This window comes from Neorhizobium sp. R1-B (assembly GCF_004368875.1).
GTDB lineage: Bacteria > Pseudomonadota > Alphaproteobacteria > Rhizobiales > Rhizobiaceae > Neorhizobium > Neorhizobium huautlense.
On the sequence record NZ_SOEM01000008.1, the window covers coordinates 1 to 55,827 of the forward strand.

The following is a 55,827-nucleotide window of genomic DNA, read 5'->3' on the forward strand; positions in this document are numbered from 1 at the left end:
CGCCCTTCCGCAGTTGCGCTTCACTTCGCTCGCCATGACCAGCTTACGGTGGGACTTCCACCCACAAGAATGCGCCCATGCTGGGCGCACAACGACAAAAAAGCCCGCCGTGGCTGAAACGGCGGGCTTTCTTGGTCAGGCTTGATGATCTCTGTCAGGCCTGGATGACGACAACCTTGGCGCCGACCTTGACGCGTTCATAGAGGTCGATGACGTCGTGATTCATCATGCGGATGCAACCGCTCGACATGGCGAGACCGATCGATTCCGGCTGATTGGTGCCGTGGATGCGGAAATGCGTGTCGTTGCCGCCGCGGTAGAGGTACATCGCGCGGGCACCCAGCGGATTGTTCGGGCCGCCGGGCATGCCACCCGCGAGCTTCCGGTAGCGCGCCTCCCGGCGCTGCATGTTGGCCGTCGGCGTCCAGGTCGGCCACTCGGCCTTGCGCCCGACATAGGCATTGCCGGCAAGCGCAAGGCCCGCCCGGCCGACGCCGACGCCGTAACGGATCGCCCGGCCGTTACCGAGAACATAATAAGCGCGGCGAGCGGGCGTATCGACGATCACCGTGCCTGCCGGATGCGTCGTTTCATAGGCGACTTCCTGACGGCGCAGTTCGGGCTTGATCTTCTCGGCCGGTACCGCCTTCAGCGGAAACTGCTCGTTCGGCAGGGCTGCGTAGTTCGTATACTGCGGAACGGTGGAGGCGCAGCCCGCCAGCATCAGCGGCAGACCGACCAGGAAACCGCGACGGGAGATCGACATGAATGTGTCCTTGGTGCGTCAAGATGGTGACGCAACTTAAGGAGATTATGGTTAATGAAGTGATAAGGCGGATCGCTCCGAACACGTGACTGACGCAAAACGTAAAGCTACCGGTACCCCGGAGAGCTTGTCGCGGCATCTAGGGAACAGCGGTCGAGAATCAATCTCCACCGCCTTGCTCACATATTCGGATAAACCGGCCCTTCGCCGCCCTGGGGCGGGACCCAGTTGATGTTCTGGTTGGGGTCCTTGATGTCGCAGGTCTTGCAGTGGACGCAGTTCTGCGCGTTGATGACGTAGACCTGCTCGCCGTCCTTCTCCACCCATTCGTAAACGCCGGCCGGACAGTAACGCGTCGAAGGGCCCGCGAAGACCTCGAGTTCAGAACGCTTCTGCAGGTCCATGTCCTTGACCTGCAGATGCACCGGCTGGTCTTCCTCGTGGTTGGTATTCGACAGGAAGACCGAGGAAAGCCGGTCGAAGGTCAGCACGCCATCGGGCTTCGGATAATCAATCTTGCTGTGCTTTGCCGCCGGCTCCAGGCTCTCGGCATCGGTCTTGCCGTGCTTCATGGTGCCGAAGAGGGACAGGCCGAAAAGCTGGTTGGTCCACATGTCGAGGCCGCCAAGCGCGATACCAAGCCCCGTTCCGAGCTTCGACCAGAGCGGCTTGACGTTTCTGACCCGCTTCAGATCCGTGCCGATCGCGGTCTGGCGCCATTCGGTCTCGATCTCGATCGGCTCGTCGTTTGCCCGGCCGGCGGCAATCGCCGCGGCAATCTTGTCGGCGGCGAGCATGCCCGACAGAACCGCATTGTGGCTGCCCTTGATGCGGGGAACGTTGACGAGACCGGCCGAACAGCCGATCAGGGCGCCGCCTGGGAAGGATAGTTTCGGCACCGACTGGTAACCGCCCTCGGTGATGGCGCGGGCGCCGTAGGAGAGACGCTTGCCGCCTTCGAAAGTGGCGCGTATCGCCGGATGCGTCTTGAAGCGCTGGAACTCCTCGAACGGATAAAGATAGGGGTTCTTGTAGTTCAAATGCACCACGAACCCGACGGCGACGAGGTTGTCTTCCAGGTGGTAGAGGAAGGAACCGCCGCCCGTCTTCATGCCGAGCGGCCAGCCGAACGAATGCTGCACCAGGCCTGGCCTGTGGTTCTCCGGCTTCACCTGCCAGAGCTCCTTGAGCCCGATCCCGTATTTCTGCGGCTCCCGATCGTCCTGCAGAGCGAACCGCAGGATCAGTTGCTTGGCGAGCGAACCGCGCACACCTTCGCCGATCAGCACATATTTGCCGTGCAATTCCATGCCGCGGGTGAAGGCCGGGCCAGGTTCGCCGCTCTTCTCGATGCCCATGTCGCCGGTGGCGACGCCGATCACGGCACCCTGGTCATTGTAGAGCACTTCTGTCGCGGCAAAACCCGGATAGATTTCGACGCCCAGCGCCTCCGCCTTTTCAGCGAGCCAGCGACAGACGTTTCCGAGCGAGACGATGTAATTGCCATGGTTGTTCATCAAAGGCGGCATGGCGAAGTTCGGCAGGCGGACGGAACCGGCCGGCCCTAAGAACAGGAACTGGTCGTCGGTGACCGGCGTCTTGAAAGGATGCCCCTCATCCTGCCGCCAGTCCGGCAAAAGCTTGTCGATGCCGACAGGATCCACCACCGCGCCCGAGAGAATATGCGCGCCGACTTCCGAGCCTTTTTCCAAGACAACGACGGTCAGTTCCGGATTGATCTGCTTCAGGCGGATCGCCGCCGAAAGACCCGCCGGCCCGGCGCCGACGATCACCACGTCAAATTCCATCGATTCGCGTTCGGGAAGTTCCTGCTCGCTCATTTCCAACTCCGCTCGCCGGCCCCTCCCGGCTCATATTTAGGCACCTGTCTTGACAAAAGCGACCCCGTTTGTCGAGGCAGGAAAGCGTCTTCAGCCTTGCCATTCGCGCAAACTGCGTTTCGCTTTACTGATATTACTTTTACGTGCACGTCAATTATAGCGACGAGACCCACGAAAGCAAGATCGGCCTTTCACGACTCCGCGGCGCTGTTATAAAGGCCGATATCGATGACAGAATTGGCGAAGGAAACACATCATGGATCTCGGAATTTCGGGCAAACGCGCCCTTGTGCTTGCCTCGTCCCGCGGGCTCGGCCTCGGCATCGCCAGGGCACTTGCCGCCGAAGGTGCGAATGTGCTGCTGGTCGGCCGTTCCGGAGACATGCTTGCTGAAAACTGCAAGGCGATCAATGCCGAGGGCAAGGGAAAGGCCGACTGGGTCTGGGGCGACCTTTCCGAACTGAATTTCGTCGAGACGATGACCACGGCTGTGAAGGAAAAGCTCGGCGGCATCGACATCCTCGTCAACAATACCGGCGGCCCGACGCCCGGTACCTCGGAGGAAATGACGGCGGACAAGCTCGATACTTTCTTCCAGTCCATGGTGCTGCGCGTCATCACGCTGACCAATGCCCTCCTGCCGCAGATGAAGGAACAAGGATGGGGACGTATCCTGACGGTCGCCTCCTCCGGCGTTTTTGAACCCATCCCGAATCTGGCGCTATCCAATACGCTGCGGTCGGCCCTGGTCGGCTGGAACAAGACGCTCGCGGTGGAAGTAGCGGGCCACGGGATCACCGCCAATATGCTGCTTCCCGGCCGCATCCATACCGACCGCATCGACGAACTGGACGGGGCGAATGCCAAGCGTACCGGAAAGTCGCTGGAGGAAATCCGCGCGGCATCGGTCAAATCGATCCCCGCCGGTCGTCTCGGCAAGGTGGAGGAATTTGCGGCAGCCGGCGCGTTCCTGTGCTCGGTACCGGCAAGCTATGTTACGGGTACGATGCTTCGGGTCGACGGCGGCGCTTCCCGTTCGATCTGACGGGCTGCGGCGAGCCGCGCCGAACCCAAAAGCTAAACATTGAATCGAATTGCGGTCCCGGCATTTCCGGGATCGCAATATGGCGGCGATAGGAATTGGGCAGGCCCCAACTCACAGGATCGCCGGCATGATCGAAAGCATTTCCGGGGCCGCCGAAGCTCCCTCCCCGAGTAGTCCCGCAACGGCCGCGCGGACGCCGACCTCCACGGCTGCGGCAATCGCCCAGACGCTTGCGGTTGAGCAAGTGGAGACAGCATTTCTCGGAACCCGGCAAGCGGCCACGCGGTACGCGTCCGAGACCGCGGCGCTTGCGAGCAAGTCCACCATGCTTCATGCGCGCAGCCTGGAAGCGGTGGACGATGTGGTTGTCCGTAATCTCCTGGACAGCCTCTCGCCGGCGAGCCGCATCATCGGTAGCTTCTTCCTGACCGATGGCGAAGACCCGGCGCCGAAATCGTTGATTGCCACCTATTACGAAGACGTCTGACCTCCCCCCGCCGCGCAATCGCATTTGCCGGTGCCGATACGAAAGCCTATGATCCCCAAAATCCCCGGCTCGGAGGTCGTCACATGAAATTCGCCAGACCGGCACTCGTCATCCTGGGCATTCTCCTGACCCTCATTGGCATCCTGTGGATCAGCCAGGGCAGCGGGATATTTCCCTATCCGGCGGCAAGTTTCATGATCAACCAGACGCCCTGGATCGCCAACGGCGCGATCGCGGTGATCGTCGGGCTCGGGATCATCTGGCTTGCGCGGCGTGTTCTCCGCTAACGGTGCGGCAGGTAACCTTAACGAATAACCTGAACACCAGACTCCGTTTGCCTTAGCCCCCTCCAATGTCGTTTATAGAAGGCGCAATGCATTGCCAAAGTCGGCGCTCAGCGCTGCGGGCGGCCGGGTCAGGGGGTGACCCGGCCGTTTCGGTATCAGGGGTACGCGGCCTGGGGAAAGCGAGGAGCGTTATGCCCGGAGTTCAGAACTTTTCCGCCAGTTTCGGAAAGTCCTGAATCAGCGAATCCCGCACAACAAAGCTGATCGGCTTGTCACTATGCCGTTTTGTATCGACCAGCAGCCTTGCGAAGACGACGCGGCGCCCATCCTTCATCGCCCAGCCAACGAACCAGCCGAGCGGGCGCGCATAATCCGCCTTGCCGGCCTTGTCACGCAGCCAGCCTGAACCGGTCTTGCCCTGGATATCCCAACCTTCGCCCGCCTCGAAATGCGGGACGATGGCGAGGGTCATATCGACGGCATGTTCGGAGATCGGCAGGCCTCCATTGAGGAAGCGGCGCAGGAATTGCACCTGCTCGTTCGGCGAGATCTTCAAGGACGACATCAGCCAGGATTCGGTCAGGCCGTCGGTCTTGCCGGGGCCGCCGGAGACATCGCGATTGCCGTAGCCGAAGCGCTGGATGTAATCTGCAAACTTTCCTTTTCCGAGCTTGCGGGCGATCTCCTGCGAATACCAGACGACCGATTCCTTTTCCCAGATCAGCGGATCGACATCCTTCTTGACCCGCTCCGGTCCGCCGAACTTCGCCTGGTATTTCCAGCGGGGGTTCTGGCGGTCGGTCAGGATGCCGGCGTCATAGCCCATCATGGCCAAAGGCAGTTTGAAGGTCGATTGCGGATAAAAATCCTGGTCGCAGGTGCCCTGACGATAAAGCGTATCACCGCTGCCCTCGTCGATAATGACGGTGCAGCGGATCGGATCGGCGGCGCGAGCCATAGTGCAATCCAGCAAAGCAGCGGTAATTCCGAGGGAAAATGCAAGAAGAAAGGAATTTCTAAAAGCCATCGAGGTGCTCCAAGTGTGTTGACCGGGCCTTTTTAGGTCGGCTTGCGAGCCCCAATCAAACGATGATATCTGCGGGCAGACATGAATCAAACTAGGGCATTGCCATGGTCCGGCCGTATTTGCCGCTGAACGCGCTGCGCGCCTTCGAGGCGGCCGCGCGTCACCTCTCCTTCACCCGGGCGGCGATCGAGCTCAACGTCACGCAGGCGGCCGTCAGCCATCAGGTGAAGCTTCTGGAACAGCGGCTCGGCGTGACGCTGTTCCGCCGCCTGCCGCGCGGGCTGATGATTACCGAGGAAGGACTGGCGCTCCTGCCGGCGCTGCAGGATTCGTTCGACCGGATGGCGGCAATGCTGGAGCGCTTTGAAGACGGGCATGTGCGCGAGGTGCTGAAGCTTGGCGCAGTCGGCACCCTCGCGGTCGGCTGGCTGCTGCCCCGGCTTGCCGATTTCCGGGAGAAGTATCCGTTCATCGACTTGAGGCTCTCCACCAACAACAACCGCGTCGACATCGCCGCGGAAGGGCTCGACTACACCATCAAATTCGGCAACGGTGCCTGGCACGATATCGAGGCGGAAGCGCTCTTCGAAGCACCGCTTTCGGTGCTCTCCATTCCGTCGATCGCAAGGCAGCTGAAAGCTCCGGAGGACGTGGCGCACCAGACGCTGCTGCGCTCCTACCGCGCCGACGAATGGCCGAGCTGGTTCGAGGCGGCAGGCGTCTCCCCGCCGCCGATCCGCGGCATGGTGTTCGACAGTTCCGTGCTGATGGTCGAGGCGGCCTTGCAGGGCGCCGGCGTGGCGCTCGCTCCGCCGCTGATGTTTTCCCGACAGTTCGCCGCAGGTATGATCGAACAACCCTTCAATATCACCATATCCAAGGGCAGCTATTGGCTGACGCGGCTCAAATCCCGCTCTGTCACGCCGGCCATGGAAATGTTCCGCAACTGGCTCGCCGGAATGGCTGCCGAGACGCGAGGTCAGTTGAAAATCTAGGGCCGCCAGGGTTGCCATCCGCCTTCCCTTGTGCGATCACGCGCCCTCTCAAAATTTTCTGGGCGCGAGCAGCGCCCTTTTTGCGTTCGGAGCCTTGTGGGTTTCGGTTCAACGATCTTCGATGGATAAAAGGAGCACGGCCATGGCACGGGCGCTCGGGCTTGATTTCGGCACGACCAATACGGTTCTGGCGCTTGCCGACGGCGGCAGCGCCACGCATTCCATGCACTTTACCAGCAGCGCGGGCGAGAGCGATTCGATGCGCACCGCGCTTTCCTTCATGAAGGACCCGGTGATGGGGGCGCAGGCGCTGAAGGTCGAGGCCGGACAGGCGGCGATCCGCCAGTTCATCGACAATCCCGGCGACTGCCGTTTCCTGCAGTCGATCAAGACCTTTGCGGCAAGTGCGCTCTTCCAGGGCACTCTGATCTTCGCGCGCCGGCATGTCTTCGAAGACCTGATGGAGATCTTCCTCAAGCGTCTCAAGACCTATGCAGACGACAATTGGCCCTCGGAGATTTCCCGCGTCATCGCCGGCCGGCCGGTGCATTTTGCCGGAGCCAACCCGGACCCGAAGCTCGCCACCGAACGCTACAACGAGGCTTTGACGCGGCTCGGCTTTCCGGAAATCCACTATGTCTACGAGCCCGTGGCGGCGGCCTATTATTTCGCCCAGACGCTGAAAAGCGATGCCAACGTGCTGGTTGCCGATTTCGGCGGCGGCACGACCGACTATTCGCTGATCCGTTTCGAGCGCAAGGCAGGCAAGCTGACGGCGACGCCCATCGGCCATTCCGGTGTCGGCATTGCCGGCGATCATTTCGACTACCGGATGATCGACAATCTGGTGGCGCCCGAAATCGGCAAGGGCACGTTCTTCAAGAGCTTCGACAAGGTGCTGGAGGTTCCGGCCGGCTACTATGCGAGTTTCGGCCGCTGGAACCAGCTGTCGATCTTCAAGACCACGCGCGAATTCACCGATTTGAAATCGCTGGTGCGTTCGGCGCTCGATCCGGACAAACTGGAACTGTTCATCGATCTCGTCGAACATGATGAGGGCTACCCGCTCTATCAGGCGATCTCTGCGACCAAGATGGCGCTGTCCGGCGCTGAAGAAGCCGAATTCAACTTCGCGCCGCTCGGCAAGGCCGGCCGCAAGCTGGTGAAACGGGCCGATTTCGAGACGTGGATCGCCGACGATCTTGCCCGCATCGAGGGCGCGCTTGACGAGGTGCTGGAAAAGACGAATACGCGGCCTGCAGAAATCGACAAGGTGTTCCTGACCGGCGGAACGTCCTTCGTGCCGGCCGTGCGCGGCATCTTCACCCGGCGCTTCGAGGCTTCGAGGATCGAAAGCGGCGGCGAACTGCTATCGATTGCGCATGGCTTGGCCTTGATCGGAGAGAGCGACAACGTCCAGCAATGGGCGGCGTGACTTCCCTCGGAGCCCGCGGTTCGCTAGGGTGAGATCGATGAACGCCGCCAAGGATCTCGATACGCCGGAGCTTCGTGCCCTTCTGCATTTCTATGCGGATTCGGGGGTAGAATGGCTTGTCGAGGACGAACCGGTCGACCGGTTTGGGCAATTCGCTGCGCAGAAGGCGGCGCAGGCCGAGGCAAAAATGCCGGCGACGGCGCGCCAGCAGCCGGTGCAGGGCGAAACCGGTCCCTTGTCCCGAGCCGCGAGCGCTCCAGCACCCGCACAGGGTCGCACCGCTCCGACCGCGCGGCCCGCCGCCGGATCGGCGCTGCCCTCGGTCGCCGTGCCGGACGGCGAGGCCGTTGCCTCGGCCCGCTTTGCGGCGGAAAGCGCCCGGTCGCTGCCGGAACTCAAGACGGCGCTCGAAGCCTTCAACGGCTGCAACCTCAAGAACGGCGCACGCTCAACGGTTTTTGCGAGCGGCGATCCCGGCTCGGGCATCATGGTGATCGGCCCGATGCCGAATGCCGACGACGACCGCGACGGCATTCCCTTTTCAGGGCGGCAGGGCCAGCTCCTGGATAGAATGCTCGGCGCAATCGGTCTTTCGCGCCAGGCGGTCATGCTCACCAACGTGATTCCCTGGCGGCCGCCCGGCAGCCGCATGCCCTCAGACGCCGAACTCGACATCTGCCGACCCTTCCTCGAGCGACAGGTGGCGCTTTCGGAACCTAAACTGCTCCTGCTGCTCGGCAATTTTCCTGCCCGCTTTTTCTTCGGCGGCAATGGGACGATCCACTCGCTGCGTGGAGAATGGCGCGATATTTCGTTCGGCGGCATTAATCTTCCGGCGATCGCAACCCTGCATCCGCAGGAGCTTCTGGCTGCCCCCGCCAACAAGGCGCTCGCCTGGCAGGATCTGCTGACGTTCAAAATGCGCCTTTCTGATCGCTGACTGCCTGAATTTTAGCCAAGCCTACTCCAAATTGGAACAAAGTTACCAAATTATGAAAAGCGTCATGCATTTAGCGCATGGCAGCGCAGCGTTTTGTTGCATTGCAGAATCGATGCTGCATTGCAATATATGGATTGTGTCTTGGGAGGAATTCTAGGTTTAAGGAACCAAGGCCATGACTACCCGCTTCCGTCCGATCCATTCGGGCTTCGAAACCCTTCGCATCGCCGGCATGCCGCCGCGCTCGACGCAGGGTTACCATCATTTCGGTTCAGCCACCAACGAGCAGATGACATCGCGCGCCATGGCGCGTCCGATCGGCGTTGCCCGTCCTGCTGCCGTCTTCGCGGATTTCCGCGAGCGCTGATCAAACCGACAAGGAAGCCGTCATGACAACTGCCCTCCTCCATCCGATCCGGACGCTGCGCGAAAACCTGTCTCAGATCGGCGCTGCCGTAAATGCCTCGCGCGAATACAGCCGCGCCGGCGCCATTCGTGCCAGCGCCGAAAAGGTCAATCCCCTCACGGCGGCAATCCCGCTCTGATCTGAAGGGTTCTTCAGGTCCCGGCACCCGGCGGTGATGCCTTGCGCGCCGCCTTTCGCTCGAGCCCGAGCTGGTGCTCTCGGTAAATGATGAATATCCCCGCCGAGACCGTGATTGCCGTTCCGACGAGCATGCTGACGGTCGGCACATCTCCGAACAGAACATAGGCGATGCCAATCCCCAGCAGGATCGACGTATATTCGAAGGGCGCGACGGTCGAAACGTCGGCGTTGCGATAGCTTTCGGTCAAAAGGAGCTGTCCGATGCCGCCGCAGAATCCGGCTCCAACGAGATAGAGCTTTTGCTCCACCGTCAGGGGAGCCCAGCCGAACGGCAGGCTGACCAGGGAGAAGACCGCCGCCGTCAGCGAGAAATAGAGAACGATGGTCGAGGTCTTCTCGGTGCGGACGAGCTGGCGTGTCTGGACCAGCGCAAAACCTGCCAGGACTGCCGACAAAATCACGGCGGCGGCTCCGACCGCCTGCTCCGATCCCATGCCGCCCTCGTTGAACATGGTCAGTTTCGGCCACGAGACGATCACCACTCCGACCATGCCGATCGCCACCGCGGTCCATCGGTAGATGCGCACCGTTTCCTTCAGGACGATGGCCGCAAAGACCACCGCCAGCAGCGGCGTCGAATAACCGAGCGCAATGGCATCCGGCATCGGAAGGTGCACCAGGCCGTAAAACCCGCAGGCCATGGAGAGGATGCCGAAGAAACCGCGCTTCAGGTGGCCCGGAAGACTTTCGGTGTGGAAACCGCGCTGGAGTTCACGCTGAGCGGCGAGATAAACCAGGATCGGCACAAGCGCGAAGGCAGACCGGTAGAATGTAATCTGGCCGGCAGGAACACCTGCGCCCGCCGACTTGATGCAGGTTTGCATCATCACGAAAACGACGACGGAGGAAACTTTGAACATGATTCCCCGAAGGGGATTCAGGGCGTCGGCAGCCATAAAAAGAACTCTTGGAAGATTTTGGGCCGCGTCAATACGGAGCCTGGCAGGAGGTTCGGAGATTCACTTTGCCGTCAAAGTAACTCAAAAGTGCGGCGCACGCGATCAAAACCGGTGATAGGTCTATGAATATCCGTGACCGGATAAATACGTGCGGGAATATACGGAGCCGTATGAGTTTATAATTTAGCGAAAATTTCAACAATCGTTTAGCATTGCGTGCAACTATGCCGGCGGCAATGGGACGCCGATCAATTCAAGGGATTACCGAAAGGCTCCCGACGCCACATTGAAGAGCCGGTTCAGGAAGAAACATGCGAACAGATACGGGCCAGATCGTTCATCTGGCAGATTACCGCCCCACCGATTTCATCCTGGAACGCGTCGATCTGACGTTCGAGCTCGATCCGACCAATACCAAGGTCGAGGCCAGGCTGATCTTCCACCGCCGCGAGGGTGTCGATCCGTCCATCCCTCTGGTGCTCGATGGCGACGAGCTGTCGCTTTCCGGCCTCCTGCTCGACCAGAACGAAGTACCGGCCGGCCAGTACGACGTGACGCCGGAAAGCCTGACCATCCGCGATCTGCCCGCGGAGGCTCCCTTCGAGATCACCGTTACGACGTTCATCAATCCCGAAGCCAACACGCAGCTGATGGGCCTCTACCGCACCAACGGCATCTACTGCACCCAGTGCGAGGCGGAAGGTTTCCGGCGCATCACCTATTTCCCCGACCGGCCGGATGTGCTGGCGCCCTATACGATCACCATCATCGGCGACAAGGCCGCCAACCCGGTCATGCTGTCGAACGGTAATTTCCTCGGCGGCGCGGGATATGACGAGGGCCGGGCGTTTGCCGCGTGGTTCGACCCGCATCCGAAACCAAGCTACCTCTTCGCACTGGTCGCCGGCGATCTCGGCGTCGTCGAAGACACGTTCGTCACCATGTCCGAACGTGAAGTGGCGCTGAAGATCTATGTTGAGCACGGCAAGGAAGCTCGCGCGGCCTACGCCATGGACGCGCTGAAGCGCTCGATGAAATGGGACGAGGAGCGGTTCGGCCGCGAATACGATCTCGACATCTTCATGATCGTCGCCGTTTCGGACTTCAACATGGGGGCCATGGAAAACAAGGGCCTCAACGTCTTCAACGACAAATACGTGCTGGCCGACCCTGAAACCGCGACCGACCAGGATTATGCGAATATCGAGGCGATCATCGCGCACGAATATTTCCACAACTGGACCGGCAATCGCATCACCTGCCGCGACTGGTTCCAGCTCTGCCTCAAGGAAGGCCTGACGGTCTATCGCGACCACGAGTTTTCAGCGGACCAGCGTTCGCGTCCGGTGAAGCGCATTGCCGAAGTGCGGCACCTGAAGTCGGAGCAGTTTCCGGAGGATGCCGGGCCGCTGGCCCATCCCGTCCGCCCGACGAAATATCGCGAGATCAACAATTTCTACACGACGACCGTCTACGAAAAAGGTTCGGAAGTCACCCGGATGATCGCCACGCTTCTCGGGCGCGACGATTTCAAGGCCGGCATGGACCTTTATTTCGAGCGCCATGACGGGCAGGCCGCAACCGTCGAGGATTTCGTCAAATGCTTCGAGGATGCCAGCGGCCGCGACCTGACGCAGTTCTCGCTCTGGTACCATCAGGCAGGCACCCCGCTCGTGACTTCGTCCGGCGGTTACGACCAGTCGAACGGCACCTTCACGCTGTCTCTGGAGCAGATGATCCCTGCGACGCCCGGCCAGGCGGCCAAGGAGCCGATGCATATCCCGCTGTCTTTCGCGCTGATCCTCGACAACGGCTCTCTCGCAACGCCCACCGCGGTCAAGGGCGGTGAGGTCACCGGCGACGTGCTGCACCTGACGGACCGCAAGCAGACTTTCACCTTTTCGGGTATCTCCTCACGTCCCGTCCTTTCGCTCAACCGATCCTTCTCGGCGCCGATCAACCTGCATTTCGATCAGGCACCGGGCGATCTCGCCCATATTGCCCGCCATGACACCGACCTCTTCGCCCGTTGGCAGGCACTCACCGACCTTGCCATGCCGAACCTGATGAAGGCGGCACGCGACGCCCGCGACGGCAAGGAGATCACCTGCGATCAGGCCCTGATCTCGGCCCTTCTCGAGGCCGCGGCAGACGACAAGCTCGAGCCGGCCTTCCGTGCCCAGGCGCTGACGCTTCCAAGCGAGTCCGACATCGCTCGCGAACTCGGCACCAATAACGATCCCGATGCGATCCATCGCGGCCGCCACGCCGTGCTTGATGCGATAGCGAAGGCTGGAGAAAAGATCTTTCTGCGGCTTTTCGAAGAGATGGCGATTCCCGGCCCCTATACGCCGGATGCGGCGAGCGCCGGCAAGCGTTCGCTCAGGAACAGCGCGCTTTCCTATCTCACCTACGCGGAGGGAACGCCTGCCCGCGCGGCGGAGGCTTTCGGTTCGGCCGACAACATGACCGACCTGGCGCAGGCGCTCACGCTGCTTGCCAATCGCTTCCCCGATTCGTCCGAGACGACGGCGGCGCTTGCGAGCTTCCTGACCCGCTTCGACGGCAATCCTCTGGTCATCGACAAGTGGTTCTCGATCCAGGCGACCATTCCCGGCGCCGGAGCCTTGACCCGCGTAAAGGGACTGATGGAGAACCCCCGTTTCGTCGCCACCAATCCGAACCGCGTCCGCGCCCTGATCGGCACCTTCGCTTTCTCCAACCCGACCGGCTTCAACCGCGCCGACGGAGAAGCCTACCGGTTCCTCGCCGAGCAGATCCTGGCAATCGACCCGAAGAACCCGCAACTCGCCGCCCGCATCCTCACATCGATGCGCTCCTGGCGTTCGCTGGAGCCCGTTCGTGCCGATCACGCGCGATTGGCACTCGGGGCGATCGAACGCGCCTCGGCGCTGTCGACGGATGTCCGGGATATCGTCGAGCGCATGCTCAAGGGCTGACGAATAATGCCGCCACGGGCACTCCCGCGGCGGCGCTTCTCCTCACGCCGCTGATGCGCTGCCCGCAGACTCGGGCGAATCGCATTGAAATCAAAGTATTAAAAAAATCTTATCAACCCTCTGGACACGAAGAATCACTAATGATTCATTAAGTCAGATTCGGGCGAGCGGCGCGTCGAATCACCACGAGGGACTACATGAGAACGATGGCGGACGTGCAGCGGGCAACCGCGGCCGAGGGGCGGCTGCGTTTCAAATTTCCGAGCTTTTCGAGTTTGAAGCACGTCATCCCAGACGAGGCTCGGCTTTCGGTTCAGCCCATTTCGCGGCAGATGCCGCGGGTGGAGCTGGTTCTGAAGCGGTCGATCCCCCTCCTCATTATCGCCTTCCTCTCCGTTGTCGCGGCGTCTCGCATTCTCGGTATCATAGCCGAGCATGGACGAATGGAAGATGGCGCGCAGCAATCGACCGCGCTCATGGCTATGGCGGCGAAGGCGGCCTTGTCCTCCGAGCCCTTCGACTTTTCCGTCAACAACCGTAGGATGGCGGAAACGCGCGTTGGCGCCGTTCTGCCGTCGCCTCAGCTTCGGGCCGATGCCTTCATTCTGCTCGTCGATGATGCCGGATACATCTTCGGCGGGTCCGGACAGGTGGCTGCCTATGTCGGGCGGCGTCTCACATCCGTCCTGCCGGAAACCGCAGCTCTGCGCCGGCTTGGCGAAGACAATAGCGTCATCGAGACCTATTTCGGCGCTGTCCCGCACTATGCTGCGATCCAGCCTATCGGCAGCGAAGGCGCGCTGATCGTCGCGGCCCATTCGCTTGAAAGCATCAACCGCTTCTGGCGTCACGAAGTCTCGCTCAACGTGACGCTTTTCACCGGCATTTCCGCAATTCTGCTCATTATCCTCTACGCCTACTACATGCAGGTGAGACGGGCGCGCGAGGCGGACGACGTCTTTGTGGAATCGAACCTGCGTATCGAGACCGCATTGTCGCGCGGACGCTGCGGCTTGTGGGATTTCGACGTCACCAACCGGCGCCTGTTCTGGTCGGGCTCCATGTACGAGATGCTCGGCCTGCCGCCCGCCGGCAACGTCATTTCCTTCGCCGACGCAGCACGGATGATGCATCCGAGCGACGGCAATATCTACGCGCTTGCCCGGGCGATCAGCCGCAGCAACGCCAAACAGGTCGACCAGGTCTTCCGCATGCGCCACGCCGCCGGCCACTATGTCTGGATGCGTGCCCGTGCCCAGGTGGTGAAGACCGCCGCCGGCCGCACTCACGTCATCGGCATCGCCATGGACGTCACCGAGCAGCACCGCCTCGCCCAACGTTATGCGGAAGCGGATCAGCGCCTGGCCGACGCGATCGAATGCACCTCGGAAGCCTTCGTGCTGTGGGACAAAAACGACCGGCTGGTCATGTGCAATACCCATTTCCAGCAGGCTTACGGATTGCCGGACAGCGTGCTGGTGCCCGGCACCGAACGTACCGCCGTCAACGCTGCGGCAGCGCGTCCTGTCATCGAACGCCGTGTCGCCGATCCGGACGGCAGCGGCATGTCCCGCACCACCGAAGTGCAGCTTGCCGACGAGCGCTGGCTGCAGATCAACGAGCGGCGCACCCGCGACGGCGGGCTTGTCTCCGTCGGCACCGACATCACGCTGCTGAAACGCCACCAGGAGCGGCTGCGCGACAGCGAGCGCCGGCTGATGGCGACGATCGGCGATCTTTCCTCGTCGCAGAAGAAACTGGAGCGACAGAAGGCCGAACTTTCCACCGCCAATGCCAATTATCAGGCGGAAAAGGAACGCGCCGAAGCCGCCAACAAGGCGAAATCCGAGTTTCTCGCCAATATGTCGCACGAGCTGCGGACGCCGCTAAACGCCATCCTGGGCTTCTCGGAAATCCTGATGAACGGCATGTTCGGCCCGCTCGGTTCGCCAAAATACATGGAATATTCCAAGGACATCCACGACAGCGGCAAACACCTCCTGAACGTCATCAGCGACATTCTCGACATGTCGAAGATCGAGGCCGGCCACATGCGCATCCAGTGCGAAGCCGTGGACCTGAAGCCGCTCATCGAGGAAAGCCTGCGCCTGACATCCGTCGCGGCCCAAGATAAGGCGATCACCATCCAGCGGCGTCTGTGCGACGATCTGAACATGGGCGGCGACCGCCGCGCGCTGAAACAGGTGATGCTGAACCTCCTGTCCAACGCTGTGAAATTCACCAATGAGGGCGGCAAGATCGAATTGCGGGCGCGCCGGCTGGAGAAGGGCGTTTTGCTCACCATCGCCGACACCGGCATCGGCATACCGAAGGAATCGCTCAACAAGATCGGTCAGCCATTCGAGCAGGTGCAGAGCCAATATGCAAAGAGCAAGGGCGGTTCCGGCCTTGGTCTTGCCATCTCCCGCTCGCTGATCACGCTGCACGGCGGCACCATGCGGATCCGCTCCAAGGTCGGTGAAGGCACCGTTGTTTCGCTGCACATTCCAGACCTGCCGTTTCCGGTCGCCATGAGACGGTCTGCCTGAAACCGACCCACTGGCCGAGGCGCGGGAGCGGCAGGGTCGATCCTGCCGCTCCCGCGTCCGCACCGTAGAAAGGGTCAAAGGTCGCTTGTGATATCGGAATTTGTCAGCCAGCCCAAAACCGGTTCGTCGGATTTGCCGTTCTTGGTCACAAAGACATCCTCGCATCCCTTCACAGCCAGCATCGCGGCGCGCGCATCGGCAAGTGTGGCGTCTTCCTTGACGAAAACGAAGCGCTTGACGATCTCGTCGATGGTCTGATCGCCGGCCTGGTGGCTGAGCAACTCGGTAAGGCCTGCTGCGGACGGGCTGCCTGCAGGTGCCTGCCCCGCTTCCGCGAGTCTGGACCGGTCGGCGATGAACCGGTTGAGCGTGCTTTCATGGATCACGTATTTGATCGTACCGCGCGGCGTAAAGATCAGAACCCGCGAGTAACCTTCGCCGACAATCGCTGTCAGATCGCCGACCAGAATTGCCTTTTCGTCCTCTCCCTCCTTGAGCTGGAGGGCCTTGATCGAGGCCTCGGGGTTTCATCGCCTGTCGCACTGGCGTTTGAGCCGGGCGCTGCTCCGGCGCCAATCTGTCGACAATCCGATTGACCGCCTCATTGGCCTCCTTGACATTCTCCCGGGTGAAATAGAATGTCAGGATAGTTCCCACCCAGGTGCCGAAAAGCGGCGCAGGCACATTGAAGACCTCTCGTCCGGGACCAGTCACCTGGGCAAGCGACCAAAAGGCAGTCAACAACAAGCCGAAGAAGGAGCATATAAAGACCAGTCCCGCGAGGTGGTTCTTGAAGTTCCTTTCCCACCATCCTTCGGCGACTGCAATTCCGCCCTCACCTGCATTCCCCATTGATCCCTCCACAAAACAACCATCGAGGGAATTATGCATCTTTAAATAAATCTTAAAAGGTGTAACAATTTATAAGGGAATTATCCTTTCGATACCACAACCTTCTGAAATATTGTGCGCACAGCCGTGGACAGACGCTTGACCTCGCCCTCAAGCGTTCCGATGTCCGGGCAGTCGCCGGCGCGGCAGATGCGTTCAACAAGGCCGGTCGGAGCATCGCCCGGATCGAAAGGTCCGTCGACGCAAAGCCGGATGATCTGGGACAGTTCCGTGAAGAGCCTGAGGCCCCCCAGGCAGGCGTCGAGGTCGCCGGGTGTCATCAACGTCTCGCCCACCGCCTTCAAGGCCTCTCCGGTGCTGAGCCCATAGGTATCAGCCGTGAGGCCCTTTGCCGGCGCGATCAGCCTGAGATATTGCGCAATGAATTCGATATCGATCAGTCCGCCGGGGATCAGCTTGAAATCCCAGATGTCGCGCGGCGGCTTTTCCTTTTCGATCAGTTCGCGCATTTCGGCCACGTCCGCCGCGACCTTTCCGACCTCCCTTTCCGCCGCCAGCACATCCCGTATAACGCCCCTCGCCTCGTTGACGAGACTGGCCTCGCCACAGATGAGCCGCGCCCGCGTCAGGGCCATATGCTCCCAGGTCCAGGCCTCCTCGCGTTGATATTTCCCAAAGGCGTTGATGCGGGTGGCGACCGGCCCCTTGTTGCCGGAAGGCCGCAGCCGAAGGTCAACTTCGAATATGACCCCTTCGGCCATGGGCGCAGAGAGAGCCGCGATCAGGCGCTGGGTCAAGCGCGTGAAATAGCGAGTGGAATCGAGCGGCTTCGCGCCTTCGCTTTCCATCGCCTCGCTGTCGTAGTCGTAGAGCAGAATGAGGTCGACGTCTGATCCGGCCGTCAGTTCGAAGCTGCCGAGCTTGCCCATGCCCATGACGGCCACCCTGCCGCCCGGATAGGTCCCATGCGCAGCTTCGATCTCCCGCACCACTGCGTTCAGAGCCGCTTCGATCAGGAGATCGGCGAGATGGGTAAAGCCGCGTGCAGCCTGCACGCCGGAAATTGCACCGGTCAGGAGCCGGATGCCGATAAGAAAATGCTGTTCGGCAGCAAAGATGCGCAGACGGTCGAGCTGCTCCTCGTAGTGTCTGGCTCCGCTGATAAAAGTCGTCAATCGCTGGGAAAGATAGTCCCGCGTCGGCAGTTCCGTCATCATGCCGGGATCCAACATGCCGTCGAAGACATGCGGCTTGGAGGCGATTATGTCGGCAAGCCGCGGCGCCGACGACATGATCGTGACGATAAGCGCAAGTAGCGGCGGATTGTTGCCGATCAGCGAGAAAAGCTGGATGCCGGCCGGCAGCCCCTTCAGGAAATGGTCGAAACGCAGAAGGGCTTCGTCTGCCCGCTGGCTTTCCCCGAAGGCCTTCAGGAGAGCCGGCATCAACTCGGTCAGCCGTTCGCGCGATTCGACGGATTGGGTTGCCCGGTAACGGCCATAGTGCCAGGTGCGAATGACGCGCGATATGTCGGCTGGCCGCTCGAAGCCGAGGGCCGCGAGCGTCTTCAGCGTTCCCGGATCGTCCTGCTGGCCGGTGAAGACGAGGTTGCCGTCGCCGCCGGAGAGCTTCGCCTCCTGTTCGAAAAGCCGCGCATAACGCTTCTCCACAGTCCGCAGCACCTCTTCCAGCCGGGCCGAAAAACTCGCGGCATCGGGAAAGCCCAGCATGAAGGCGATGCGTTTTAGCTCCGCATCCGTGCCGGGAAGGTCATGGGTCTGCTCGTCGTGCACCATCTGGATGCGGTGCTCGACATCCCGCAGGAACCAATAGCAGTCCGTCATATCTGCCGCGATTTCGGGCGTGATCCATCTGGCATCCGCCAGCGCCTTGAGCGCCGCTTCGGTTTCGCGGGCGCGAAGCGGTGGCATCCGCCCGCCGGCGATTAGCTGCTGGGTCTGGGCAAAGAATTCGATCTCGCGGATACCGCCCCGGCCGAGCTTCACGTCGTGACCCTTCACGGTGATCGCCCCGTGTCCCTTGTGCACGTGGATCTGCCGCTTGATCGAATGGATATCGGCAATTGCCGCATAGTCCAGATATTTGCGGAAGACGAAAGGCGTCAGTAGCCGCATGAAGTTTTCGCCTGCAGCGATGTCGCCGGCAATCGGCCGGGCCTTGATGAACGCCGCCCGCTCCCAATTCTGCCCCCTGCCTTCGTAGTAGATCAGGGCCGCGTCGAGCGAGACGGCGAGCGGCGTAGAGCCCGGATCGGGACGCAGGCGCAGGTCGGTGCGGAAAACATAACCGTCAGCCGTTCTCTCCTGCAGGATGCGGATCAGACGCCGCATCATCCGGCCGTAGGTTTCGGAAGCGTCGAGAGGGTCGGTGAGGATGCCGGCCTCCGGATCGAAAAAAACGACGATGTCGATATCGGAGGAATAATTGAGTTCGCGGCCGCCAAGCTTGCCCATACCGAGCACGATCAGACCGGAATCCTTGCTTGGACTATCCGGGTCGGGAGTTTTAAGCTTGCCGCTTTCCTGACCGGCGAGCAAAAGGTGGTCGATTGCGGCGGCCACGCAGGCATCAGCCATCGCACTCAACCATCGGGTTGTGTCGCTTGCAGAAAAGACGCGCGCGAGATCGGCAAGGGCGACCAGAAAGCTCAGGCCTCGCTTCGCGGTTCGCAGCGCGGTCATCACCTCGTTTTCGGAAGGCGTCTTGCCGTCTCTGGGCCGCCAGGCATTCCGCGCTGAATCGACCAGCCGGTCCAATGCCGGCTCCAGCGGCTCGGTGACCGCGGTGACAAGAAGCGCTGGGGAAACGGTCGCTATATCGCGCAGATAGGGCGACAGCGTGAAAGCCGCGATGATGAATTCCTTGAGCGCGCTATCCGCCTTCAGCAATTCCGCAAGGAGCGGCTCGGTCTTGGCGATATCCCTCAGCCCGGCGGCGACCGATTTTGCTTCCGCCTGGTTCAGCGGCCGAATGATCTCCGCCTTGACCGAATCCAGCCGGCTCTGCTTTTCCGCCACGATATCCCTCCTCGAATCTCGCCTTGCCCTCTCCCAATTAGGGCTTCGGCGCGGGAAAGACCATGGTCGCGGTAAGGCCGGGCGCTTCCTTTTCGCTCTCGTCGGTGGCGGAAAGCTCGAGCGAGCCGCCATGCAACTCCATCACCGCCTCGACCAGCGACAGGCCAAGACCGGTGCCCGGTTTCGAACGGCTTTCGTCGAGGCGCACGAAGCGTTTCGTCACCTCCTGGCGCTTGTCGCGGGGAATACCCGGTCCGTGGTCGCATACGGAGAGGCGGAACGATCCGTTCTGCCCCGAAAGCCTGACGCAGATTTTCTTTTCGCCCTTGCCTTCGGCGGCATATTTGACCGCATTGTCGAGCAGATTGAAGATCGCCTGCCCGATCAGTTCGCGATTGCCCTGAACCACCAGGCCCGGCTGTAGTTCGGTCGTCATAGAAAGGCCCGCTTCCTCCGCCACCGGCTCATAGAGCTCGGCGCTATCGCCGGAAATCGCCGAAAGATCGACTTCGGACATCTCGGCCGCGATGGAACCGGCTTCAACCCTCGAAATCATCAGCAGCGCATTGAATGTCCGGATGAGCTGATCGGATTCGGCAATGATTCCTTCCAGAGCCGTCCGCCGCACATCGTCTCGTCCTTCTGCCAGCGCATCGGCCGCCTTGTTGCGCAGTCTGGTCAGTGGCGTCTTCAGGTCGTGGGCGATGTTGTCAGAAACCTGGCGCAGCCCCTCGTTCAGCTTTTCGATGCGCCCGAGCATGGCATTCAGCGAATCCGACAGGCGATCGAATTCGTCGCCGGACCTGCCGACGGGCAGTCGTTGAGAGAGGTCGCCGGCCATGATCTTCTGGCTTGCCGCCGACATCCGGTCGATACGTTTCAGCGCGTTGCGGCCTATGCCGAACCAGATCACCAGCGCGCCGATGCCCATGATGGTCAGAGCCACCATCAGTGCCCGGCGCACGATGCCTCGGAAGCGTCCGGGATCGCCGAGGTCACGCCCGATCATAACCCTCAAGCCGTTATCCAGACGCAAGACATTGGCAACCGCCATGTGCCGGCCTGGGCGGCTGACTTCCGCATAGGGCTCGTAGCTGAAAGGAAATCCCGTCCAGCCCTGCTCGTCGAGGACACCCGGCTGCACCGAAGCGACATTGCCTGCGAGCATCTCGCCGTTCGGGCCGGCGATCACGTAAAGATTGGCTCCGGGCTGGCGGGCGCGACGCTCGATCATGCGCAGAAGAAGACTGATCCCTCCGCGTTCATAGGCGCGCTGAACATCCTGCACTTCTTCCTGCAGCGTCTGGCGCGTCTGCTGGGCAAGCAGGCGCTCGGACATGGCCGTCACGTAGAAGACCAGAAAAGCAGCACACAGTGCAAAGAGCAGGATATAGAGCGCCGACAGCCGCACGGCCGTCGAGCGGAACATCAGACGGGCACGTGCCAGCAATGAAGCCTACCCCTCGTCCTTGATCATATAGCCCGCACCGCGGATGGTCTTCAGAAGCGGCTTGTCGAAGTCCTTCTCGATCTTCGAGCGCAGCCGCGAGACATGCACGTCAATGACATTCGTCTGAGGGTCGAAGTGATAGTCCCAGACGTGTTCGAGCAGCATGGTCCGCGTCACCACCTGGCCAGCATTCTTCATCAGGTATTCGAGAAGTCGGAATTCGCGCGGCTGCAGCAGGATTTCCTTGCCCGCGCGCCTTACTTCGTGGGACAGCCGGTCGAGTTCCAGATCGCCGACGCGATAGACCATGTCCTGCTCCGGCGCCCCCTTGCGGCGGCCGAGCACCTCGACCCGGGCAAGCAATTCGGAAAAGGCGTAGGGCTTCGGCAGGTAATCGTCGCCGCCGGCGCGAAGGCCGGTCACGCGGTCGTCCACTTGACCCAGCGCGGAAAGGATCAGCACCGGCGTATTAACGCCGCGCTTGCGCAGTTCGCTGATGACCGACAGCCCATCCCGGCGTGGCAGCATCCGGTCGATGACCATCACGTCGTAGGAATTTTCGGTACCCATGAAGAGGCCGCTTTCGCCATCGCTCGCGTGATCGACCACGATCCCGGCCTCGCGAAAAGCCTTGGTCATGTATGCGGCGGCCTCAAGATCGTCTTCGATCACCAGAATCTTCATGTGCGGCACAATAGCGTCCGCGTCCGTTTTTGCACCATGGGATTCGGCGCCCTGGCGGGAATAACGAATACTCGTTTCCATCTTTGATCCCTTTCAACGGAAGGGGCGCCGGCCGTTGCCGGCGGCACCCCTTGCTTGGGTCTGGCGAATTGATCAGCCCTCGTTGATCGGCAGAGCGACGAAGCGGCTGTTGCCGCCCGATTCCACCTGGAACAGCGCACGGGTGCGGCCGTCCTTGCGGGCCTGGTCGATCACCTTGCCGATATCGGCTGCGTTTTCGACCTTGCGGTTGTTGACCGACACGATCTTTTCACCGGCCTTGAGGCCGCGGGCTGCAGCTTCCGAGTCCGGATCGACATCGGTCACCGAAAGGCCGGAGCCGTCTTCGGCGGGAGCGACGGTAATGCCGAGATCAGCGAGCGCCTTCTCACTGGACGGAGCCGGGGCGTCCGGCTGCTTCGGTTCCGCGGCGGCAGCCTCGTCGCTCTGGAGGTTGCCGAGCGTAACCGGGACGGTCTCCTTCTTGCCGTCACGCCACAGGTCGACATCGACCTTGGCATTCGGGCCGAAAGCGGCGACGCGCTTGGCGAGATCTCGGGCGTCCTTGATCGGCTGGCCGTTGACGGCGGTGATCACGTCGCCTTCCTTGATACCGGCCTTCTGGCCCGGCGAGCCTTCCTGCGGAGCAACGACGAGCGCACCCGAAGCCTCCTTGAGGCCGAGGGAATCGGCAATATCCTGATTGACCGGCTGGATCTGCACGCCGAGCCAGCCGCGCTCGACCTTGCCATCCTTGATGAGATCGTTGACGACATCCTTGGCAACCGAGGCCGGAATGGCGAAGGCGATGCCGACATTGCCACCAGACGGCGAAAAGATCGCGGTATTGATGCCGACGACTTCGCCGGAGAGGTTAAAGGTCGGGCCGCCCGAATTGCCGCGGTTCACCGCTGCGTCGACCTGGATGTAGTCGTCATAGGGACCGGAGCCGATATCGCGGCCACGGGCCGAAACGATACCGGCGGTCACGGTGCCGCCAAGCCCGAAAGGATTGCCGACAGCCACGACCCAGTCGCCGACACGGACCTTCGTATCATCGGCAAAGGTGACATAGGTGAATTTGCGGCTTGAGGCGTCGACCTTCAGCACGGCGAGATCGGTGCGGCTGTCCTTGCCGACAAGCTTGGCTTCCAGCTCGGTACCGTCGTTCATCACGACGGTGTAGGCCGAGCCGTCCGAAACGACGTGGTTGTTGGTCACCAGATATCCGTCTTCGGAAATGAAGAAACCGGATCCCTGTGCTGTCGGGCGGAGGGGGTGCGGGCGGTTGTCATGACGATCGCGATCACGCGGACCGCCGCGCTCGGCGCGATCCTGGTTGCGGTCGCCTGGGCCGCCAGGCATCTGGCCGCCGAACTCGCGGAAGAACCGCTTCAGGGGATGATCGTCGGGAAGCTGGTCGAAGCCGCGGCCGCCGAAATTGAAGGTGAAGTTGCTGTCGTCGTCATCCGAGGCGACTTGAGTGTTGGATTGAACACGAACGGAAACGACGGCGGGAGAAACGGCCGAAACGACATCGGCAAAGCTTGGAGCCTGCGGTGCGGTAACGGTCACCGGAGCAGCATAGGATTGGACGATCTGCGCCGGGATGCCGCTCGAAAGCATGACCGCCGCAAGACCTGCAACCGTCGTGGTCTGCAGGACGGTCTTCAAAGAGGGACGTTCAATATTGCGCATCTGTTGCTACCTTCTTCTCGTCAGTCATGTTGTTGGCCGGAGGTCCGGCGTGCGGTGGATGACGAGAGATATAGGCGCCCGGAAGTTAACTGCAGATGGCGACCGGATGAAATATTGGTAATGTTCGGCTGACGCGTCGCCCTATTTTTTAAGCAGCTCTTCTATGCGAGCCTGTTCTTCTGGCGTCAGCGCCGCGACCGTCCGCTGGTTCGGACGCGTGCGCACGAAAATGAAGATCGCAATCGCGCCGATAACGAGCAGCAGGATGGGTGCGGCCCAGAGGATCATCGTCTTGGCGCTGAACCGCGGCTTCAAGAGCACGAATTCGCCATACCGGGAAACCACATAGTCGATCACCTGGCTGTCGCTGTCGCCATTCACCAGCCGCTCGCGCACCAGCACGCGCAGGTCGCGCGCCAGTTCCGCACTGGAATCGTCGATCGACTGGTTCTGGCAGACCATGCAGCGCAACTGCGCCGAAAGATTTCGGGCGCGCTGTTCGAGGGCCGGATCGGAAAGCACTTCATCAGGGTTGACCGCAAGAGCGGGCAACGCGCTGAAAACCAGAAAAATCGCGATCAGCAGCCGGCGCATCATTCCGCCGCCTCCAGCGTCGCTTTCACCGTTTTCGCCTTGCGGCTCGGCGCTCCGACCCGCAGGCGCCGGTCCGAAAGGGACACGAACCCGCCCGCCATCATGATCAGCGCGCCGCCCCAGATGCAGAGGATGAACGGTTTCCACCAGATGCGCACGACGATGCCGCCGCCCTCCATCGGATCGCCGAGCGAAACATAAAGCTGGCTCAGCCCGAAGGTGAGGATGCCCGCTTCCGTGGTCGGCATTCGCCTCGCGGTATAAAGCCGCTTCGACGACCAGACGTCGGCAATCGCCACCCCGCCGCGACTGACGGTGAAGTGACTGCGTTCTTCCGTAAAGTTCGGCCCCACCGCCTCACGCATGCCGTCGAATGTCAGCGAATAGCCGCCGGCATCGACCGTTGCGCGCGGCTTCATCTCGACCACCGTCTCGGTTCCGAACAGGGTGGCGGAGAATATGCCCAGCACCGTCACGCCAAGGCCGAAATGGGCGATTGCCGTCCCGAATACCGATCGCGGCAACCCGGCCAGCCGGCGAAGCCCGACGGCCAAGCCAACCTTGGAGAAATTGCCGCGGTACCAGAGATCGGCGACGGCGCCGAACATACCCCAGAACCCGAGCGCAAGGCCGAAGATCGCCATCACCGGTCCACCGTTCTGGACATAGTAGAAGACGAGGCCGGCCACGAGGGCGACCGCCGCGAAGAGATAAAGGCGCTGCAGGGTGCCCAGCAGATCGCCGCGTTTCCAGGCAAGCAACGGTCCGAAAGGGACCGCGACCAGAAGCGGCAGCATCAACAGGCCGAAGGTCATGTTGAAGAACGGCGCACCGACGGAAATCTTTTCGCCGGTCAGGGTTTCGAGGACGAGCGGATAGAGCGTTCCGATCAGGACCGTCGCGGTCGCGACCGTCAGGATCAGGTTGTTCAGCACCAGCGCGCCCTCGCGCGAGATCGGCGCGAACAATCCGCCCGCCTTCAGCATCGGCGCCCGCCAGGCAAAAAGGATGAACGCGCCGCCGATAAAGATCGCGAGGATGCAGAGAATGAAGATGCCGCGAGTCGGATCCGTCGCGAACGCATGCACCGAGGTCAGCACGCCGGAGCGTACCAGGAAGGTGCCGAGCAGCGACAGCGAGAACGTCATGATCGCAAGCAGCACGGTCCAGATCTTCAGGGCTTCGCGCTTTTCCATCACCAGGGCCGAATGGAGAAGTGCGGTGCCGGCAAGCCAGGGCATGAAGGATGCGTTCTCGACCGGATCCCAGAACCACCAGCCGCCCCAGCCGAGTTCGTAATAGGCCCAATAGGAGCCCATGGCGATACCGGCGGTGAGGAAGGTCCAGGCGCCGAGCGTCCAGGGCCGCACCCAGCGGGCCCAAGCGGCGTCGATCCGGCCCTCGAGCAGAGCGGCGACCGCAAAGGAGAAGCAGACGGAGAACCCGACATAACCGAGATAAAGCAGCGGCGGATGAACCGCGAGCCCGAAATCCTGCAGCACCGGGTTGAGATCCTGCCCCTCCGCCGGAGCCGGATCGAGCCGGAGGAAGGGGTTGGAGGTGAGCAGGATGAAGAGCAGGAAGGCTGCGGTGATCCAGGCCTGCACGGCCAGCACGTTCGCCTTGAGGCTATCGGGGAGGTTTCTGCCGAACACCGCAACCAGAGCGCTGAAGAAGACCAGGATCAGCAGCCACAGCATCATGGAGCCTTCGTGATTGCCCCAGACACCGGAATATTTGTAGATCAGCGGCATCAGCGAATGGGAGTTCTCCCAGACGTTTCTGACGGAAAAGTCGGAAACCACATAGGCCCAGGTCAGCGCAGCAAACGAAAGTGCAACCAGCCAGAATGTCGCCAGCGTGCCGGTTGTCGCGAGCGCCATCATCGCCGCGTCGCCGCGCCGGGCGCCGATCACCGGCAGGATCGCGAGGATCAGCGCGGTGGCGAGCGCCAGAACGAGTGCGTAGTGACCGATTTCGACGATCATTGGCTCGCAGCCCCCTCGCCCTCGTTCCATACGCCGTCGGCCTTCAGCCGATCGGCGACTTCCTTCGGCATATAGTTCTCGTCGTGCTTGGCCAGCACGCTGTCGGCGACGAAATTATGGGCGGCATCGAACGTGCCTTCGGTCACCACGCCCTGCCCTTCACGGAAAAGGTCGGGCAGAATTCCGGTATAGCTGACCGGCACGTTGCCGGTGCCGTCGGTGACGGTGAAGCTTACCGTCGAGCCCTGGCCGCGCTTTACGGAACCTTCCGCCACCAGACCGCCCAAGCGGATCCGGGTGCCCGGCTTGACCTCGGTCTTTGCCAGGTCGGCCGGCATGAAGAAATAGGCGACCGACTGGCTGAAAGCGAACATGACGAGAAGCACGGCGACGATGATGAAGCTCATCCCGCCCGCGATCACTGCCAGCCGTTTCTGTTTGCGCGTCATTGCGTCACTCCATTGGGCGTCGAACCCTCGACGGCAAGCCCTATCTCGTTTGCCAGCGCCACCAGTTCGCCCGAGGACGGAAACTGCTTCAGCCCGCTCTTCAACGCTTCCTCGGCCTTTTCCTTTTCGCCCAGCACCGAATACGAGCGCACCAGCCTCACCCAGCCATCGAGATTGTCCGGGTCCTCTTTCAGCCGGGCAGCGAGGCTGTCGACCATGCCGCGGATCATCGCCTCTCGGTCGTCCTGCGCCATCGCTCCGGCTGCCGCCATGTCTTCCTGGGTCGGGTTGGCGAGCGCCGGCGCCCCGCCGGTGGCGGCATCCGGATTTGTTGCGACGGTGCCGCCGTTCTTTGCGATGTGCTGGTTGACGAGCTGCATCCAGGGTGCGTCGGCGGGAGATTCCTTGGCGATCGCCTCGAAGGCGGCCCTTGCCTCGACCATGCGGCCGGCCTGTTCGAAACCGAGCCCAACATAAAACCGGGAGCGCGGATTTTTGGGATCGAGCTTTACGGCTTCTTCGAATACCGAACGCGCATCCTCGGTCACGATGCCGTCATTGGTGGCGATGAGAGTCTCGCCAAGACCGGCGAGCCGCTCCGAGCTGGCACCGAGCAGACGGATTGCGTTGCGATACGCCATCTCGGCATCGCCGAGCCGCATCGTGCGGAAATAGATCGGCGCCAGCAGGTCCCAACCGGCGCCGTCATTGGGGTTCTGCGCCAAGTGCCGCTCCGCCTTGGCGACGAGCAGGGCGATATTGTTTCCCGGATTGGCGAGCCGCGCTTCGAGCGGCTGGTCCGGCAGGTTCGGGTTGCCGAGAGCCAAATAAAGACAGAGCCCGACAATCGGGGGAATGACCGTCACGATGGCGGCGACCAGCGCATGGGATCTTTGCTTCGGGGCTTCAGAACTCGCTGCGCCATCCTCACTCGCCGCCGCAAGCAGCCGGCGACCGATCTCGGCGCGAGCATATTCAGCCTGCTGGGCATCGATCAGCCCCTGGGCACGATCGCGCTCCAGTTCCTTGAGCTGGTCGCGATAGACTTCGACCTCACCGGCGTGACTTGCAGGCGCCGCCATGCCACGGCGGGAGAAGGGCATGATCAGCACGGCTGCAACCGCCGCCGTCAGAAGCGCTAGGATGATCCACAAGAACATAATGGCCCATTACTGCAACCACCGGCGCATTCCAACCGCGGAGCCGGCGTTGACGCAAATTTGAGGCGTTTCGCCGCAAGTTATAACGCCGATATGGCACCGGAAGTCGCCCGTGGCCATGACATAAGTCAAAGATGGGGTCAGGTCAGCGGCGTCCAGGTCCCGTCCGAGTTGCGGCAGGCAGCACCTCGTGCGGTCATTTCGCGCCCTCCGGCCGTCAGCGTGTGGCGATATTGCCGGCAGTTCTGTCTTCCTACCTGATAGGGTGCATTGGCTATTACCTGGCCGCTTGCATCATCGCCCTTCCAGGGGATGGTCTGGCCCCCTGCGGCAGCTTCAAGGGCGCGATATTCCGCCTCCAGGGCGCGGGAGCGGTCGCTTGAGGAAAGTTCAACGCCGGCGCGGCCGACAATCCCACCCTGCAACGCGGAGATATAGGATGCCGAAGCGGAAGGACGCGGCGAAAGAAGCCCGCGCGATCCTCCCTTGTCGGCACCGGACGACGTACTGCAGCCTGCTAGCAGACCGGTTACGACAGCCAGGGTTAGGATGTTTTGGAGACCTTGGGATCGCATGTCAGAACCGGCTCATAAGTCATCTTCATTCAGGAATCGATCCGGGAGTGCTCCCGTCCCGGCATGGCATCATTATGGCATTGCTGGGAAACTCGCAGATCCGCCGATCGTTCAATTTCCCATTTTAGCGGAGGGAGATAGCCACGTCCCAGTCCACGAAGATATAGCAGGCAATCTATCCGTCCATATTGCGGCGCACTGATTGCCGGAATGTTGCGCATCCGTCACACTGGCGCCCCCCACCGAGCCCATGATCTTTCAGCTCGCATCCTTCGTCACGCCCGGCAGAAGCAGCTGGGCTCTCAGGCCGCCACGCAGGCCTCGGGTCAACTCGAACCGACCCTGATACTCGCCGGCAATCTCCCGGACGATCGAAAGGCCAAGCCCGGCTCCCGGCTTGCTTTCATCGAGCCTCCTGCCGCGCTTCATGGCTTCGCGGATCTGGTCGGGTTCAAGTCCCGGTCCATCATCTTCGATTGCCATTTCAAGCCAGTAGCGGCGTGGCACCTCGGCTTCCCTGCCAGGCGGAGCGGCAGCCGTCGCTGCGGTGATCCAGACACCCGTCTTGCAGAAGCGTGCGGCGTTCTCAAGCAGGTTGCCGATCGTTTCCTCTACGTCTTGCTGCTCCATCGCAAGCGCCATGCCGGGCGGAAAGATGGACAGGTGGAATTCCTTTTCGGGGTTCAATCGGCGCATCACCCGCACCAGCCGCTCCAGCACCGGCTCGACATCCGTACGGGCGAGCAGAGATTCGCGCTGGGCGGCGATGCGAGCTCGGTTCAGGTAGGACTGTACCTGCGCCTGCATCGCCTCGGCCTGCGAGCGAACCAGGTCCGACTGCACCTTCTCGAGCATCCGGGATTCATTAAGGAGAACGGCGATCGGCGTTTTCAGCGAATGGGCGAGATTGCCGACCTGCATGCGCGCCCGCTCGACAATGCGGCGGTTGCTTTCGATCAGCGCGTTGATTTCGTTGGCGAGCGGCATGACCTCACGGGGGAATTCGCCATCCAGCCGCTCCGCCTCCCCTCGACGCACCATTTCAAGCGCGCGGCGGGCACCCACCAAGGGCTGCAGCCCGTAGAGAATGGCGAGGCCGTTGACGACGAGGCTTCCGACACCGAAGACGGCGAGCGCGATATAGAGGCTGCGGGAGAATGCGCGGATGTCATCTTCCACCACACCGAGATTGCCTGCCACCCGGAAGCGGGCGGCACGGCCTTCCCCATCGAGCACCACCTCGGTCTCCGAGATCAGCAGATGGTTTCCGAAGGCGTCGGTTGCCGGATAGAAGCGCTCGTAGCGATTGTTGAACGGCACTGCCAGAATCGAAGGCACGCTGATGTTGGAGGTGCCGAGCGAGGATGAGGAGAGCGGCCTGGCAGCAAATGTGCCGAGCGGTTCGATGATCCAGTACCATCCCGTCTCCGGCTGTGAAAAACGCAGGTCGCCAAGTTGCGGGCTGCCGGAAAGCTGGTTGTCGTCGCCGATCGTGATCGAGTTGATGACGTTATAAAGCTGCGCCCTCAGAAGGTCGGTGAAAGCGCGCTCCGCCGATTGCCGATAGAGCTGCGAGATGACGATCGAGATGACCACCAGCGCCAGGGCCGACCACAGCGTCGCCAGCAGCAGCACGCGGGCTGTCAGCGACCTGGGGCCGGTCGGAAGGATCCTAATGCGCATCTGTCGGCGCTTGCATCCTGTAGCCGAGGCCCCGGACCGTTTCAATGAGATCGACGCCAAGTTTCTTGCGGAGCCGGCCCACGAAAACTTCGATCGTATTGGAATCGCGGTCGAAATCCTGGTCATACATGTGTTCCACTAGCTCGGTGCGGGAAACGACCTGACCCATATGGTGCATCAGGTAGGAAAGCAGCCGGAATTCGTGCGAGGTCAATTTCAGCGCCACGCCGTCGACGCTTGCCTTCGAAGCCTTGGTATCGAGTCTCACAGGGCCGCAGACGATTTCCGAGGAGGAATGACCGGCCGCGCGCCGGATCAGGGCCCGTACGCGCGCCAGCACTTCCTCTGTATGGAAGGGCTTGGCCACATAGTCGTCGGCACCGGCATCGATACCCGCTACCTTGTCGCTCCAGCGGTCGCGGGCGGTGAGCATCAGAACCGGCATACCCTTGCCTTCGGCCCGCCATTTCTCGACCACGGTTATCCCGTCCATGACAGGCAGGCCGATATCGAGGATAACAGCGTCATAGGGTTCGGTTTCGCCGAGGTAATGTCCTTCCTCGCCATCGAAAGCCTGGTCGACCACATAACCCGCCTCCTTCAATGCGTCGGACAACTGCCGATTGAGATTGACGTCGTCTTCGACCACCAGAATGCGCATGCACCGCCCCTCGAATAATATGCCGGCAGATATATCAGATAATAAGCCTGCCGGATCCGCCTACATTGGAACCCTTACGGTTACCTTGCGCGGCCTTTGGCTGCCGTTGCCCTGGACGAGCACGGTCACGATGCAGGTCTGGCCGTCCGAGGAAGGCTGGGCGGAAAGAAGCTGGCCGCCCGTCTCCCGCACGACGCGGGACGCAGCCGATCCGCAATCGCTCGCAACGAGCAGAAGATAATCGCGCGCAGAGGCGTTTTCCGGCTGAAGACCGGAAAAACCGGCGATGCCGGCGGCCAGTATTGCGATGATCGGCAGTCGCGCCATGATTTAAGGTTTCCACTCGCAGACAAAACAGGATTCGTGTCCAAAGCATGTGATGAATTATGTAGCCAAAGGCTGCTGAATGGCAAATGAATGGTCCGTAATGCTTCCCTTCAGGCGGCTATTTTCCCCTGATTCCAGTTGCGGCCCTGAGCCGCCCGCTGATTGCCAGAAGCCCGCCGGCAACACCCGCCAAGGTTACCGCAATGTTGGCAAGATCGGCCTGCATATCTGCGCTGAGCTCGATTCCCTTGATCTGCAGAAGCGATGAGCCCACCGCGATCAACGCCATGCTACACCTGCTTCGCCCATCAAGCCGAGACCACAGCCAGCCATCGGAAGAAGCTCAGGCTCGCGCGAGCGCGCCGTCGGCAAACAGCGTTCCAGCCGATCACCCATCTATCGAATATCCAATTTATGCCTTTTAGCAGTTTCAATCTCAAATAGAGTGTGATGTCCGTTAACCTGCTGCCCAAGCCGCCGCACGTCCTCCAGCCCTTTGCCGTCGGTGGTAGCGGATCGAATCGGCCCAGCCTGTCCCCTAGGTTGTCGTTGTCAGACAGCACAATTCGTGCATGCCCGCTCCGGTCAGCGATGCGCGCTGTACGCCCGCGCCGCCAAGAAGCTCGCGCCAGCGCCCGGCGCTTTCCGCGTCGGTGATATCGACCACCTCCGCATTGAAGGCGAGCCGTTTCGAACGCAGCCCCGCGACCGTCACAAACGTACCGCCGCTGTCGATCTTCAGAAGCAGGTCCTTGCCCTTCTGCGCCACCATCTCTCGTTCCTTCCGTAGGGTTGTAGCCGGCGCACCGTCCGCGCCGTCATCGAATGGTCACTTCCGCCCAGGCGGCAAAGCTGTTACCCGAAAACCGCCCATCCATGTCCCGGTCCGGTCCACCTCACCATGCTCCTTCCCGTGTCGCTCCGCACAGCGCAGACCATTGCCGTCCTCGCGGTGACGCAGCTCACCGGCTGGGGCACCACATTCGAGGTGCTCGGAGTCATGGGCCGCGTCGTCGCGCCGGACCTCGGCCTTGCCAACGAAGTCATCTTCGCGGGCCTCACCATCATGATGGTCGTCAGCGCGCTGGCCGGCCCGGCCACCGGCCGGCTTCTCGCCCGGCATGGAGCGGCCAGGGTTCTGGCTGCAGGCGCCGCCACGTTTGCGCTCGGGCTCGCGCTGCTTTCCATCGCCAACGGCCTGCTCGTCTATCTTGCGGCTTGGGTGATCATCGGCATCGGCGGCGCACTCGGCCTCTCGGCGCCCGCCTATACTGCGGTCGTCGAGCGCGAAGGCCAGGACGCCAAGCGCGTCATCGCCATCCTGATGCTCTTCACCGGCCTGTCGATCACCATCTTCTGGCCGCTCCTGAGCATCCTCAACGATCTCGTCGGTTGGCGGCTCACTTTCGCCATCTGCGCCGCGCTGCAACTCTTCGTCTGCGTCCCGCTCTATCTCTTTGCGTTGCCACGGCCGATCGAGACAAAGACGGACACGGGCTCCGGCCATGTTCCTCCGGTCGCGCTGACCGCGTCGGAACGCAACATCGCATTCCTGCTGGTGGCCGCAGCCACCACGATCAGTTCCTTCGTCACCTTCGGCCTATCGCCCTCGCTGCTTGAACTGCTGCGACAATCCGGCGCCGGCCCGGAATTCGCGCTGCAGCTCGCCCCGCCCGCGGGGTCATCGGCATCTCGGCGCGTTTCGTCGATATGCTGCTCGGGCGGCGTGGCAATCCGCTCATCACCGCGGCTGCCGGCGCCGGCCTGATGGTGGCGAGCTTCACGCTTCTCATCGCCGGTGCGGGCTCCGCGTCGATGCTGGTCGCATTCATCCTGCTCTACGGCTTCGGGTCGGGCGTCCTTGCGGTGGCGCGAGCGCTTCTGCCACTCGCGCTTTTCTCGCCGAGCGAATACGGGCTGCAGGCGGCCCGTCTTTCGCTGCCGCAGAACCTTGCCAATGCCCTCGCCCCTGTCGTCTTCACGGCCATCCTCGACCGACTCGGCGCCGATATCCTGCTTATCCTCTGTGCCCTGCTGGCCGCCCTCTCGCTGTTCTTCGTCCTGCGGCTGATGGCTCTGGTGCGAAGCGCCAACCGGCGGACTTCCTAGATCTCTTCCGTCACCGCCCGAAACCGCAGTTCCGCGACCTGGAATTTCGTCTTTGGCTCGCGCCTCGTTCTGGTCAGCAGATGGAGAAGGCTCACCAGAGCCGCACCGTTCACGCTCAACGCCGTATCATGCAACAGGCTGCGGACGAGGTCCGCAATTTGCTGCGCCTCCCGCCTGCCTTCCCCCTCGGACCAGATTTCAAGCGTCAAGAAATGCTCCTCGCCCACCTTGCTGCCGGTCGAATAGTCCAGCGTCTCCATCTCGCCGAAAACGACAGAGGGCAGTCGCGGCCTTGCCAGAAACCGGTCGCGGATGCCATGGGTTCCGACAATCGCAGTCAGCGTCCCATCCGATGCCAGATGCCCATGGATCGCCTTCAGAAGCGCATTGGCTGCGGTCATTGGGTTTCCTCCTCCACACTGGCAGACGAGATGGCGCCGCGTCTCGTCGGGATCGCGCACCAGCTTCACGGCCAAGACGCGCCGACCCTTGCGAAACCTCTGGCCCGCCGCGATGCCCTCACGAAATTGCACCCAGATCCGGTGGCTGATCGTAGCGATTCCGGCTGGGCTATCGAGGTAGCACACGATACGCCCCCCGTTCATATCAGGTGGCGCTATTTGCCCTACCTCTGGCGCTTCCCATATCTGCCGGCCACCCCAGCCAGAGCGCCAAGCACCCACCAAGCGCAAAGGCTTGCCGCTGCCGAGCCCACCAGCATAACCTTGGAGCCCGACAGCTCCCCTTCGATACCGAGTTTCGTCGTCAGCCAAACGCCCATCGGCTCCCCAAAGATCAGACCGAAGCTCACTCCGGTCAAAAACCGGTTCGCAGCTTCGCGGCAGGTCTTCGGCAGGAGGTAGATCAACGAAATGCCGGCGCCCGCCGTGGACCCGAGAATCGTCGCGATGCCGACGCCGGGCTCGCTTCCGAGGTCAGTCATTTTTAATCTTTCTGTTTTAGGATGAACACATAAGAGCCGACAGGGCTCGATGGCCACTATCGGCTCTCTCGGCCTCCCTTCGGGGTGGCCGCTTCTGTTTTTGCCAATCGTCAGAAGAGCTTGGCGCCGCCGGCTCAAATGTTGATTCCGCGACTTCAGAGGGGTCCACGCGACAAAAATCGACTCGTCCCCTCATAGGCGAGCCACGGCACGGCGGCGGCCGCTTCTGCAATCATTCGCATCGCGCGGTAGGCGACGGGTTCTTCATGAAGCCGGTCCGCGCCAGCGCCGCATAGGAGCGCTCCGACCAATGCGCCGCGCCTTCGCCCGCGACGATCGCAAAGCCCGCCGCCATCTTCGTCTCGCGTTCCAGCGCTTCAGTCTTTTCTGCAGGCACGGCTTTTCGCCCGCCCGTGGAGGTCGACGGCAGGTGGAATGGCGATTTCATGTTCAGAATCCCTATGCTTTGGTGACGTCCATCCTCAGACGAGGAGCGCCGATGTCAGAGCGGGCGTTTCGCGGCTCTTTCCACGTCGTAGTCGGCCGCAAGCCGCATCTCCCGCACCGGCCGCACCCGGTCGATGGATTCCTGGTAGATCGGATGCGCCTTGTAGGCGGCGAGCGCCGCTTCGTCCTCGAATTCGCCGTAGACCACAAAATCCACCTGGTTGCCGAGCTGATCGACCTTGTTGTTGATGCCGATCTCCAGGAGGCTCGCATGTGGTATCCGGGTCAGCAGCGACAGCCCCGAAAGAACAGTATCCCGGTCGTCCTCGCTGCGTGCGGTAAAAAAGACGATATGGCGGATCATGCGTCACTCCGGTTTCTAAAGGCGAGGCGTCGGCTATCATATCTCCGCCCGCTTCCCAAGTGCGCCGAGCGCCGCATGGAAGATCCTGCCATATCCGGCAACCAGTTCCGCCCGGTCATTGCCGTTGATGATCCGCCTTGCGCCGACCCACTCGGCTTACTCCGCTGAAAAATAATGATCGAGCCTGCGGCCGGTAAAACCGCCGAGCCGCATTCCCTCGATCAGGATCGTCGCCGCGACATCCTTTTCCATCGCCCGGGGCGGATCGGCGACGAGGTCGATCCCGGTCACCTTCGACATCGCCTCGTAGGTCCGCTTGTGGGCGAGCTGCACCAGCCCGCGCCCCAGCCAACTCCTGCCGTCGCCGTCCGGACGCCAATAGGGCGTCTTCACCGAAGCCAGCCGGCCGGCGGAAAACGCTCCGTCCAGCCGTCCGATCGCTGCCGCGTCGCTTGCCGCCCGCGTCTCGCGCACCGGCTGCATGGTGGCCGCCGCCTCGTGAAAGGCGGTCGCCAGCACATAGGCAACTCCGTCCGGCCGCCCTTGGGGCACACGCACCTGCCAAAGGTCGAGAATCGCGTCGAGCCCCTCAACCTGTGCTGCCCGGGTTTTTCCCTTGAAATAATCTTATACGGATGAAATCGAAGAAGGCAGCGCGGTTGCGCGGCATTTCGAGCTTACCTCTTTACCGTGTCCCGAAGTTTCAATCGGTTTAGAAAAACTAAATCGTTTTAAGCCTTTAGGCGCCGCTTTACTTTTCTCTAACGCTATGGAACCAACGAACATCTACGACGTTCACGTCGGCTTTCTGATGAACAAGGAGATCATGATGATGCCGCAGCCGGTACAGGCCGTCCCTTCGAAACAGATCCCACAGCATGTCGTCGAGCGCATGGAATCGGAGTGGAAGCAGATTCGCGAAAGCGCTCCAAAGCCGGCCGATACCCGCCGCTAATCCCCTTTTCATTCACGCGGCCGCGCGTCAGATGCCTCGCACGCGCGGTTCGCCATGGCCCTCCAGCAGGAGTGCCGTCAACGCCCAGACCAGCGCGCCGAGCCGGTCGGGCGACCGCCCCGAAGACAGCCCGTCCAGCCCGAAGTCGCACATCTGATCCTCGAGTTCCGCAAATCGTCCCGCATGGGCCACACGACCCTGCTCGTAGAGCGCCGCCACCGGTTCGGCGCGCAAGTATTTTCCCCGCGTCGCCCTGACCATCGTTACCGGCAAGGCTGCCTCGACACTTCTCAACGTCGCCGTCACCATATCGCCGCCCTGGTTCACTTCCGCCACCACCCGGTCGGCCTGGAAACGCGAATAGGCCTTGGCAACGGTATGAGCCCAACCCGCCGGGCTTCTTCCCTCGACCGAACAATCGGCGAGCACCACCGCCCGGCCGCTTGCCCCAAGCCCGGCCACAACGATGCCGCAGCATGATCCCTCGCCCGAACCGGCCGGCGGATCGACCGCCACGACAATGCGCCGCAGCACTCCGCCCGTTCAAAAGTCTCGAAAACATCCATGGCCGATAAATCCGATGCAGTTTCTGGGCGCGCAACGGCATCCGCCGCGCTCCTGTCGAACGCGCCGGTTCCCGATGCCGATCTCCCGAAATGAAAAGACCCGGCGTCAGACCGGGCCGATGACTGAAGCCTCGCACCGGATAACCTCTAAGGCTCCCCACCGGCGCAATTCTTTGACTATGCCAAAACCCTATCAAACCACCGTCACGCCGTAAAGGATTAATTTCCTATTCTGGTGAATTTTTCCTCACGTCCCGCAGAACGTCTGCGTCACCCGCTCCTCCGGCTTCGGCGGCGTCGTCAGGTCGGCGAATTCCGGCCGTTCCTCGAAGGGGTGTTCGATCGCCGCAAGCAGCCGCTCGAAATAGCTGAAGTCGCCGTAATTGGCAGCCGAAAGCGCCTCCTCGACGCGGTGGTTGCGGGGAATGAGGGCGGGATTGGCCGCCCGCAGCGCCGAAGCTCGTTCGCTGCCCTCTTGCATCTCGCCGGAGAGACGCTCGCGCCAGGCCGAAAGCCAGTCGCTGGCTTTGGGAATAGCGGCAAAGCAGGCAAGGAACGCTTCATCCTCGCCCTCCGCCGCACCGGCGAGCCGCCGGAAGGCAAGGGTGAAATCCGCCTCCCCTTCCTGCATGGCGGAAAGCAGCGCCTGGATCAGTTCGCCGTCGCCTTCGGCCTCAGAGAAAAGCCCGATCTTCCTGCGGAAAACCGCCACCCATTCTGTCTGAAACCGCTCGCCGAATTCTTTCAGCACGCCGTTTGCAGCCTCCACCGCCTTTTCCTCGTCGACGTTGAGCAGCGGCAGCAGGCATTCCGCCAGCCGGGCAATGTTCCACTGGCCGATCCCAGGCTGGTTGCGATAGGCATAACGGCCCATCTGATCGATTGAGGAAAACACCTTCATAGGATTATATTCATCGAGAAAGGCGCAGGGGCCGAAATCGATCGTCTCGCCTGATATCGTCATGTTGTCGGTGTTCATCACCCCGTGGATGAAGCCGGCGCCCATCCAGCGGGCGATTAGCGCCGCCTGCCGCATGGCCACCTCCCCGAGCAGCGCCAGATAGGGATTTTCGCGCCCTTGAAGCTCGGGGTAGTGGCGCTCGATCACGTAGTCGGCGAGCAGCTTAACGCCGTCATTGTCGCCCCGGGCAGCAAAGAACTGGAAGGTGCCGATCCGCACATGGCTTGCCGCCACCCGCACGAAGACGGCCCCCTGCTCGACCCGTTCGCGATAGACCGGCTCGCCGGTCGCGACTGCCGCAAGGGCCCGGGTCGCCGGAATGCCGAGCGCCGCAAACGCCTCGGAGAGGATGTATTCGCGAAGCACGGGCCCAAGTGCAGCACGCCCGTCGCCGCGGCGGGAAAAGGGTGTCGGCCCGGCTCCCTTCAACTGAATGTCGCGGCGCACTCCCCTGCGGTCCACCACCTCGCCGAGCAGGATTGCCCGCCCGTCGCCGAGCTGCGGCACGAAATTGCCGAACTGGTGGCCCGCATAGGCCATGGCGATCGGCGCGGCACCCGGCGGTACGACATTGCCGGCAAGGACCGCCGCAAGCCTGGCGGGATCGGAAAAATCCGCCTCGATGCCAAGTTCCTCCGCCAGCTCCTGGTTGAACTTCAACAAGACCGGACCGTCCACCGGTTCCGGATAGACGGACGCGAAAAATCTGTCCGGCAGGCGGGCATAGGAATTGTCGAACTGGAACACCAAGAATGTGCCTCCTCAAGGCCGCCGCGGCCCCGTTTACTCAATATGGGTAACCTCCCCTGCCGAACAAGGAAATGACGCTTTTGTTGCGCGTTGGTGGTAGATCGAGCGGGACTGTCCAGCGCGAACAGGCGTCAAGTAAAACCTCCGGCGGACGACCACCTCACCATTTGGATTAGTTATAATTCGCTAAAACCTATGTAATAATTGATTTATATCGGGTGGATCCCGGGTAACGGCGTTGTCGCGTTGGAGGGGAAGAGTATGAGAAAAGTTCTGTTTGCGTTGACCGCCACGGCAGTCCTCGCGCTGAACGGGGGCGCCGCCCTCGCCATGGGAGGTATTGGATACGGCGGTGGTCATGGCGGCGGTGGCGGAGGGGGTCCCCGCGGCGCGCCGTTTCCGATAGCGGCACTTGGCCTGCCGCTCGCAGCCGGCCTTTTTGCCTATGTCATACTCAAGCGCAGCAAGAACTGATCCATCCGCTGCATCTTTACTTTCCAGGGCTACCCTTCTCCTTGAAAAAGAGCGCCTAGGTCCCCTCTATTCGACCCTTGTACTGTGCGCCTTCGGCAACGCTGTTTTCGAAGATATCCGCAAGGTGTTCGTTGAAGACGGCGTCGTGTCCGCACTGCTCACGGGCGGAGGCGTTCACCCGGTACTCTTGTTTTCGGTCCTTTGGGTCGCCTGGGCGCTTTGGAAGATGCCTCTCGAAAGCCGTCTGCCGCTCTGGGCGGAAAGGCTGGTCATTGGCCTGGTCGCCCTTCTTCTCTATCTGCCGCTGACCTGGTTTTCCTGGGTCGCGCTGACCATCCTCGGCGGACGGGTGCTTCTCTCCGACCGCAAGCTCGGCATCCTTTCGATCTATCTGACCGTGCCCAAGTTCTGGGGCCTCATCCTCGTCATGGCGATCGGCACGCCGGTCCTGACCATCGATGCCTATGTCACGGCACTCGCCGCCGGATACGAGAGCAGCGCCAATTTCGTCGTTCCGACGGACGGCAACGATCCGGTGCTCATCCTGTGGGCATGTTCCTCGTTCCACGGCATTTCCTACATGCTTCTGGCATGGTTGGCGTATTCGGTGGTGAACAAGGTCAGCCCGCTTCGGGGTCTCAACTGGCTGGCGGCGGGCATTGCCGGCGTCGTGCTGATCAACTGGATGCGGCTGTTCGCAATGATCCGCTTCATGGACCTTTACGAGCCTTTGCATGACGGCGTCGCCGGAGAAGTGGTCGGGCTGCTCACCACCTTCTGGATAATCGGCCTCGCATCGATGGGTCGGAAATCTGCGGTGCGCGCATGATCCGCATGTTTACCGTTGCCGTCCTGCTTCTGGCCCTTCCGCTCGTCCTCAAGGAAAAGGCCGGAGGTCTGCGCGATCTTGCCTCAACACGATGGCGCGAAGGCGTCGCAAACGAGGAAGTGCTGACCGCCATGCGGGCGTCAGGCATGTCGGTCAAGGTCGGTCCGAACGGATCGGAAGGAACGGCGCAAGCGGCCGGTTGCGAGCTGCTGTTTCAGCCTGCCGATCCGCGCGGACAAAACCTCGGTTATCTCATCGAGCTTTCCAAGGAGTTCAACCGCCTGTCATTCCTCTACAAGGGGAGGCTCCACGACGAGTTTCCCTATCTGAACGCGCTCACCCGGCATATCCTGTTCATTCTCCTGAATGCCGTCGGCATCGATAACGACTACCGGCCGGTCATCGGAGTTTTTGAGAAGGGCGCCTGCGGCAACCTCGACCCGTTGCGCCAAATCTGAAACCCGGGTTACCGGGCGTCAGTTGCCTTTCAGCCTGACGCCGAAGCCGAACAGGAAGGTCAGCAGCGCGCCTGCAGCCGCCGTGCCGTAAAGCCAGATGGCCGGCCCGCCTGCCTCCCCGCCGTCGAGCCGGGATACCAGGCCCGTGGCGGTCGCGATCATTCCGGCAAGACCTGCGCCGACCGCGTAACCTGCGGTCGAAATCGTCGGCAGTAGGGCGCTCGCCAGATCCCGCTCCGCAGTCTCGGCCGCCTCCATGGCGGCCTGGTTGATGCTGGCCCAGGCCAGGCCGAAACCTGTGCCGATCGCGATCTGGCCCAAAAGCAGGAGCCCCAGGGAACCGTACGCAAACGATGCGGCGAGCGCCAGGAAGCCGAGGAGCTGGAACAGGGCACCGCTGCGCATCCAGGCATGCCGCGCTCCCAGCGCCACGATGCGGCTGGCAGCAACTGCGACCACGCTCCAGGTGAGTGCCATGCTGACGACGAGGTATCCGACCACCGCCGGCCGGAACCCGAAGACGGCGTCGATCATCACCGCCAGGTAGACGCTACCGACCGAATGGCTGGCCGACATCAGGAACAGCACCCAGAAGCCGTTTCCGAGTACCGAGCCCAGCCGAAAGGCTCCGGCCGGGAAAAGCCTGGCGCCGATCTTCCCGTCGAGCTTCAGGGCCGGCAGGAAAAGTCCCGCCCCGGCGGCGATCGCCACAGCCTGCATGGCGCCGTCGGTGGCCACGGAGGAGAGCGACAGGACGAAGGAAGCGGCAAGGCACAGCCCGATCGTGGCGAAGGAAAGCGGCATGGGCGCCGCCTCCGTCACACGGGGCCTTGCAACCAGCGTCAGGACTGGCAGAAGCAGAACGAAGGGCGCGACGGCGAGGAACGCCGCCCGCCAGGAATAGGCCTCGGTCAACAGCCCCCCTGCGAGCGGCCCGGCAATCGCCGCCACCGCCCAGACGATCGCTTCGACGGCGAAGACCTTGGCGATCAGGGCGGAGGGAAAGTTCGCGGGGATGAGGCTGTAGCAGATCGCCACCACCAGCCCGTCGGCGACGCCCTGCAGGAGACGCCCCGCCATGATCCAGGAAAAGGCGGGTGCGGCAAGCGCAAACAGTCCGCCGACGGCAAAGAGGAGGGCAGAGATCATCAGGCTCGCCTTCACACCGATCCGGTCCCGGAATGCCGCCGCTCCGGTGCCGCCGGCAATCGAACCCAGGAAATACAGCGTATAGGCCCAGCTGAAATAATCCGTGCCGCCGATCTCTCGCGCCGCCGGCGGCAAAGCCGCAACGATTGCGAACTGGTTGAAGGCATGAAGCCCGATCCCGGAGGAAATCAGTGCCAGCATGGCACCGTCACGGCCCCGCAAAAGCCTCGACCAACTCGTATCGATATCCTGCAGCACACCCGACTCCGTGTCCGTTATTACGATGCGCGGCACGCTACGACCTCAAGCGCAGTTGAGGTCAAGGCGGCAGGCGAAAATAAAAACAGCGCAATTTCAGAGGCTTAAAATGGATCGTCAGTTTCGGCCTTTTGTTGTATTTTAGCTACAGCTTTCCAAGCAAGTTGCACTACATCAATCATCATCATCAACCGGAGGGAATATCCATGAAGGCTATTTTCATTCTCGCCACGACGGCCGCCATGACCGCCTCTTCCGTTGTCTATGCCGCGGATGCGGTCGAAGCGGTTCCCGCCGCACCGGAAGCGGTGGAAATGCCGGCTGCGTTCACCTGGTCCGGCCCCTATATCGGTCTTCATACCGGGTATGGCTGGGGAGACGGCGATGCGATCGTCGGTGGCTCCGACAGCTTCGACGGCTGGAGGTTCGGCGGTTTTGTCGGCTACAACTGGCAGTTTTCGAGCGGTTTCGTCGCGGGTCTCGAAGGCGACGTGAACTATGACTGGAATGAGAACAGCTATGCGGGCGGCGTCGACATCGGCACCGGCTTCTCCGGTTCAGTGCGCGGCCGCGTCGGTTATGCCATGGACCGGGCGCTCATCTTCGCGGCCGGCGGCTGGACCGCCACCAATGCCAGCATCGATGGCGGCGGGTTCGACGATGACGACACGCTGCACGGCTGGACGATCGGCGGCGGTCTGGACTACGCCTTCACCGACAACGTCTTCGGCCGTATCGAATACCGCTACAACGACTTTGGGGAAGGTGATCTCGCGGGCTCCGATTTCAACTTCAACCAACACATCATCAATGTCGGCATCGGCGTGAAATTCTAACCGCACCACGTTGCGACCAAAGCCGCCGGAACACGCTTCCGGCGGTCAAAGGACGTGGTTTTCTTCAACACCCTCGCCCTCAGGACGCTCAGCGCTTCGCCATCTGCTCGCGCAGGCGCTCGTGCTGGTCCACGATTTCCGACGTCAGGACATCGGCAAAATCCTCCATCTCGTAGAGAGGCCGGATCTCGATCTCGCTCGGGCCCGGCATCGGATTGGGGCAACGCTTGACCCAGGCTACGGCCTCGTCCATGTCCTTCACCTGCCAGAGCCAGTAACCGGCCACCAGTTCCTTCGTCTCCGTAAACGGGCCGTCGATCACCAGCCGATCGGCACCGTCGAAGGCAACGCGCTTGCCCTGGACCGAGGGTTTCAGGCCATCGCCGGCCAGCATGATGCCGGCACTCACCAGATCTTCGTTGAACTTGCCCATAGCTTCGAAAAGCTCCCGGGTCGGCATCACGCCCGCTTCGCTGTCCTTGGTCGCCTTGACCATCACCATGACACGCATCTTTGCTCTCCTCTTGCCAACCGGCCACCGCGGCCGTCTTCCGAAAGACGTATGAAACCGGCCCAAACCGACAAACGACACCAAATTGAACTCGGGAAAGGGTCAGATGAGGGCTTGGAGCCTCACCTTGTGACCGCAAATTGCGCGTGCCATCATAAATTCATGACAAGACTCAGCATCGAACGGATTGAAACCGCCGTTCACAAGATCGACAGCGTCTTTCAGAATACGCCCCAGTATTTTTGCCCCCATCTCAGCAGAGTTTTGGGATGCCGCGTCGTATTGAAGGTAGAGACGTTGAACCCCGTCCGGTGTTTCAAGGGACGCGGAACAGAAACGGTGCTGGCTAATCTCGAAGCCGCCGGCGGTCAAAAGGCGGTGGTCTGCGCAAGTGCTGGAAATCTTGGCCAGGCACTCGCCTATAGCGGAAGGAGCAGAGGTTTCGGCGTTACCGTCACAGCCTCATCCACTGCCAATCCCTTGAAGGTCGAACGCATGAAAGCATTGGGCGCGGCGGTCGTTCTGGTAGAAGGCCAGATCGAAGAAGCACTTGAAGCTGCGCTTGCGCGTTCCCGAGAAACAGGCGCATTCCTGGTCGAAGACAGCAAAAACATCGATACCTGCGAAGGAGCAGGGACAATCGGTCTGGAACTCGCCAAACTGCCGTTCCCGCTGGATTCCGTCCTGATTTCGCTTGGCGCCGGGGCGATGGCGACAGGTATTGGTTTTGCGCTCAAAAACCGTTGCCCGGACACGACGGTTTTGTCCGTTCAGCCTCAAAATGCGCCCGCGTTGACCCGATCCTATCTTGCCGGCGCGGTCATCGATTCCGGGCCGCCCCACACGATCGCCGACGGCGTGGCCGGACGATACGTCATCCCCGATGTTTTGACGGATATGCTGGAAGTCGTGGACGATGCGCTTCTGGTCGAGGAAGACAGTATCGTCGAGGGCATGAGGCTCCTCTATAGGCACTCCGGCCTGATCGTCGAACCTGCCGCCGCGTTGGGTATTGCCAGCATTCTCGAATACCCGGGCCGTTTTCGCGGGCAAACCGTCGCGACAGTCCTGTGTGGAAGCAACGTCGCGCCACGGGATTTCGAGAATTGGGTGAAACATTGAAGCCATGACAGGCCGGCTCGGGGGCCGCCCTTTGCTTTACTGAAAGTAAGCGCCAAATCTACTTTATTCACGAGACCTAAACTTGGCTCCGCAATGAGATGGAATGTATTTATCCACAGAATCGTCTGAAATCGACAATGCAAGCCCCTATGTGGGGGATGGATTTTCTCCCCGCGCTCCCGTTTACTGAGCAGATCGAATTGAGGTAACGAGGCACCGCGACGTGAGCGCCATAACCGATGTGGTAACCGAACTCGTGCGATCGGCAAATGAGCTGGTGCGGCTTTCCGACGTGGGAAAGCGGCAGTTGTTGACCCGCGCCAGCGAGAAGATCTTTGACCTGGAGGAAGGCGCCTGCTTTGCGGGCATCCCCAAGGAGATCGTCGATCTCCAGTCCATTTCCCTGGCGCTCGGGATAGGCAAGATCACCCACGACCAGCTTCAGGCCAATCTGCTCGACGCCGCCGGCGCACTGAGAATGCTGCATATCGCGATCGACGGCCGCCGGGCATGAGTTCAGGTGCGATCAGGCAGCCACCCGTTCCGGGCTGTAGCCTGCCTCTCGAATGGCTTCCTCGGCCTTTTTCGCATCGCCTTCGACCGTGACCTTTTTGGATGAGAGGTCGACCGTCACGGCGGCACCCGGCAACGCTTCGTCCAGCGCTCCGCGCACGGTCTTTTCGCAATGGCCGCAGGTCATGTCCGGTACGGTGAAAACAGCAGTCATTTCAAGATTCTCCTTGTCTCACTAGATATCTTCTGCACCTTCCCATGAAGGGAAGGTCAAGCGGGTTGTTTCGCCTTCTTGCGAGGCGTCGGCGCAGGTGCGTCGCCGGCAAGGTCGTCGAGGATCGGGCAGTTCGGCCGCTGATCGCCGCCGCAGCAATGGGCAAGATGCTTCAGCGTCTTCACCATGCCCTGCATCTCGGCGATCCGGCGCTCCAGATCGGCGATATGGGCGGTCGCCACGTCCTTGACGGCCGCGCTCTCCCGACTCTGGTCCTGCCAGAGTTTCAGAAGCGTCTCGGTCTCTTCGAGCGAAAAACCGAGGTTGCGGGCGCGTTTGATGAAGCGCAGGACATGCACCTCCTCCTCGCCATAGACGCGGTAGTTGTTGCCTGTGCGGCCCATCGGCCGGATCAGCCCGATCTCCTCGTAATAGCGGATCATCTTGGCCGAAACGCCGGATGCTTCGGAAGCCTGGCCGATATTCATTTCTCTTCTCCAATCGTGACGGTCTTCAGCCTGAGCGCGTTGCCGAGCACGAAGACGCTCGACAGCGCCATGGCGCCGGCGGCGATCATTGGCGACAGCAGCCAGCCGAAGGCGGGATACAAAGCCCCTGCCGCAACGGGGATCAGCGCCACGTTGTAGCCAAAGGCCCAGAACAGGTTCTGCTTGATGTTGGTCATGGTCGCGCGGCTCATGGCGATGGCCGCAACCGCGCCGGAAAGCTCGCCGCCCACCAGCACCACGTCGGCGCTTTCGATCGCCACATCCGTGCCGGTGCCGATCGCGATGCCGATATCGGCCTCGGCGAGTGCGGGAGCGTCGTTGATGCCGTCGCCGACGAAGGCGAGCTTCCTGCCGCCCGCGCGCATATCGTGGACCGCCTTTACCTTGCCCTCGGGCAAGACTTCGGCCACGACCCTACCGATACCGACCTGACGGGCGATCGCTTCCGCAGTGCGGCGGTTGTCGCCCGTCACCATGGCGACTTCGATACCCATGTCATGCAGAGCCTTGATCGCGTCGCGGCTGGCGGGCTTCAACGGATCGGCAACTGCGATTGCAGCCGCGACCTTGCCGTCGATTGCGGCATATAGCGGCGTCTTGCCCTCGCCTGCGAGGCGCGCTGCAGCTTCGGCAAAGGCTTCGACCGAGAGGCCGAGCTTTTCCATGAAGCGGTCGGCGCCGACCGCCACTCGGCGGCCGTCCACGTCGGCTTCGATGCCGTAACCCGTGACGGAATTGAAGTTTTCCGCCTTCGGCACGGCCACCCCCTTCGCTTCCGCCGCCTTGACGAAGGCGTCGGCAATCGGATGTTCTGATTGCGCCTCGACGCCGGCGACGAGCTTCAGGACGTCGTCCTCGGCAAAACCTTCTGCGGCGACGAGGTCGGTCAGTTCGGGCCGGCCCTTGGTGACCGTGCCGGTCTTGTCGAGCACCACGAGATCGACATTGCGCAATTCCTGCAGCGCCTCGCCCTTGCGGAACAGCACGCCGAGCTCCGCGGCGCGCCCGCCGCCCACCACGATCGAGGTCGGCACGGCAAGCCCCATTGCACAGGGGCAGGCAATAATCAGCACGGCGACCGCATTGACGAGCGCGTGGGTAAGCGCCGGGCTGGGACCGTAGAAGAACCAGACGGCGAAGGTCAGCGCCGCCAGCGCGATCACGGCCGGCACGAACCATGCGGTCACCCGGTCGACCAGGGTCTGTATCGGCAGTTTCGACCCCTGCGCCTGCTCGACCATGCGGATGATCTGCGCAAGTATGGTATCGCGGCCCACCTTGTCGGCACGGAAGCGGAAGGAGCCGGTCTTGTTGATCGTACCGCCGACGACGCTTGCTCCTGCCGCCTTTTCGACCGGCAGCGGCTCGCCTGATATCATCGATTCGTCGACATTCGACTGCCCGTCGATCACCGTGCCGTCGACGGGCAGGCGTTCGCCGGGGCGGATCACCACGATGTCCCCCGCAACCACCTGGTCTGCCGGAATATCCATCGTCTGGCCGTCACGCTCGACGCGGGCAGTCTTGGCCTGGAGGCCGGCGAGTTTCTGGATCGCCTCGCCGGTACGTCCGCTGGCGCGCGCCTCCAGGAGCCTGCCGAACAGGATCAGCGTGACGATCACCGTCGCCGCCTCGAAATAGACGTAGCGGGCGCTTTCCGGCAAAAGATCGGGTGCGAAGGTGGCAACCAGCGAATAGCCATAGGCTGCCAGCACGCCGACGGCCACCAGCGAGTTCATCTCCGGCGCGCCGCGCAACAGCGCCGGCAGGCCGAGCCTGAGAAAACGGAAGCCCGGACCGAAGATCACCGCCGTCGCAGCCAGGAAATAGAGGTAATAGAGGTTGTGCGTGTCGATGACGCCCATCAGCCAGTGATGGAACGGGTCGTAGAAATGGCTGCCCATTTCGAGCACGAAAAGTGGCAGGGTCAGCACGAAGGCGATCGCCAGATCGCGCTTCAGCACGCCCTCCTCACCCTGATGCATATGCATGTGGTCATGCCCGCCGGCGGAAGCGGAATGATCGTGGCTTTCCATATGCCCCGCATGCTCTGCCTGGGCATGATGATGGTCGTGTCCGGCATGCTTCGCCGCCGGCGCCGCAGGCAGCATGCCGGCATCGCGCATGGCATGATCCATGGCGCCGGGCGGAATCTCGTAGCCCACCTTGCGGATCGCCTTTTCGAGATCGTCCGGTGAAAATCCTTCAGACGATTGCACCGTCAGCTTCTTGGTGGCGAAATTGACAGCGCTGCTGTCGACGCCCGGCACCTTGGCGGCTGCGTTTTCAACGCGGCGCACGCAGGAGGCGCAGGTCATGCCGTCCACGGGTATGGTGAAAGGCTCGGAGGGATGGATGTGTTTTGCGATCTGGTTCATGGGCGGAATCTCCCTTTCTTCGCGGGATGTCTCACTGTCCCGCCCTATGTGGAGCTTCCCATCATGGGAAGGTCAAGGGGCCAATAAGATTTTCCGTTCGCCGGTCTTTTAGCTCCACTTTGACCTGCGTTGGTTGCTGTCGATCAATGCAGATTGAGGGAGATGTGGGCTATTGGAAGTCTGGAGGTGCGAACATGCTGCCATTTTCCCGCGAGCAATTCATGTCCGTGTTCGTTATCTACAATCAGGCCATATGGCCGGCGCAGATCGTTGCCGAGGTTTTAGGGCTGGCAATCATCTGTGCGATCTGGCGGCAGATACGATGGAGCGGCAATTTCGCCTATCTTGGGCCTAGCCGTAATGTGGCTCTGGACGGGGTTATCCTATCATTTCGCTTTTTTCAGCGGCATCAACAGCGCTGCGTTCATTTTCGCCGCCTTCTTCGTCCTCCAGGGCCTGCTGTTCCTGTTGGCTGCCGCCCTCAATAATCCGCAATTCGGAAAGGTGCCGCCGATCAGGGCCTATGCCGGCGGCTTACTGATTTTCTACGCGATTTTACTTTACCCCCTGATCGGAGTTCTCCTCGGGCATTCGCTGGTCGAGTTGCCGAGTTTTGGCGTTACCCCGTGTCCCCTCACGATTTTCTCGTTTGGGGTCCTCCTGTTGGCGAAGCAAAGGGTGCCGATTTGGCTTCTGACCATTCCCCTATTGTGGTCGGTCGTGGGAGGAAGCGCTGCGCTCCTGTTGAGTGTTCCTCAAGACTGGATGCTGCTTGCCAGCGGAATAGCGTCGTTGATCCTGATGAAAATGACTCTCGGAAACAAGGGCGAACCTGCCAAAGGTGCGTCCTGACCCAAAGCCGCCATTAGGCTCCTATGCCGTATCCCCGCTACCATTAATCGAACCCGGAGCGGAGAGCCCCGACAGCAGAAGAACCAGTTCCGCCTGCCTGGTCGTGCCGGTCTTCTGCATGATCCGCTTCAGATGCGAGCGGGCGGTTTCGAGCGAAATGCCGAGCGAAGCGGCGATCGTCTCCGTCGTCTGCCCCAGCGCGATACCGCGCGCCACCCGGGCTTCTGCCTGCGTCAGGTCGAAAAGACCGGAAAGGACCCGCATGTCCGGAGCGCCGACCTTGCCCACCTCCGTCACGGCGAGCACCGCCATGGAGCGGGAGAAGATGTCGCGCGCCGCCCGGCGCACCGGAAGGAGATGCAGGATGAGCGCCGGCGCGCCATTACGTGGCACCATCGGAAGGGACTGCACAGTGGGAACAGCCCGGGCGCGGTAACGCTCCAGGGCTTCGTTAAACAGGGCGCTCGCCCCGCTGCTCTCGAATACAAGACGGTTACCGGCGCCGGCGCGGATGCGCGGACTCAAATTTTCCATTTCGGGATTCATGGCGATCGCCTGCCCGCTATCGCCTATCACGGCCGCGGGCAGCCCGAGCATGGAGAGCGCCTCGGTCATCGAATGCGCTTCGTTGAAAGCAAGCCGGGACGACATGTAGGCTGCCCGGGCCAGGTCCGGCTTCAGCGCGTTCAACCGTGCCAATTGCTCATCGGAAAAGTGCCCGCGCCCCTTGGCTTGCATCAGGATGATTGCGATCATATGCCCGGTCGGCTCCTGGAAGACGCAACCTGCTTCCCATTCCATTCCATGAGGGTGCAGGAAAGCGGGACGAATGGGATCCTGCTCGTATTCCTCCTTCGTCAGGATGTCGATGTCCCTGCCGAAGGCGAAGGGCGATCGCTCCAGCGCCCGTTGCGCCCGGATATTGGTCAGCCGAAGTTCGCTGCTGGCAAATTGGCGAAAGGCTTCGGCAATATTCCTGCTGGTGACGTAGCGGTGGGTTCCATGACCGTCGACTGTGAAGATGGACGCGGTGGAGGATCCGATTTCCGCAGCGAGCCGCTCGCAGGTGTCAGTCCAAAGTTCGGGAACGAGAGCCGCCTCATAAAGGTGGTCTGCGAGCGTGCCATCTGTCGTCATGGAAATGCCGATCTATTACCCTTGCCCCATGCAACAAGTATTATCTGTTGCTAAACAAGAAGCATATACGTCATTTGCATGTACGAAATTGCCTTAAGTCAATCCTGACCTACCGTCAGAGGCCAATCAACAAGATAGTCTTCGAAATCGTCGACATCGACTTCTTCCTCGCTCACCGTGCGGCCGCGAGCGGAAATGCCCGCCTGGTGCACGGTTTCGGGATCTCCAGAGACGAGCGGATGCCACCAATAGAGGTCCTCTCCATCCCGCACCAGCCGATAGCCACAGGTCGGCGGCAGCCAGGAAATGTCATTGACCGTCTCCGGCGTGAGCTGAATGCAATCCGGCACCGTCGCCTGGCGGTTGTCGTAATCCTTGCAGCGACAAGTCGTTCCGTCGAGAAGCCGGCAGGCGACGGAAGTGAAGACCACGTCCCCCGTATCCCAATCTTCAAGCTTGTTGAGACAACAGAGCCCGCAGCCGTCGCAGAGGCTTTCCCACTCGTCTTGAGTCAGCTCATCAAGCCGCTTGGTTTTCCAGAAAGGCATGTCCGTCATCGATGAAACATCACTTTTGCGGCAGAACGGAACAAATCGCCGTATCTGCATTTTACCTGTTGCGAATTGGCTATCGCGCATCAACCATTTGTCAGCTATTGCTGAATAACGGTGAGAGGCTCATGCTCTTGATCCCTGCAGGGGACGGCGTCAAGCAAAACTCATCCAGAACAGGCGGGGGAACTCCAAGGTGCAGGAAGAGCCGCAGGACGAACCAAGACCATCCGGCGGGCGGCCGCGCCGGAGGCGCCATATCCTGCTGCGCATCGATTCCTGGATCGACTCCACCGTCTGGAACCTTGGCTTCAAGCTCGGCGAAATCTGGGAAGAGATCACCATCTTCTTCCGCCGGTTTCGCGTGCGCGGCTGGAAACGCCTCGGCTTCGAGCTTGCCGGCGAGGCCATGACGCTCGGCACGGCCGGTTCGGTGGTCGTGCTTGCACTCGCCCTGCCCGCCTTCGAGGAAACCAGGGAAGATTGGCGAAACCGTGGCGACTTCGCCGTCACCTTCCTCGACCGCTACGGCAATACCATCGGCCATCGCGGTATCATCCATGAAGATTCCGTGCCGATCGACGAACTGCCGGACCATCTGATCAAAGCCGTGCTGGCAACCGAGGACCGGCGTTTCTTCGACCATTTCGGCATCGACTTCCTGGGCCTTGCCCGCGCGATGAGCGAAAACGCCAAGGCCGGCGGCGTCGTCCAGGGCGGCTCGACGATTACCCAGCAGCTTGCAAAGAACCTCTTCCTGACCAACGAGCGCTCGATCGAACGCAAGATCAAGGAAGCCTTCCTGGCGCTATGGCTCGAGGCGAACCTTTCTAAGAAGGAGATCCTCTCCCTTTATCTCGACCGCGCCTATATGGGCGGCGGCACTTTCGGTGCGGCCGCGGCTTCGCAATTTTATTTCGGCAAGAACATTACCGAAGTGAACCTTGCCGAATCCGCCATGCTGGCGGGCCTGTTCAAGGCGCCGGCCAAATATGCCCCGCATGTCAACCTGCCGGCGGCGCGCTCGCGCGCCAACGAAGTGCTTTCCAACCTGGTTCAGGGCGGGCTTATGACCGAAGGTCAGGTCATTGCCGCCCGCCGCAGCCCGGCGACGGTGGTCGACCGGGCCGACGTCAATGCGCCGGACTATTTCCTCGACTGGGCGTTCGACGAGGTGCAACGGCTCGCCGCGGCCGGCAAGCTCAAGGAGCATTCCGTCATCGTGCGCAGCACGATCGACACCGGCCTCCAGCAGGCCGCCGAGACCGCGATGGAATCGAGCCTGCGCGAATATGGCGAAAGCTACAAGGCCAAGCAGGGCGCGCTTGTCATGATCGAGAACGGCGGCGCCGTTAGGGCCATGGTGGGCGGGCGCGACTATGGCGCAAGCCAGTTCAATCGTGCAGCAAAGGCGCTTCGCCAGCCGGGCTCCTCCTTCAAGCTCTATACCTATTCCGCGGCCATGGAGCACGGTTTCACACCCGAATCGGTCATTTCGGATGCGCCGATCACCTGGCGCGGGTGGTCCCCGCAGAACTACGCCCGTTCCTACAAGGGCAAGGTGACGCTGCTTTCGGCCATGGCGCAATCGCTGAACACCGTGCCAGTCCGGCTCGCCAAAGACCATCTCGGCACCGATGTGATCGTGCAGACCGCCAAGGCCATGGGCATCGAAACGCCGCTCAGGAGCGACAAGACCGTCCCGCTTGGTACGTCGGAAGTCACCGTTCTCGACCAGGCGACCGCCTATGCCGTGATGCCGGCGGGCGGCATGCAGTCGCGCCGCCACGGCATCGAGCAGGTGCTGAGTTATGGCGGCGAGGTTCTTTACGACTTCAATCGCGACGAACCGCCGGCCCGGCGCGTGCTGTCGGAAAAGGCAATGTCGTCCATGAACCGCATCCTGACGCAAATCCCGGTGATCGGCACCGCCAAGCGGGCCGCCCTCGACGGCGGCATCGTCACGGGCGGCAAGACCGGCACCTCGCAGAGCTATCGCGACGCCTGGTTCATCGGCTTCACGGGCAACTACACCACCGCCGTCTGGTTCGGAAACGACGATTTCACCTCGATGGACAACATGACAGGCGGTTCTCTGCCGGCGATGACCTTCAAGACGGTGATGGATTACGCCCATCAGGGCATCGAGCTTAGACCCATCCCCGGCATCGAAAATCCGTTGCCCACCGGCGATCACAAGGGCAAGGAGGTTGCGAAGAAGGAAGGCGAGGCTTCCGGCCTGCCGGCGCTTGTCCGGCCGCGCTCGCTGTCGGCCGAGTCGACCCGCATCCTCAAGCAGATCGCCGCCAAGCTGAAGGCCGCCAGCCCCCTCCTTCCCGCCAAGGTGGCCGATGCCGGCATTGTCGGCCCGGCCGGCGACGACGCATCCCGGCCATCCCTCGCAGCCACCACCGCCAGCACCGAATTGAAGCGGTAGTCAGGCAGCGCGGGGCTGGATGCGATCCAGCGTCTCCCCAAGCTCCCGGCGCCGCTGCATCAGATCGTAGTCAGCCTGAAGCCCGAGGAAGAAACCTTCTGACATTCCGAAATATCGCGCGAGCCTGAGATCGGTATCGGCAGTTATCGCACGCTTGCCCAGGATGATTTCGTTGATGCGTCGTGGAGAGACGTCGATCGCCCGGGCCAAACCGTTCTGGCTCAAGCTCATCGGGCCGAGAAACTCCTCCTGCAGAATTTCCCCCGGATGCGGATTGTGGAGCCATTCGGCCTCAGCCGTGGTAGTCGAGGATTTCGACATGGGCAGGTCCTCCTTCAGTCCAGATGAAACAAATACGCCACTGATCGTTGATCCGGATCGAAAAGTGGCTGGCGCGATCGCCCTTCAGCGCCTCAAGCCGATTTCCAGGCGGAACCCGCAGATCCGAAAGTTTGCGAGCCTGATTGAGCAAACGCAGCTTCCTGAGCGCAATCGGCTGAATATCTGCGGGCAGCTTGCGGCTCCGTAAACCCGACCAAACCCGCTCAGTTTCGCGGTCCGCAAAATCCCTGATCATGCGGCATCTATAACGCATAACGTTATAATTCGCAACAGGCCGGGGTTTCACCTCTTTGCCCATTCCCCCCCGGCAGAATCAATGCTAACCCTCTGACACAGCTGTTCCCGAGGACCCAAGCAAACCCGTGTTTCGTGTTCCCATCCTCATCGCGATCGCGCTTGCCATCGCCTTCGGCGGCGGGATCTGGTCCACCCTCGTGGCACTCGATGCGACCGTGGGTTTCGGCGCCATCAAGCTCGGCCCCTGGGAGGCCTTTCCCGAGGTGCAGACGGCGGCGGCGGACCCTTACGCCAAATCGCACAGGGCCAATGGCGGCAGGCTGCTCTATGCCAGCGCCGAAGGCCTCGTCTTTACCGCGTCTGTCGATGACGCGGGCGCGCGCCTGTCCGGAAACTGCACCTACAAGCTGACGGGCCACACGCCTCAGGCGCGCCTCTGGACGTTGTTTGCGGCGCCCCCGGGAGGCGCACCGCCTTCGGCGCAATCGGATTTACCGACGGCGCTCAACTCCCGCATCGTGCTGCGCGACGAGAGCGGCAGTTTTGATATCGTGCTTGCCGCAACCGCCCGGCCCGGCAACTGGCTCGCCGTGCCGGCAAACGGCCCCTTCCGTCTGACGCTGACGCTTTTCGATACTCCGACCGCGGGCAGTTCCGGCCTTATCGACCTCACCATGCCGCGCATCGAAAAAACCGGGTGCGGCAATGCTTAGATCTGGGCTTGGATCTAGGCCCAGATTTGCCCTTCAGGTGATCTTTGCCATCGTGACCGGCCTTGTCGGGGCGGCGCTGCTGCATCTTATCATCGTGCTGCTGCTGCCGGAATTTAGCGAGCGGGACGCCTATACGCGCATCCTGGCGAAGGGCGAGATTCATCGCTTCTATCGTCTCGGAGAAAAGCCGGACCGGACGGGGCTTGCCAAGGACGACCCGTTTGTAGAGGTGGCCGTCTGCGCTTTCGATGTGGCGGACGGTCCCGTGCGTCTCACCGCGGCCAACAGCGGCGTGCCGTTCTGGTCGTTGGCGATCTACGATCAGTCGTCCAACGAAGTGTTCAGCATCAACGACCGCACATCCGCCGGCGGAGGCCTGGACCTGGTGATCGCCACGCCGGTGCAGCTCACCACGCTACGAAAATCGCTGCCCCAGGCGATATCACAATCGATCCTGGTCGAAACGCGGCAGGCCGACGGTTATGCCGTGTTGAGAAGTCTCGCGCCGCAAAAGAGCTTTGCGGATATCGCGTCGCAGTTCCTGGACAAGGCAACCTGTACGCCGTTCGAATGGCGCACCAGAAGCCGCTTCTGATGGAACCATCTCTTCGAAAGGTCAGTCGGCGCGCACCGCGTGATTTTCCGCCTTGCGGTCCATCCGGTCGTCGAAGCGCTCGTAGCGCACGCCTGTAAAGAACAGGAGCTGACCGGCCTCTTTCGCTTCGCCGATCTTGATCTGCGGCCGGCGGGGGTGCTCGCTGCGCCATCTGTTCAATATTACGATCTCTGCCATGCTCGCCTCCGTTTTCGGAATTCGAGACGGATGAAGACGGATCGATCTCACCCTGCCCTCTGAATGGGGCCGACGCTTCCGGGAACCCCGGACATTCGCGCCTTTCTCGTCAGTGCGCTTCTTGAAAAGCGCAAGGACATTTCGCCATAAACGGCCGGTTCCGCCTGAGCCGGCCGGGAATGGGATGGCCCTCAAGACTTACATGAACGCGAGGGCCACCCGGAACTCGAAGCCCCGGCAACACACGCCGGTTAACCAGAATTTCGCCAGAACGACCTTAACAGTGAGTTAATGCTAAAATAGCACTTACTACCGATGCTTACCTGTTGTCTGCAGCCAAAAACACAGACGCGGCTGCTTTTCGGCTCTCCTTTCGGGGCAACAAACCACCAAAAAATGACGGGCGTATCAAAACGACCCGTCTTCACCGACCGTTAACTCTCATAGCGTTACCATCCGGTTAAACCAAGGCGTCCCGCGAAGCAGTTGTCTTCCCATCTGCATGAGCGATGCGGCGCCGCCGGGAGTTCCCCAGGAAAGGTACGATGACAGCATCAGGCAAGCCCAAACGGCCCACCTGAAGGCTTCACGGCACCTCATGAGTTGTATTTGCGTCTATGTGAGTTTGCCTGTGACGAATGAGTTCCGCGACCTCGAAAGGCCCCGTGCCATGCGTAAGAAGGATGTGGTGCTGATGGCCACCGTGACTGTCTTTGAAAGCCTGCCGCATCCGACGCGGTCAGAGCTTCGACAGTTCGCCGAGCTCTTCGCGCCGCTCTTTTCCGCTTCCTCCGAGGAAGCCCGCCGCGAGGCCGTCGCTGCGCTTTCCCAGTGCAAGAACGTGCCGCCGGCCGTCGCCTTCTTCATCGCCAGCCAGCCGATTTCGATCGCAGCCCCTTTCCTCACCTCTTCCAGCTGCCTCTCCGACGAGACGCTGATCACCATTGCCCGCATCCAGGGCGAAGCCCATGCACGGGCGATCGTCCGCCGCGAAGCGCTGTCGCCTACCGTCATCGACGCATTGGTGGGGCTGCGCCATAACCGTGCCGCCAGACCCGCCGAGACGCCCGCAACGGAAGCGACCACGGCACCGGTCGCGGAGGACATCGCAACCGCCGAGCGGCTGGTCCGCGAAGAGGGCCTGCGCCAGCGCATCAAGGCGCTTGCCAGCCATATCGACCGTCCGGCTCACGACCGGCTCGGCCTGCGCAGCTTATCGCCGATCCAGGAAGCCCTGCTCGTGCGCTTCGCGCGAGATCGGGAGGCCGGCCTTTTCGCAACCGTTCTCGCCGATTCCCTTTCGGCAAGCCTCTGGCTTTCCGAGCGCATCATGCTGGACATTTCAGGCCAGCAGCTTGCCACCACGCTCAAGGGCCTTGCGAT

Annotated in this window: 54 protein-coding genes and 7 pseudogenes (1 of these 61 only partly in view); 24 read left to right on the forward strand and 37 right to left on the reverse strand. The window is 61.7% G+C overall.

Going from position 1 to position 55,827, the window contains the following annotated elements; genetic code table 11:
* Positions 1-154: 154 nt before the first annotated feature.
* Both EDE05_RS13050 and EDE05_RS13055 read right to left on the reverse strand, forming a co-directional pair.
* The gene (locus EDE05_RS13050; protein ID WP_112802863.1) at positions 155-766 is read right to left on the reverse strand and encodes a L,D-transpeptidase; all 612 of its coding nucleotides are present in this window, start codon (positions 764-766) and stop codon (positions 155-157) included.
* A gap of 179 nt (positions 767-945) precedes the next feature.
* A complete protein-coding gene (locus EDE05_RS13055; protein WP_132410707.1) occupies positions 946-2,607 on the reverse strand; it encodes an electron transfer flavoprotein-ubiquinone oxidoreductase in 1,662 nt (553 codons plus the stop codon).
* Positions 2,608-2,863: 256 nt separating this feature from the next.
* On the opposite strand from EDE05_RS13055, the gene EDE05_RS13060 reads away from it, so the two are divergent.
* The 3 genes from EDE05_RS13060 (at position 2,864) to EDE05_RS13070 (ending at position 4,426) form a co-directional block, all read left to right on the forward strand.
* Positions 2,864-3,652, forward strand: a complete 789-nt coding sequence (locus EDE05_RS13060; RefSeq protein WP_132410705.1) for an SDR family oxidoreductase — start codon at positions 2,864-2,866, stop codon at positions 3,650-3,652.
* Between the two features lie 127 nt (positions 3,653-3,779).
* Positions 3,780-4,139, forward strand: a complete 360-nt coding sequence (locus EDE05_RS13065; RefSeq protein WP_132410703.1) for a hypothetical protein — start codon at positions 3,780-3,782, stop codon at positions 4,137-4,139.
* An 83-nt stretch (positions 4,140-4,222) separates the two neighbouring features.
* Positions 4,223-4,426: a hypothetical protein gene (locus tag EDE05_RS13070; protein WP_105371634.1), complete on the forward strand. Its 204-nt coding sequence runs from the start codon at positions 4,223-4,225 to the stop codon at positions 4,424-4,426.
* 202 nt (positions 4,427-4,628) lie between these two features.
* On the opposite strand, the gene blaOXA is transcribed toward EDE05_RS13070, so the two are convergent.
* A complete protein-coding gene (blaOXA, locus tag EDE05_RS13075; RefSeq protein ID WP_132410701.1) occupies positions 4,629-5,453 on the reverse strand; it encodes a class D beta-lactamase in 825 nt (274 codons plus the stop codon).
* A 104-nt stretch (positions 5,454-5,557) separates the two neighbouring features.
* On the opposite strand from blaOXA, the gene EDE05_RS13080 reads away from it, so the two are divergent.
* The 5 genes from EDE05_RS13080 (at position 5,558) to EDE05_RS26810 (ending at position 9,368) form a co-directional block, all read left to right on the forward strand.
* Complete coding sequence (locus EDE05_RS13080) at positions 5,558-6,448, forward strand: LysR family transcriptional regulator (protein WP_132410699.1); 891 nt, start codon at positions 5,558-5,560, stop codon at positions 6,446-6,448.
* A gap of 142 nt (positions 6,449-6,590) precedes the next feature.
* Positions 6,591-7,883, forward strand: a complete 1,293-nt coding sequence (locus EDE05_RS13085) for an Hsp70 family protein (protein WP_134101250.1) — start codon at positions 6,591-6,593, stop codon at positions 7,881-7,883.
* A 37-nt stretch (positions 7,884-7,920) separates the two neighbouring features.
* On the forward strand, positions 7,921-8,823 hold the full coding sequence (locus EDE05_RS13090) for a uracil-DNA glycosylase (RefSeq protein WP_132410697.1): 903 nt from the start codon (positions 7,921-7,923) through the stop codon (positions 8,821-8,823).
* Positions 8,824-8,998: 175 nt separating this feature from the next.
* Positions 8,999-9,190: a hypothetical protein gene (locus EDE05_RS13095; protein ID WP_132410695.1), complete on the forward strand. Its 192-nt coding sequence runs from the start codon at positions 8,999-9,001 to the stop codon at positions 9,188-9,190.
* A 22-nt stretch (positions 9,191-9,212) separates the two neighbouring features.
* The gene (locus EDE05_RS26810; RefSeq protein WP_157949006.1) at positions 9,213-9,368 is read left to right on the forward strand and encodes a hypothetical protein; all 156 of its coding nucleotides are present in this window, start codon (positions 9,213-9,215) and stop codon (positions 9,366-9,368) included.
* Positions 9,369-9,381: 13 nt separating this feature from the next.
* On the opposite strand, the gene EDE05_RS13100 is transcribed toward EDE05_RS26810, so the two are convergent.
* Positions 9,382-10,326, reverse strand: a complete 945-nt coding sequence (locus tag EDE05_RS13100) for a DMT family transporter (protein WP_132410693.1) — start codon at positions 10,324-10,326, stop codon at positions 9,382-9,384.
* A 314-nt stretch (positions 10,327-10,640) separates the two neighbouring features.
* Here EDE05_RS13100 and pepN point away from each other — a divergent pair, with 314 nt between their 5' ends.
* Both pepN and EDE05_RS13110 read left to right on the forward strand, forming a co-directional pair.
* Positions 10,641-13,289, forward strand: coding sequence for an aminopeptidase N (gene pepN, locus EDE05_RS13105; protein WP_134101253.1), 2,649 nt, complete (start codon positions 10,641-10,643; stop codon positions 13,287-13,289).
* A 206-nt stretch (positions 13,290-13,495) separates the two neighbouring features.
* Positions 13,496-15,838, forward strand: a complete 2,343-nt coding sequence (locus EDE05_RS13110; protein WP_112802844.1) for an ATP-binding protein — start codon at positions 13,496-13,498, stop codon at positions 15,836-15,838.
* Positions 15,839-15,912: 74 nt separating this feature from the next.
* Here EDE05_RS13110 and EDE05_RS13115 read toward each other — a convergent pair whose 3' ends face one another.
* The 15 genes and pseudogenes from EDE05_RS13115 to EDE05_RS13180 all read right to left on the reverse strand — a co-directional run.
* Positions 15,913-16,224, reverse strand: coding sequence for a hypothetical protein (locus EDE05_RS13115; protein ID WP_134101256.1), 312 nt, complete (start codon positions 16,222-16,224; stop codon positions 15,913-15,915).
* 546 nt (positions 16,225-16,770) lie between these two features.
* Positions 16,771-19,728: a bifunctional [glutamine synthetase] adenylyltransferase/[glutamine synthetase]-adenylyl-L-tyrosine phosphorylase gene (locus EDE05_RS13120; RefSeq protein WP_245519906.1), complete on the reverse strand. Its 2,958-nt coding sequence runs from the start codon at positions 19,726-19,728 to the stop codon at positions 16,771-16,773.
* 37 nt (positions 19,729-19,765) lie between these two features.
* Positions 19,766-21,175, reverse strand: coding sequence for an ATP-binding protein (locus EDE05_RS13125; RefSeq protein WP_134101605.1), 1,410 nt, complete (start codon positions 21,173-21,175; stop codon positions 19,766-19,768).
* Between the two features lie 9 nt (positions 21,176-21,184).
* Positions 21,185-21,943 (reverse strand): response regulator transcription factor, encoded by a 759-nt coding sequence (locus EDE05_RS13130; RefSeq protein WP_134101262.1) that lies wholly within the window; start codon positions 21,941-21,943, stop codon positions 21,185-21,187.
* A gap of 72 nt (positions 21,944-22,015) precedes the next feature.
* Positions 22,016-23,599 (reverse strand): Do family serine endopeptidase, encoded by a 1,584-nt coding sequence (locus EDE05_RS13135; RefSeq protein ID WP_132410683.1) that lies wholly within the window; start codon positions 23,597-23,599, stop codon positions 22,016-22,018.
* A gap of 141 nt (positions 23,600-23,740) precedes the next feature.
* Complete coding sequence (locus EDE05_RS13140; protein ID WP_132410681.1) at positions 23,741-24,196, reverse strand: cytochrome c-type biogenesis protein; 456 nt, start codon at positions 24,194-24,196, stop codon at positions 23,741-23,743.
* Positions 24,193-26,181 (reverse strand): heme lyase CcmF/NrfE family subunit, encoded by a 1,989-nt coding sequence (locus tag EDE05_RS13145; RefSeq protein WP_134101265.1) that lies wholly within the window; start codon positions 26,179-26,181, stop codon positions 24,193-24,195. The genes EDE05_RS13140 and EDE05_RS13145 overlap by 4 nt, the downstream gene beginning before the upstream one ends.
* Entirely contained in the window at positions 26,178-26,630 is a 453-nt protein-coding gene (gene ccmE / locus EDE05_RS13150; RefSeq protein WP_134101267.1) for a cytochrome c maturation protein CcmE, read from the reverse strand. The genes EDE05_RS13145 and ccmE overlap by 4 nt, the downstream gene beginning before the upstream one ends.
* Positions 26,627-27,790, reverse strand: coding sequence for a c-type cytochrome biogenesis protein CcmI (ccmI, locus tag EDE05_RS13155; RefSeq protein WP_134101270.1), 1,164 nt, complete (start codon positions 27,788-27,790; stop codon positions 26,627-26,629). Before ccmI ends, ccmE begins: the two co-directional genes overlap by 4 nt.
* 140 nt (positions 27,791-27,930) lie before the next feature.
* A complete protein-coding gene (locus EDE05_RS13160; protein ID WP_112802829.1) occupies positions 27,931-28,365 on the reverse strand; it encodes a hypothetical protein in 435 nt (144 codons plus the stop codon).
* Between the two features lie 258 nt (positions 28,366-28,623).
* Positions 28,624-30,048: a HAMP domain-containing sensor histidine kinase gene (locus tag EDE05_RS13165; RefSeq protein ID WP_134101273.1), complete on the reverse strand. Its 1,425-nt coding sequence runs from the start codon at positions 30,046-30,048 to the stop codon at positions 28,624-28,626.
* Positions 30,038-30,709 (reverse strand): response regulator transcription factor, encoded by a 672-nt coding sequence (locus tag EDE05_RS13170; RefSeq protein WP_105371841.1) that lies wholly within the window; start codon positions 30,707-30,709, stop codon positions 30,038-30,040. Before EDE05_RS13170 ends, EDE05_RS13165 begins: the two co-directional genes overlap by 11 nt.
* Before the next feature lie 60 nt (positions 30,710-30,769).
* Complete coding sequence (locus EDE05_RS13175; protein ID WP_112802824.1) at positions 30,770-31,036, reverse strand: hypothetical protein; 267 nt, start codon at positions 31,034-31,036, stop codon at positions 30,770-30,772.
* A gap of 118 nt (positions 31,037-31,154) precedes the next feature.
* Positions 31,155-31,325, reverse strand: coding sequence for a hypothetical protein (locus EDE05_RS26815; protein ID WP_166675452.1), 171 nt, complete (start codon positions 31,323-31,325; stop codon positions 31,155-31,157).
* Between the two features lie 282 nt (positions 31,326-31,607).
* Positions 31,608-31,808: pseudogene (locus tag EDE05_RS13180) on the reverse strand (phage major tail protein, TP901-1 family); the annotation flags it as partial.
* A 129-nt stretch (positions 31,809-31,937) separates the two neighbouring features.
* Here EDE05_RS13180 and EDE05_RS13185 point away from each other — a divergent pair.
* Positions 31,938-33,145 (forward strand): annotated as a pseudogene (locus EDE05_RS13185) (MFS transporter).
* On the opposite strand, the gene EDE05_RS13190 reads toward EDE05_RS13185, so the two are convergent.
* From EDE05_RS13190 to EDE05_RS13215, 6 genes and pseudogenes are all read right to left on the reverse strand, one after another.
* Positions 33,142-33,546, reverse strand: coding sequence for a DUF3168 domain-containing protein (locus tag EDE05_RS13190; protein WP_134101609.1), 405 nt, complete (start codon positions 33,544-33,546; stop codon positions 33,142-33,144). The pseudogene EDE05_RS13185 and the gene EDE05_RS13190 overlap by 4 nt on opposite strands.
* A gap of 27 nt (positions 33,547-33,573) precedes the next feature.
* Positions 33,574-33,750: pseudogene (locus EDE05_RS13195) on the reverse strand (phage head closure protein); the annotation flags it as partial.
* Between the two features lie 20 nt (positions 33,751-33,770).
* Positions 33,771-34,088, reverse strand: coding sequence for a DUF6107 family protein (locus tag EDE05_RS13200; RefSeq protein WP_134101276.1), 318 nt, complete (start codon positions 34,086-34,088; stop codon positions 33,771-33,773).
* 188 nt (positions 34,089-34,276) lie between these two features.
* Positions 34,277-34,443, reverse strand: a pseudogene (locus tag EDE05_RS27190) (phage portal protein); the annotation flags it as partial.
* A 147-nt stretch (positions 34,444-34,590) separates the two neighbouring features.
* Positions 34,591-34,899: a Dabb family protein gene (locus EDE05_RS13210; RefSeq protein ID WP_134101279.1), complete on the reverse strand. Its 309-nt coding sequence runs from the start codon at positions 34,897-34,899 to the stop codon at positions 34,591-34,593.
* Positions 34,900-34,935: 36 nt separating this feature from the next.
* A pseudogene (locus tag EDE05_RS13215) lies at positions 34,936-35,569 on the reverse strand (hypothetical protein).
* A 141-nt stretch (positions 35,570-35,710) separates the two neighbouring features.
* Between EDE05_RS13215 and EDE05_RS26820 the strand changes: the two are divergent.
* Positions 35,711-35,854, forward strand: coding sequence for a hypothetical protein (locus tag EDE05_RS26820; RefSeq protein WP_162712525.1), 144 nt, complete (start codon positions 35,711-35,713; stop codon positions 35,852-35,854).
* A 27-nt stretch (positions 35,855-35,881) separates the two neighbouring features.
* Here the strand turns inward: EDE05_RS26820 and EDE05_RS13220 are convergent.
* Positions 35,882-36,385, reverse strand: a pseudogene (locus tag EDE05_RS13220) (DNA-packaging protein); the annotation flags it as partial.
* 282 nt (positions 36,386-36,667) lie between these two features.
* Positions 36,668-38,128, reverse strand: a complete 1,461-nt coding sequence (locus tag EDE05_RS13225; protein ID WP_134101612.1) for a protein adenylyltransferase SelO — start codon at positions 38,126-38,128, stop codon at positions 36,668-36,670.
* A 264-nt stretch (positions 38,129-38,392) separates the two neighbouring features.
* Here EDE05_RS13225 and EDE05_RS13230 point away from each other — a divergent pair, with 264 nt between their 5' ends.
* The 3 genes from EDE05_RS13230 to EDE05_RS13240 all read left to right on the forward strand — a co-directional run bounded on the left by EDE05_RS13230 (position 38,393) and on the right by EDE05_RS13240 (position 39,892).
* Complete coding sequence (locus tag EDE05_RS13230; protein WP_134101284.1) at positions 38,393-38,605, forward strand: hypothetical protein; 213 nt, start codon at positions 38,393-38,395, stop codon at positions 38,603-38,605.
* A 124-nt stretch (positions 38,606-38,729) separates the two neighbouring features.
* Positions 38,730-39,434, forward strand: a complete 705-nt coding sequence (locus tag EDE05_RS13235; protein WP_166675453.1) for a hypothetical protein — start codon at positions 38,730-38,732, stop codon at positions 39,432-39,434.
* Positions 39,431-39,892: a hypothetical protein gene (locus EDE05_RS13240; protein WP_134101290.1), complete on the forward strand. Its 462-nt coding sequence runs from the start codon at positions 39,431-39,433 to the stop codon at positions 39,890-39,892. The genes EDE05_RS13235 and EDE05_RS13240 overlap by 4 nt, the downstream gene beginning before the upstream one ends.
* A gap of 18 nt (positions 39,893-39,910) precedes the next feature.
* Here the strand turns inward: EDE05_RS13240 and EDE05_RS13245 are convergent, their stop codons facing one another.
* Entirely contained in the window at positions 39,911-41,335 is a 1,425-nt protein-coding gene (locus tag EDE05_RS13245; protein WP_134101293.1) for an MFS transporter, read from the reverse strand.
* 170 nt (positions 41,336-41,505) lie between these two features.
* Here EDE05_RS13245 and EDE05_RS13250 point away from each other — a divergent pair, with 170 nt between their 5' ends.
* Positions 41,506-42,135 (forward strand): outer membrane protein, encoded by a 630-nt coding sequence (locus EDE05_RS13250; protein ID WP_112802808.1) that lies wholly within the window; start codon positions 41,506-41,508, stop codon positions 42,133-42,135.
* A gap of 88 nt (positions 42,136-42,223) precedes the next feature.
* On the opposite strand, the gene EDE05_RS13255 is transcribed toward EDE05_RS13250, so the two are convergent.
* Positions 42,224-42,646, reverse strand: coding sequence for a YciI family protein (locus EDE05_RS13255; RefSeq protein WP_134101296.1), 423 nt, complete (start codon positions 42,644-42,646; stop codon positions 42,224-42,226).
* A gap of 162 nt (positions 42,647-42,808) precedes the next feature.
* Between EDE05_RS13255 and EDE05_RS13260 the strand changes: the two genes are divergently transcribed.
* Together EDE05_RS13260 and EDE05_RS13265 are read left to right on the forward strand one after the other, a co-directional pair.
* Positions 42,809-43,768 (forward strand): pyridoxal-phosphate dependent enzyme, encoded by a 960-nt coding sequence (locus EDE05_RS13260; RefSeq protein ID WP_134101299.1) that lies wholly within the window; start codon positions 42,809-42,811, stop codon positions 43,766-43,768.
* Positions 43,769-43,991: 223 nt separating this feature from the next.
* Entirely contained in the window at positions 43,992-44,282 is a 291-nt protein-coding gene (locus tag EDE05_RS13265; RefSeq protein WP_134101301.1) for a hypothetical protein, read from the forward strand.
* Between the two features lie 12 nt (positions 44,283-44,294).
* Here the strand turns inward: EDE05_RS13265 and EDE05_RS13270 are convergent, their stop codons facing one another.
* Genes EDE05_RS13270 through EDE05_RS13280 form a run of 3 tightly spaced genes read right to left on the reverse strand, consistent with a single transcriptional unit; the run spans position 44,295 to position 47,382 of the window.
* Positions 44,295-44,495: a heavy-metal-associated domain-containing protein gene (locus EDE05_RS13270; protein WP_112802802.1), complete on the reverse strand. Its 201-nt coding sequence runs from the start codon at positions 44,493-44,495 to the stop codon at positions 44,295-44,297.
* 56 nt (positions 44,496-44,551) lie between these two features.
* Positions 44,552-44,983, reverse strand: a complete 432-nt coding sequence (gene cueR / locus EDE05_RS13275) for a Cu(I)-responsive transcriptional regulator (protein ID WP_105371667.1) — start codon at positions 44,981-44,983, stop codon at positions 44,552-44,554.
* Positions 44,980-47,382 carry a heavy metal translocating P-type ATPase gene (locus tag EDE05_RS13280; RefSeq protein ID WP_134101304.1) on the reverse strand — a complete coding sequence of 801 codons (2,403 nt, stop codon included), beginning with the start codon at positions 47,380-47,382 and terminating at the stop codon, positions 44,980-44,982. Before EDE05_RS13280 ends, cueR begins: the two co-directional genes overlap by 4 nt.
* Positions 47,383-47,603: 221 nt before the next feature.
* On the opposite strand from EDE05_RS13280, the pseudogene EDE05_RS27410 reads away from it, so the two are divergent.
* Positions 47,604-47,660 (forward strand): annotated as a pseudogene (locus EDE05_RS27410) (hypothetical protein); the annotation flags it as partial.
* An 82-nt stretch (positions 47,661-47,742) separates the two neighbouring features.
* The gene (locus EDE05_RS13285) at positions 47,743-48,234 is read left to right on the forward strand and encodes a DUF6064 family protein (RefSeq protein WP_281033731.1); all 492 of its coding nucleotides are present in this window, start codon (positions 47,743-47,745) and stop codon (positions 48,232-48,234) included.
* 21 nt (positions 48,235-48,255) lie between these two features.
* On the opposite strand, the gene EDE05_RS13290 is transcribed toward EDE05_RS13285, so the two are convergent.
* Both EDE05_RS13290 and EDE05_RS13295 read right to left on the reverse strand, forming a co-directional pair.
* Positions 48,256-49,371, reverse strand: coding sequence for a helix-turn-helix transcriptional regulator (locus EDE05_RS13290; protein ID WP_134101307.1), 1,116 nt, complete (start codon positions 49,369-49,371; stop codon positions 48,256-48,258).
* 98 nt (positions 49,372-49,469) lie between these two features.
* Positions 49,470-49,928, reverse strand: coding sequence for a YcgN family cysteine cluster protein (locus EDE05_RS13295; RefSeq protein WP_134101310.1), 459 nt, complete (start codon positions 49,926-49,928; stop codon positions 49,470-49,472).
* A gap of 190 nt (positions 49,929-50,118) precedes the next feature.
* On the opposite strand from EDE05_RS13295, the gene EDE05_RS13300 reads away from it, so the two are divergent.
* Positions 50,119-52,359 (forward strand): transglycosylase domain-containing protein, encoded by a 2,241-nt coding sequence (locus EDE05_RS13300; RefSeq protein ID WP_134101315.1) that lies wholly within the window; start codon positions 50,119-50,121, stop codon positions 52,357-52,359.
* Here EDE05_RS13300 and EDE05_RS13305 read toward each other — a convergent pair whose 3' ends face one another.
* The gene (locus EDE05_RS13305; RefSeq protein ID WP_134101318.1) at positions 52,360-52,680 is read right to left on the reverse strand and encodes a HigA family addiction module antitoxin; all 321 of its coding nucleotides are present in this window, start codon (positions 52,678-52,680) and stop codon (positions 52,360-52,362) included.
* The gene (locus EDE05_RS13310) at positions 52,652-52,936 is read right to left on the reverse strand and encodes a type II toxin-antitoxin system RelE/ParE family toxin (protein ID WP_134101617.1); all 285 of its coding nucleotides are present in this window, start codon (positions 52,934-52,936) and stop codon (positions 52,652-52,654) included. The genes EDE05_RS13305 and EDE05_RS13310 overlap by 29 nt, the downstream gene beginning before the upstream one ends.
* Positions 52,937-53,063: 127 nt before the next feature.
* Here EDE05_RS13310 and EDE05_RS13315 point away from each other — a divergent pair, with 127 nt between their 5' ends.
* Positions 53,064-53,651, forward strand: coding sequence for a DUF1214 domain-containing protein (locus EDE05_RS13315; protein WP_134101321.1), 588 nt, complete (start codon positions 53,064-53,066; stop codon positions 53,649-53,651).
* Positions 53,644-54,246: a DUF1254 domain-containing protein gene (locus EDE05_RS13320; RefSeq protein WP_134101324.1), complete on the forward strand. Its 603-nt coding sequence runs from the start codon at positions 53,644-53,646 to the stop codon at positions 54,244-54,246. The genes EDE05_RS13315 and EDE05_RS13320 overlap by 8 nt, the downstream gene beginning before the upstream one ends.
* A 21-nt stretch (positions 54,247-54,267) precedes the next feature.
* On the opposite strand, the gene EDE05_RS26825 is transcribed toward EDE05_RS13320, so the two are convergent.
* Positions 54,268-54,444: a hypothetical protein gene (locus EDE05_RS26825; RefSeq protein ID WP_165924163.1), complete on the reverse strand. Its 177-nt coding sequence runs from the start codon at positions 54,442-54,444 to the stop codon at positions 54,268-54,270.
* Positions 54,445-55,075: 631 nt separating this feature from the next.
* On the opposite strand from EDE05_RS26825, the gene EDE05_RS13325 reads away from it, so the two are divergent.
* A protein-coding gene (locus EDE05_RS13325) for a DUF2336 domain-containing protein (RefSeq protein WP_134101327.1) crosses the window boundary here: on the forward strand, positions 55,076-55,827 show its 5' portion. The gene runs 283 nt beyond the window's last position; only the first 752 of its 1,035 coding nucleotides appear in the window; it begins with the start codon at positions 55,076-55,078; the stop codon falls past the right edge of the window.

Coding starts and splice junctions, on each gene's coding strand:
- EDE05_RS13050 (WP_112802863.1), bottom strand. CDS start 766: ATGTCGATCTCCCGTCGCGGTTTCCTGGTCGGTCTGCCGCTGATGCTG.
- EDE05_RS13055 (WP_132410707.1), bottom strand. CDS start 2,607: ATGAGCGAGCAGGAACTTCCCGAACGCGAATCGATGGAATTTGACGTG.
- EDE05_RS13060 (WP_132410705.1), top strand. CDS start 2,864: ATGGATCTCGGAATTTCGGGCAAACGCGCCCTTGTGCTTGCCTCGTCC.
- EDE05_RS13065 (WP_132410703.1), top strand. CDS start 3,780: ATGATCGAAAGCATTTCCGGGGCCGCCGAAGCTCCCTCCCCGAGTAGT.
- EDE05_RS13070 (WP_105371634.1), top strand. CDS start 4,223: ATGAAATTCGCCAGACCGGCACTCGTCATCCTGGGCATTCTCCTGACC.
- blaOXA (WP_132410701.1), bottom strand. CDS start 5,453: ATGGCTTTTAGAAATTCCTTTCTTCTTGCATTTTCCCTCGGAATTACC.
- EDE05_RS13080 (WP_132410699.1), top strand. CDS start 5,558: ATGGTCCGGCCGTATTTGCCGCTGAACGCGCTGCGCGCCTTCGAGGCG.
- EDE05_RS13085 (WP_134101250.1), top strand. CDS start 6,591: ATGGCACGGGCGCTCGGGCTTGATTTCGGCACGACCAATACGGTTCTG.
- EDE05_RS13090 (WP_132410697.1), top strand. CDS start 7,921: ATGAACGCCGCCAAGGATCTCGATACGCCGGAGCTTCGTGCCCTTCTG.
- EDE05_RS13095 (WP_132410695.1), top strand. CDS start 8,999: ATGACTACCCGCTTCCGTCCGATCCATTCGGGCTTCGAAACCCTTCGC.
- EDE05_RS26810 (WP_157949006.1), top strand. CDS start 9,213: ATGACAACTGCCCTCCTCCATCCGATCCGGACGCTGCGCGAAAACCTG.
- EDE05_RS13100 (WP_132410693.1), bottom strand. CDS start 10,326: ATGGCTGCCGACGCCCTGAATCCCCTTCGGGGAATCATGTTCAAAGTT.
- pepN (WP_134101253.1), top strand. CDS start 10,641: ATGCGAACAGATACGGGCCAGATCGTTCATCTGGCAGATTACCGCCCC.
- EDE05_RS13110 (WP_112802844.1), top strand. CDS start 13,496: ATGGCGGACGTGCAGCGGGCAACCGCGGCCGAGGGGCGGCTGCGTTTC.
- EDE05_RS13130 (WP_134101262.1), bottom strand. CDS start 21,943: ATGGAAACGAGTATTCGTTATTCCCGCCAGGGCGCCGAATCCCATGGT.
- EDE05_RS13135 (WP_132410683.1), bottom strand. CDS start 23,599: ATGCGCAATATTGAACGTCCCTCTTTGAAGACCGTCCTGCAGACCACG.
- EDE05_RS13140 (WP_132410681.1), bottom strand. CDS start 24,196: ATGATGCGCCGGCTGCTGATCGCGATTTTTCTGGTTTTCAGCGCGTTG.
- EDE05_RS13145 (WP_134101265.1), bottom strand. CDS start 26,181: ATGATCGTCGAAATCGGTCACTACGCACTCGTTCTGGCGCTCGCCACC.
- ccmE (WP_134101267.1), bottom strand. CDS start 26,630: ATGACGCGCAAACAGAAACGGCTGGCAGTGATCGCGGGCGGGATGAGC.
- ccmI (WP_134101270.1), bottom strand. CDS start 27,790: ATGTTCTTGTGGATCATCCTAGCGCTTCTGACGGCGGCGGTTGCAGCC.
- EDE05_RS13160 (WP_112802829.1), bottom strand. CDS start 28,365: ATGCGATCCCAAGGTCTCCAAAACATCCTAACCCTGGCTGTCGTAACC.
- EDE05_RS13165 (WP_134101273.1), bottom strand. CDS start 30,048: ATGCGCATTAGGATCCTTCCGACCGGCCCCAGGTCGCTGACAGCCCGC.
- EDE05_RS13170 (WP_105371841.1), bottom strand. CDS start 30,709: ATGCGCATTCTGGTGGTCGAAGACGACGTCAATCTCAATCGGCAGTTG.
- EDE05_RS13175 (WP_112802824.1), bottom strand. CDS start 31,036: ATGGCGCGACTGCCGATCATCGCAATACTGGCCGCCGGCATCGCCGGT.
- EDE05_RS26815 (WP_166675452.1), bottom strand. CDS start 31,325: ATGGCGTTGATCGCGGTGGGCTCATCGCTTCTGCAGATCAAGGGAATC.
- EDE05_RS13190 (WP_134101609.1), bottom strand. CDS start 33,546: ATGACCGCAGCCAATGCGCTTCTGAAGGCGATCCATGGGCATCTGGCA.
- EDE05_RS13200 (WP_134101276.1), bottom strand. CDS start 34,088: ATGACTGACCTCGGAAGCGAGCCCGGCGTCGGCATCGCGACGATTCTC.
- EDE05_RS13210 (WP_134101279.1), bottom strand. CDS start 34,899: ATGATCCGCCATATCGTCTTTTTTACCGCACGCAGCGAGGACGACCGG.
- EDE05_RS26820 (WP_162712525.1), top strand. CDS start 35,711: ATGAACAAGGAGATCATGATGATGCCGCAGCCGGTACAGGCCGTCCCT.
- EDE05_RS13230 (WP_134101284.1), top strand. CDS start 38,393: ATGAGAAAAGTTCTGTTTGCGTTGACCGCCACGGCAGTCCTCGCGCTG.
- EDE05_RS13240 (WP_134101290.1), top strand. CDS start 39,431: ATGATCCGCATGTTTACCGTTGCCGTCCTGCTTCTGGCCCTTCCGCTC.
- EDE05_RS13250 (WP_112802808.1), top strand. CDS start 41,506: ATGAAGGCTATTTTCATTCTCGCCACGACGGCCGCCATGACCGCCTCT.
- EDE05_RS13255 (WP_134101296.1), bottom strand. CDS start 42,646: ATGCGTGTCATGGTGATGGTCAAGGCGACCAAGGACAGCGAAGCGGGC.
- EDE05_RS13260 (WP_134101299.1), top strand. CDS start 42,809: ATGACAAGACTCAGCATCGAACGGATTGAAACCGCCGTTCACAAGATC.
- EDE05_RS13270 (WP_112802802.1), bottom strand. CDS start 44,495: ATGACTGCTGTTTTCACCGTACCGGACATGACCTGCGGCCATTGCGAA.
- cueR (WP_105371667.1), bottom strand. CDS start 44,983: ATGAATATCGGCCAGGCTTCCGAAGCATCCGGCGTTTCGGCCAAGATG.
- EDE05_RS13280 (WP_134101304.1), bottom strand. CDS start 47,382: ATGAACCAGATCGCAAAACACATCCATCCCTCCGAGCCTTTCACCATA.
- EDE05_RS13285 (WP_281033731.1), top strand. CDS start 47,743: ATGTGGCTCTGGACGGGGTTATCCTATCATTTCGCTTTTTTCAGCGGC.
- EDE05_RS13290 (WP_134101307.1), bottom strand. CDS start 49,371: ATGACGACAGATGGCACGCTCGCAGACCACCTTTATGAGGCGGCTCTC.
- EDE05_RS13295 (WP_134101310.1), bottom strand. CDS start 49,928: ATGACGGACATGCCTTTCTGGAAAACCAAGCGGCTTGATGAGCTGACT.
- EDE05_RS13305 (WP_134101318.1), bottom strand. CDS start 52,680: ATGTCGAAATCCTCGACTACCACGGCTGAGGCCGAATGGCTCCACAAT.
- EDE05_RS13310 (WP_134101617.1), bottom strand. CDS start 52,936: ATGATCAGGGATTTTGCGGACCGCGAAACTGAGCGGGTTTGGTCGGGT.
- EDE05_RS13320 (WP_134101324.1), top strand. CDS start 53,644: ATGCTTAGATCTGGGCTTGGATCTAGGCCCAGATTTGCCCTTCAGGTG.
- EDE05_RS26825 (WP_165924163.1), bottom strand. CDS start 54,444: ATGGCAGAGATCGTAATATTGAACAGATGGCGCAGCGAGCACCCCCGC.